This is a genomic window from Sphingomonas sp. CFBP 13733, assembly GCF_014841795.1.
Taxonomy (GTDB): domain Bacteria; phylum Pseudomonadota; class Alphaproteobacteria; order Sphingomonadales; family Sphingomonadaceae; genus Sphingomonas; species Sphingomonas aerolata.
The window spans coordinates 617,189-674,859 of record NZ_JACYUP010000003.1; the positions used below are offsets into that span (position 1 = coordinate 617,189).

Genomic DNA, 57,671 nt, shown 5'->3' on the forward strand with positions numbered 1-57,671 from the left:
CGGAAGATATAGCCGGAGCCGTCGACGAGATAGAGATGGGGCATCGCGCGCGGTCTAGCGGATGCGCGCGCGCGGACCAATGGGCGAAGCGTGGTTGTTGGGTATCAGGTGTGAGGAAAATCTCAGACCGACGGGCGGGCGCTGCCGGCATGCGCGGCGACCGCGGCGGCGACCGCCTGGATCAGCATCTGGCGTTCGCGGATCGGTCGCAGCGTGTCGCCGATCATCACCGCGATCGCATAGCGCTTGCCGTCGGGCGCTGTCAGGAGCCCGACATCGTTGAAACCGGCGTTGCGGGGACCGAGATCCTGGCCGGTGCCGGTCTTGTGCGCGATCCGCCACCCCGCGGGCAGCGCGGCGCGCAACCGCGCGCGGCCGGTGACCGACGCGCCCATCGTGTCGAGCAGCACCTGGGTCGAGCTGGCGCTGAGCAATTCGCCCCGCGCGAGCCGGGCCAGCGCATCCGCGATCGCGATCGGCGCGGCGCCATCGGGCGGATTGGCGACATAGGCGTCGAGTGCGGCGGCGCGGATCTGCGGATTGAGCCGTGCGCGGGCGACCGCAAACGCGTTGCCGAGCGCATAGGCTGGCTGCCAGACGAGCCCCGCCGTCCCGCTCTGCAACAGCCGCTCGCCCGGACCGAAGCGGATCTCGCCCAGCTGTTTGCGCAGGATCATGCCGCGCACCGCGCGCGGGCCGCCGACATAGCTCAGTAGCCGGTCGTTCGCGGTATTGTCGCTATGCGTCAGCGCACGCCTGAGCAATTCGCCGACGGTGGTGTGATAGCCGTCGCCGGTGACGAGCATCGCGATCGGCTGATGGAACAGCGTCAGATCCTCCGCGCGGACGACGACCGGATCCTCGAGCTTCGCCTTGCCCTGGTCGCGCAGGTCGAGCAGCGTGATCGCGACCCAGAGCTTGCTGACAGATTGCTGCGGGAGGCGCTGGCGCCCGCCGGCCTCGACCGTCCAGCCCTCGTCCACCGCGCGGATCGCAATCCCCGCCTTGCCCGCAAAATCATGGTGCAAGGCGTCGATCGCGGTGACCAGCGGAGCGGGCGCGGCACGGGTGGCGCGTGCGGTGGGCAATGGGACCGGGATCGATACGCTGGTCCCATCGCCCTGCGGCGCGGCGCCGGTCGCACCGGGGCGCGACGTCGAGCCACAGCCGGTCAGCGCGAGCGCGATGCCGCCGGTCACGAAAAGACGCGCGAACCTGCCAAATGCCATGGGTGTCGGATATCCTGCGATAGCGCTACGATCCTGATACGGTCCGGATCGCCGCGATACGCCCCGCGCGCCCGGCTGCGACGAACTGCACGTCCGATGCGCCGGGACGCGGAACGTCAGGGCGTCAGGACCGTGTCGACCGCCCCCGGCAGCATCTGCGGATAATCGAGCGTGTAGTGCAGGCCACGGCTTTCGTGACGGTGCAGCGCCGAGCGGACGATCAGTTCGGCGGTCTGGAGCAGGTTGCGCAGTTCGATCAGGTCGGGCGTGACGCGGAAATGCTGGTAATATTCGGCAACCTCCTCGTTCAGCATCGCGATCCGGTGCTGTGCGCGTTCGAGCCTTTTGGTGGTGCGGACGATGCCGACATAATTCCACATGAAGCGGCGGATCTCGGTCCAGGTCTGCTTGATCACCACCTCCTCGTCCGAATCGGTGACGCGGCTCTCATCCCAGGGACGGATCGGCGGCGGCGGGGGCAGGCTGTCCCAGTCGGCGGCGATGCTGTCCGCCGCGGCCTCGCCGAACACGAAGCATTCGAGCAGCGAGTTGGACGCCAGCCGGTTCGCGCCGTGCAACCCCGATTCGGTGCACTCGCCCGCCGCATAGAGCCCGGGAAGGTCGGTCTTGCCATGCTCGTCGACGACGATCCCGCCACAGGTGTAATGCTGGGCGGGGACGACCGGGATCGGCTGCGTCGTCATGTCGATCCCGACCGTCAGCAGCTTTTCGTGAATGTTCGGAAAATGATGCCGGATGAAGTCGGCCGGCATGTGGCTGATGTCGAGATGGACGTAATCGAGCCCGTAGCGCTTGATCTCGGCATCGATCGCGCGGGCGACGATATCGCGCGGCGCCAGCTCCATCCGGACGGGATCATAATAGGTCATGAAACGCTTGCCGGTGGTCGGGTTGATCAACCGCCCGCCTTCGCCGCGCACCGCCTCGGTGATCAGGAAATTCTTGACCTCCAGATTGTAGAGGCAGGTCGGGTGAAACTGCATCATCTCCATGTTCGACACGCGCGCGCCCGCGCGCCAGGCCATCGCGATGCCGTCGCCCGTCGCGCCGCGCGGCGCGGTCGAGAACAGATAGGTACGGCCCGCGCCCCCGGTCGCGAGGATCGTCGCGCGCGCCGTGTAGAGCGCGACGCGTCCGGTGCCGCGGTCGACCGCATAGACGCCCCAGACCCGGCCCGCGCCCGAATAGCGCATCTCGTGCCGCCCCGTGGCAAGGTCGATCGCGACCTGGTCGGGGACCAGCGTGATGTTGGGATGCGCCTCGGCGGCCCTCTGCAGCGCCTCCTGCACCGCCCAGCCGGTCGCGTCGGCGACATGGACGATCCGCCGATGGCTATGGCCGCCCTCGCGCGTCAGGTGCAGCGCGTTCCCCTCGGTCTCGAACGGCACGCCGAGATGCGTGAGCCGTTCGATCGCGGCAGGGGCACCCTCGACCACCATCTCGACGATCCCGCGATCGTTCAGCCCGGCGCCGGCGACCATCGTGTCCTCGACATGATTCTCGAACGTGTCGCCGGGTTCGAGTACCGCGGCGATCCCGCCCTGCGCCCAAGCGGTCGACCCTTCGTTCAGCGCCCCCTTGGCGAGCACGGTGACGGTGAAACGGTCGGCGAGGGTGAGCGCGGCGGTCAGCCCGGCGGCGCCGGAGCCGATGATGAGAATGTCACTGGTCATGCGGCTCGGGATCCGGGTCAGGGGACAGGGTGATGCGGGGTCCTGCTGTTGCACGAAAGTGAGACCACAGGACAGGGGTGTGTTCCGATCGATCGCCCGGACTTACGCTTGGCCGCCCTTCTTCGTCTCCGGCATCGCAATCATGTAAAGCAGGAACCCGGCCCCCGCGATCGCCGCAAGCGTGAGGAAGTTCGCGCTATAGCCTGCCCAGACGATGATCGATCCCGCCAGCGTCGCCGACAGCGCTGCGCCGAGCCCTTGCGTCGTCGCGACCGCGCCCTGACTGACGTTGAACCGGCCGCTGCCCTCGGTCAGGTCGGCGATCACGACGGGGAACAGGGCACCGAAAATGCCCGCGCCGACGCCGTCCAGTGCCTGCACGCCGACCAGCCAATAGGGGTCGTCGGACAGCGTGTAGAGCGCGCCGCGCGCGGCGAGGAACCCGAACGCGACGAGGAACAGCGGCTTGGTGCCGAGCCGTTCGGCATGACGACCAACGAAGATCGCAACGGGCACCATCACGAGCTGTGCCGCGACGATGCACGCGGCGGTCAGCGACGTCGCCTGATCCTTGCCAACGGTGCGCGCGAGCAGCTGGCTGACCGAGGTCAGCATCGCGGCATTCGCCAGATGGAAGAGGAACGCGATCACCGCAAAGGTCATTAGCGGCCGGTTCTCGATCAGCGTCTTCCAGCCGCTTGGCTCGTCGCAGTCCGCATCGGGCTCGCAGTCGAGGCCACGCGCGACGGCATTGTCGATATCGTCGTTGCGAAGCCGCGTCGCGGTGACGATGCTGGCAACGGTCAGCGCGCCCATCAGCCAGAAGACCACGACCGGTCCGAACGTCCAGGCAAGGACGCCTGCAAGCCCGGCGGACACCGCGTTGCCGGCATGGTTGAACGCCTCGTTACGGCCGACCCGCTTGGCGAACATCCTTGGCCCGACCAGACCGAGCGTGATCGCCGAGATTGCGGGGGCGAAAATCGCGCCCGCGACGGCGGCGACCGACTGGGTGATGGTCACCACGGTGAAGCCCGTGACGAACGGCAGCGATACGCTGGCCAAAGTCACCAGCAACGCTGCCACCATGACGATCCGCGGCTTGTTGCGGCTCTTGTCGATCAGGCTGCCGGCGGGCGTCTGCGCGATCAGGCCGACGATCCCGGCGATCGTCAGGACCAGCCCGACCGTCGCCTCGTTCCAGCCATGCGCGGGGCCGCGGACCGCGACCAGATAGATGGCGAGATAGGGCCCGAGCCCGTCGCGCACGTCGGCGAGGAAGAAGTTGAGCGCGTCGAGCGTGCGTCCCGCCGGCGCATGACGGTGTGGGGCTTTGCCGCCGGGGGGGTGGCGGGAGGGTAGGGAAGCGGAGAGGGTCGCCATGGTCGGTCCTTGGTCCTGGAAAAGAGGGGGCGGGCAGAGGGGAGCGTCGAGGGTCAGCCGATCAGCAGACGCGTGCCGAGCGCGGCGGCAAGCGCGGGAATCATCGTCACCGCGCCGACCCTCAGGAAGCGCAGGAAGCCGACATCAAGGCCTTCGCGGCGGATCGCCTGGAGCCACAGGATCGTCGCGAGCGACCCGGTGATCGACAGGTTGGGGCCAAGATCGACGCCGATCAGCAGCGCATCGACGACGACGCGCGGCGGCTGCGCCTGCGCGACCGCGGTGCTCGCGATCAGCCCGGCGGGAAGATTGTTGACCAGGTTCGACCCGAAGGCGAGCAGGGTCCCCGCGGTCATCGCCGCGCGCGCCGGATCGGCGGACTCGGCTCGCAGCCACGCCGCGATCTGGCCGATGACGCCGCTGTGATCGAGCGCCTCGACCAGTACGAACAGCCCAGCGACGAGCGGCAGCACGCTCCATGACACGTCGCGCACGACCAGGAGGGGTGACATGCGGACCAGCAGGCAGATGGCGAGCGTCGTCGCGACCCCCGCGATGCAGGTCGGCAGCCCGAGTTGCACGTCGAATGCCGAGGCCAGCAACAGCACGACCGCCGTGACGACGATCCCCGCCAGTGCCGCCTTGCCGCCGATCGTCAGCGGCGTGCGCGCGATCTCCGTCTCGCACTGCCCGACGAGCCGCGCCCGCTCGGTCCAGCGGAGCGCGCCATAGGTCACGACGATCGCCGCGACCGATGGGAGCGCGAACGACGCGAACCACTGGCCGAGCGGGGGCATCGTGCCGCCATAGAGCACGAGGTTCGCCGGATTGGAGATGGGCAGCACGAAGCTTGCCGCGTTGGCGATCAGCGCGCAGGCGAACAGCAGCGGCAGCGGATCCGCCTTCGCCTTGCGCGCAGCGGCATAGACGGCGGGCGTGAGCACCACCGCGGTGGCGTCGTTCGACAGGAAGGTCGTGGTGACGATCCCGGTGACATAGACGAGCGCGAACAGGCGGACGGGCGACCCCCGCGCGCCGCGCGCGGCGGTCGCGGCGATCCAGTCGAACAGGCCCTGCTGGCGCGCGGTCTCGCTGAGCAGCATCATGCCGATCAGGAAGAGATAGACGTCCATGCCCTTGCCGACCGCGGTCAGCCCGGCAGCGATCGGCAACAGACCCAGCGCGAGCAGCGCGACCGCGCCGGCGACCGCCCAGACCGCTTCGGGCAGGCGGAACGGGCGCGCGATCACCCCGGCCGTTGCCGCACCGCAGATTGCCCAGGTCAGACCAATCCCGGCGGTCACGCGCAGAGTCCGTCGCTGCTTCCAATGCGGCACCGATCCGGCGCGACACAGCAGCTATAATCGCCATAACGACCAGCATAGCCGGCCATCACCCTGGTCCTCGTCATGGTCTTTTCAGACTAGGCGGTGTGATCGGGAAGTGTTGTTGCCCTAATGATTGTATTACGCATCGATCCGGCCCCTGACATGACTTGCGGACAACTGGTGTCAGGCGCGACAACACAGCAGCAGGGGCAAAGGGCCCCGCCGCGATCGTGACAAATCGTTCATGTGGCGATCGGACCCGGATCGACGGGTTTATCGCCTGTTCCCAGCGGCTTGATCGCACCGGCTGGGCGACGATCGGCGCTAGGCCGGGACCCGTCCGTCAGGACGTGGCCCCGGCGTCGCGGGTCGATCAGAGGAAGCGGTTGATCAGGTTTTCGAGGCGTTCCTGCTGGCCCGAAACCGGCTTCGGATCGATGTCGCGCTCGACCGCGAGATCGGCGATGCCGGCCAGATCGAGCCCGCCGATCGTGCTGCCGAAATCACCGTCCCAGCCGGCATAGCGCTTGGCCTTGATCGCATCGACCCGACCGTCCTCGATGATCGCGGCAGCGGCGAGCAGGCCCTTCGCGACGACGTCGATGCCGCCGACATGGCCGTAGAACAGGTCGGCCGCGTCCATGCTCTGGCGCCGGACCTTGGCGTCGAAGTTGAAGCCGCCGGTGGTGAAGCCGCCGCCGCGCAGGATCTCGACCATCGCCAGCGTCAGTTCCTCGACCGAATTGGGGAACTGGTCGGTATCCCAGCCATTCTGCGGATCGCCGCGATTGGCATCGATCGACCCGAAGATGCCGAGCGCATTGGCGGTCGCGATCTCGTGTTCGAAGGTATGCCCCGACAGCGTGGCGTGGTTCGCCTCGATGTTGACGCGCACCTCATTCTCGAGCCCGTAGCGCTTGAGGAAGCCGTACACCGTTGCGGTGTCGAAGTCGTACTGATGCTTGGTCGGCTCGTGCGGCTTGGGTTCGATCAGGATCGTGCCGGTGAAACCGATCTTGTGCTTGTGCTCGACGACGAGGCTCAGGAAGCGGCCGAAATTGTCGAGTTCGCGCTTCATGTCGGTGTTGAGCAGCGTCTCATAGCCTTCGCGACCGCCCCACAGCACGTAGTTCTGGCCGCCGAGGCGATGCGTCGCCTCGAGCGCGTCGCGGACCTGCAGCGCGGCAAAGGCATAGACTTCGGGATCGGGGTTGGTCGACGCGCCGGCGGCATAGCGCGGATGGCTGAACGCGTTGGCTGTGCCCCAGAGGAGCTTGCGGCCCGACGCGGCCTGGAGCTGTTCGAGATGGTCGACCGCTTCGGCGAAGAAGCGGCGATGCTCGGTCACGTTGGCGGCATCCGCCATGACGTCGACGTCGTGGAAGCAGTAATAGGGCACGTCGAGCTTCTTGAAGAAGTCGAACGCGACCTCGCGCTTGTGCGCCGCGGCGGCCGAGTCGTTGGCGCCGGCATGCCAGGGGCGGTTGAACGTGCCCCCGCCGAACACGTCCGACCCCGGCCAGCAGAAGGTGTGCCAGAAGCACGCGGCGAAGCGCAGATGCTCCTCCATCGTCTTGCCGAGCACGACCTTGCTCTTGTCGTAATAGCGATAGGCGAGTTCGTTGCTGCTGTCGGGGCCCTCATATTTGATCTGGGGGATATCGGCGAAGAAGTCGGACATCGGGGATTCCTATGACTTGGGGGTGATACGGGGATAGGCCTGGCGGAACGCCGCCTTTTTCTCGGCGAGCGCGGCGACGAGTGCGGGGTCGGGGGCGATGCGGTGCGACACGGGCGGTGCGACGCAGACGGTCGCGGGATCGCCGCCATCGACACCGAGCTGCGCGAGCCGTGCGGCACCAAGCGCGGGGCCGACCTCGCCGCCCTGGAGATAGACGAGTTCGACCTCCATCGCCGCGGCGAGCACCGCGCCCCAGTAGCGCGAGCGCGCGCCGCCGCCGATGACCGCGAGGCGTTCGACCGTCGTCCCCGCCGCACGCAGCACGTCGAGCCCGTCGGCGAGCGCGAAGGCGACGCCCTCGAGCACCGCCTGCGACAGACGGCCGGCATCGGTGTCGTTGTCGAGCCGGAGGAACGCGCCGCGAACCTCGGCATCATTGTGCGGCGTACGCTCGCCCGACAGATAGGGGAGGAAGATCTCGGGGCCGCTGGCGGGACCGGCGGCTTCGGCGCGTGCGAACAGGTCGGCCGGGCCGGTCGCGCCGGTGATCCTCGCGACCCAGTCGATGCACGACGCAGCCGACAGATGGACCGACATCTGGTGCCACATGCCCGGCAGCGCGTGGCAGAAGGCATGGACCGCGCTATCGGCGTTGGGACGGAAATCCTTCGTCGCGACGAAGATCACGCCCGAGGTGCCGAGCGAGAGCAGTGCATCGCCGTCTGCGACCACGCCGACCCCGACCGCACCCGCGGCATTGTCGCCGCCCCCCGCCGCGACGGGGACCGGCGGCATGCCCCAGAGTTCGGCGACCTCGGCGGTCAGCGTGCCGGTGATCTCGGAGCCTTCGTACAGCCGTGGCATCTGCGCCTGCGTCAGCCCGCACGCGGCCAGCAGCGCGTCGCTCCAGCTCCGCGCGGCGACGTCAAGCCACAGGGTCCCTGCGCTGTCCGACAGATCGGATGCCTTGTCGCCGGTCATCAGCAGGCGGACATAGTCCTTGGGCAGCAGCACGGTGGCGATCTTCGCGAAGATCTCGGGCTCATGCTCGCGCACCCAGAACAGCTTGGGCGCGGTGAAGCCCGGCATCGCGATGTTGCCCGCGATTGCGCGCAGATCGGGCACCGCACGCTCCATCGCTTCGCACTCGGCAAAGCTGCGGCCGTCGTTCCACAGGATCGCGGGGCGTAAAGGGCGGTCGTCGGCGTCGAGCAGGGTCGCGCCGTGCATCTGCCCGGCAAGCCCGATGCCGCGGACCGAGCGGCGGACGGCCGGGTCGATCGCCTGGACCGCCGCGGTGGTCGCGTGCCACCACGCATCGGGATCCTGTTCGGACCAGAGCGGATGCGGCCTCTGGACGCTCAGCGCGGCAACGCCCTGGCCGACCACGCTGCCGGCCTCGTCGAGCACCACGGCTTTCACGCCGGAAGTGCCGATGTCGATTCCCAGGAACATCAGTTGACGAACGGATCGATGGTGGGGATCGAGCCGTCGGCGGCGAACTTCAGCTCGGTCACCTTGACGTTGCGCAGGTGATTCTTGTTGCTCAGCTGCGTGTCCGCATAGAACAGCCACCATTTCTTGTTCCACTCGATGATCGAATGGTGGCTCGTCCAGCCCTGCACCGGCTTCAGGATATGCCCCTTGTAGGTGAACGGCCCGTACGGGTTGTCGCCGGTCGCATAGTTCAGGAAGTGCGTGTCGCCGGTCGAGTAGGTGTAGTAATATTTGCCGCCGCGCTTGAAGACCCAGGAGGCCTCGAAGAAGCGCCGCTCATGATCGCCGCCGAGCACGGGCTTGCCGGCCTCGTCGAGGATCTGGACGTCGCGCGGCGTCTCGGCAAAGCTCTTCATGTCGGGGTTCAACCGCGCGATCTTGCCCGACAGCGCGGGCTGGTCGTCCTGGCCGAGATCGGTGTCGGAGCCGTTGGGATCGAACTTGCCGTCCTTCCAGCGCTGCAGCTGGCCGCCCCAGATGCCGCCGAAATACATGTAGCTGGCGCCGTTCGCGTCGGTGAACACCGCGGGATCCATCGAGAAGCTGCCCGCGATCGGCCTGGGGTCCGCCTTGAACGGGCCGACCGGGCTCTTCGAGGTTGCGACGCCGATGCGGAAGGTGCCGAGCCCGTTCTTGTCGAGCTGTTTGTCGCGCACCGGGAAATACAGATAATAGGTGCCGTTCTTATAGGCCGCGTCGGGCGCCCACATCTGCTGCGACGCCCAGGGCACGTCCTTCACGTCGAGCGCGACGGGGTTCACCTTCACCGGCCCGCCGATCCGGTCCATCGACAGCACGCGGTAATCGCGCATCGCATATTGGTTGCCCAGATCGTCGTCGGCGGTCGTCACGTCGATGTCGTGGCTCGGATAGACGTAGATCTTGCCGTTGAATACATGCGCGGACGGGTCAGCGGTGTAGATGCTGGTGACCAGCGGCTGCGACAGATAGCGCTTGCCCTCGGGGCTGCGCGGTTCGCCCTGCGGCTTGGCGGCGGACTGTGCCGTCGCGGTCCCGCCCGTGAACAGCGCGGGTGCGAGACCCGCCAGCACGGGAATGACCAGAGCGGAGGCGGCCAGCAACGGGACCGCGCGCGCACGGCGGGCGGGCATGGGGAAACGGAGGCGCATGACCTTAATGATCCTTCCTAAGAGCTGGTCTTCTACGAGACCTGTCCTCCGCCGTGGCGGGAGATAGCGCTATCATATCCCTCCCGTGCGCCGGAGCAAGGGGGTTCCGCATCGTCGCGCACGAAAAATACCCCATGAAAAGAACGGCAGGCGTCTCGCAACGGGGCGAGTCGTCGATCGAGGCCCGACGACGACGCCCGACTCGGGATCGGATCGCGTGGGGCTTTGCCGCGTCAAGGGGGTGCGCTAACGGTTGGTACATGAACACTTCCTCGATCGGCCGCGTCAAGACGTCGCGGCGCACCGGCGGCGCGCCGACCATCAGCGACGTCGCGCGACTCGCCGGGGTCTCGCCGATGACCGTATCGCGCGTGATCAACGGCACGAGCAATGTGCGCGCCGCGACGCGCGACGCGGTGACTCACGCGATCGCGACACTGAACTATGCGCCCAACCCGGCCGCGCGCAGCCTGGCCGGGGCGGGGCAGGTCCGCATCGGCCTGCTCTACAGCAACCCGAGCGCGGGCTTTCTCAGCGAGTTCCTGCTCGGCAGCCTCGACCAGGCGGCGCGCAGCGACGTGCAGATCATCATCGAGAAATGCGACTTGGGCGAGCACGAGATCGCGGTGACGCGTCACCTGATCGAGGGCGGAATCGACGGCATCATCCTGCCGCCGCCGCTGTGCGAGGCGGATGCGGTGCTCGACCTGCTGGCGGCGGCACAGGTGCCGACCGTGTCGCTGGCGAGCGGGCTGCCCGTGCCCGACATGCTGGCGATCCGCATCGACGACCGCGAGGCGGCGCTGACGATGACGCGGCACATCATCGCGCTAGGCCATCGCCGGATCGGCTTCATCACCGGCAACCCCAATTTGTCGTCGAGCGCGCGTCGGCTCGAAGGCTATGCGGCGGCGCTGGACGAGGCCGGGATTGCGCGCGACGAGTCGCTGATCGCGCACGGGCTGTTCACCTACCGATCGGGGCTCGATGCGGCCGAGACGCTGCTGGGACTCGCCGAGCAGCCATCGGCGATCTTCTCGTCGAACGACGACATGGCGGCTGCCACGGTAGCGGTCGCGCATCGGCGCGGGCTCGACGTGCCGGGCGACCTGACGGTGTGTGGGTTCGACGACACGACGCTGTCGACCGCGATCTGGCCCGAATTGACGACGATCCATCAGCCGATCGCGGAAATGGCGCGATCGGCGGTCGAAATGCTCGCCTCGACCATCCGCCGGTCGCAGGCGATCGATCCGCAGGAGCGGCACAAGACGTTCGATTTCACGCTGATCCGGCGCCAGTCCGACTCGGCACCGCGGCGCAGGCCCAAGGTCTCCGTCGACTGATCCGTCACCCGCCACCCATCGATGATAGCGATATCATGGATGGGTGGCGGGGGCCGATCAGGCGCGGGTGCGCTGCTTCACCGCGTGGTCGGCGGCGCGCGCGGTCAGTGCCATGAAGGTGAGCGACGGATTGACGCAGGAGGCCGAAGCCATCTGCGCGCCATCGGTGACGTAGAGGTTGGTGGCCTCGTGCGCGCGGCTCCACGCGTCGAGCACCGAGGTGCGCGGATCGCGCCCCATCCGCGCGCCGCCCATCTCGTGGATCGCGTCACCGGGGACGTGCTCCTGTTCCGAACTCTTGACGTTGGTCAGCCCGGCACCGCGAAGCATCGCCTCGCCCTGCGCCCGCGCATCGGCCATCATCTTGAGTTCATTGTCGTGGAAGCGCACGTCGAACCGGAGCAGCGGCACCCCGAACCGGTCGACCTTCGACGCATGCAGCGACACATGATTGTCGGCATAGGGCAGGCATTCGCCGAACGCGCCCATGCTGAAGTGCCACGGCGCATAGTTGCGCATCCCGTGCTTCATCGAAGCGCCGAACCCGACGGGTGCCGCAGGCGTGCGATAGGCGCCGCCCTGATAGCCATAGCCGCGTTTGAAGCCGACGCCGTCGTCGCCGCCAATGTTGCGGAAGCGCGGGATATAGACGCCCCCCGGGCGGCGGCCATATTCGATGAACTCCTGCATCCCGCCGATCTCGCCGTCGACCCCGACGCGGAAGATATGGTCCATCACATAGCGGCCGAGCGTGCCGCTCGTGTCGAAATGGCTGCGATCGCTGCCCGCCGGACGCGAATTGAGCAGGATCTGCGTCGATGCCATCGCCGAGGCGCAGAGGAAGACGAGGTCGGCCTGGACCGACTGCGCCTGGCCGGTCTTGGTATCGATGTAGCGGACACCGGTCACGCGCTTGGCCTTGGGATCATAATCGAGGCTGGTGACGACCGCGTCCGACTGCAGCGTGAGCCGGCCGGTCGCGCGCGCCGCGGGCAGCGTCACCGCCTGGGTCGAGAAATAGGCGCCGAACGAGCAGCCATTGCTGCACTGGTTGCGGAACTGGCATTTGGTCCGGTTCTGCTCGGGCTTGTCCTCGGTCATGTTGGACAGGCGCGTGTTGATCAGCTTGCGACCGGGGAAGCGGCTTTCCAGATTCTGCTTCAGCCACTTTTCCGCGACGTTCATCGGGATGGGTGGCTGGAATTCGCTGTCCGGCAGATAGGGCAGATTCTCGCGCGAACCGGACACGCCGATATATTTCTCGACATAGCTGTACCAGGGCGCGACGTCGCCATAGCGGATCGGCCAGTCGCCATCGATTCCGTCGCGCTTGTTCGCCTCGAAATCCTCTTCGCTCCACCGGAAGCACCAGCGCCCCCAGATCAGCGACTTGCCGCCGACCGCCGCGGGCCGGATCCAGTAGAATTTGCTGCCCTCGTCATAGGCATAAGGGTTCAGCCGGTCGTCATTGTAGAAGGCGCGGTTGCTGGGTGCGACATAGCCGTGCTTGGCGATGAAATAATCGCTTTTGACGAGCGCCGGGGGCATGATGTTGCGCGCGGGCACCTCGTAGGCGGGCTTGCCGTCATAGGCATAGCCTTCGCCGTGCTCGACCATCACGCCGCGGTCGAGCATCAGGACGCGCAGGCCCTTTTCGGTGAGTTCCTTCGCAGCGAACCCGCCGCTCACGCCCGATCCTATGACGATCGCGTCGAACCTGTTGGTTGCGGCCATGGTCTTGGTCTCCTGTCTCGATCAGAAGCGCAGTGCGCGCAGCGTCCGGAAGCTGGTGGTGATGTCGGGCAGATAGGGCGCAGGCGCCTGGTCGTTCTCGACGTAGAAATGCTGCACGCCGGCGCCCGACTTGCGCTTGAAGAGCGCGGCAAAGTCGAGCGTGCCCTGGCCGACCGCGGTCATGCTGCGATCGGGCCGCATGTCCTTGACGTGATAGGCGTAGAGGCGGGTGGACAGCCGGTCGATCAGCGCCGCGGGATCCTCGCCCGCATGCGCCGCCCAATAGATATCGAGCTCGAGCTTGACGAGCGCGGGATCGGTTTCCTTGAGCAGCCGGTCGTACAGGCTGACCCCGCCCGGCCGGACCGTGAATTCGAAATCATGGTTGTGATAGGCAAAGCCGAACCCCGCCGACTTCAGCTGTGTCGCGAAGCGGTTGAAATTGGGCAGCGCGGCGTTCCAGCCCTGTTCGTTGCGATGCTCGTCGGTCATGTACGGCAGCACGACGGTCTTCGCGCCGAGCGTCCTTGCCATCGCCACCGACGGTTCGAACCGCTGAAGCAGCGCGTCATAGCCGATATGCACCGAGGGTGCGGTCAGGCCGAGCCGGTCCATGGTCTTGCGCAGCAGCGCGTGATCCATCGTCTCGTACCCGCCACCGCCGAATTCGACCTCGCGGTAGCCGATCCGCGCGACCGCCTCGAGCGTGGCGACCGGGTCCTTCGCGAACAGTTCGCGCACGGTATAGAGCTGCAGGCCGATCGCCTTGAGCTGTGCGGCGGACGCGGGCGAGATCGAGCGATCGGCCAGCGCGAGCGCCGCCACCGCACCGGTGCCCGTAAGCAGGGTTCTACGGCTGAGGATCATGAGGAATACACCTTGTTGACCTGGGAATAGGGGAAGGCACCGTTATATTCGCCGGGGACCGGCAGATATTCGCGTTCCTGCGTGATGCCGATTTCGGACGTGTAGTAACCGGTGATGACGAGCTGCCGGAATGCGGTGAAGAACGCGCCGCCCGACGGCAGGCCGTCGTTCATCGCCAGAGTGAGCAGCGCGTCGTGCTGTGCCGGGGTCGCCCGGGCGCCGGCGACCTTGTAATCCTGCAGACAGCGCGCCTCGATCGCGTCGAGCCCGGCGATGATCGGCACGCGGTCCTCGGGCCGGGCCCAGTCGGCCAGCAGTTTTTCGATGAAGGCAGGGACGTCCGCCGCGATCGCGCCGGGGGTATCGGTGGTCGGCAGGACCCGCTCGCTGAGCGCGGTCATCAGTGCACGTTGGGCAGGCGTGAAGACCGGCGCGCTCGGTGGCCCTTCGCTGATCGGCGGGATAGCGCCCGCCGGCTGCTGCGCGAGCCCGGCCGCGCGCGCGATCGGGGCATAGAGCGCTGCGCCGAACATGCCGGCGACACCGGCCAGCGCGGTTCTGCGATCGATCATTTACCGTCCTTTCCAAGATCCTGCGCGATTGCCGCATCGGTCAGCGGGCGAATCCAGATGTTGCGGAACGCCACGGGGGAATCATGGTCCTGCAGCTGGATCGGTGCCGCATCGGGATGCGCGGTATAGCGTGCGACATGGCGCCAGTTGGTCGTGCCGAGCATCGCCTGATGATTCTGGACGAGCACGCCGTTGAGCAAAGCGGTCACGTAAGCCGGCCGAACCAGACTGCCGTCGGCGGCAAAGCGCGGCCGCTCGAACACGATGTCGTAGGTCTGCCATTCGCCCGGTTTGCGCGCCGGGTTCACCAGCGGCGGCTTCCAGCCATAGACCCCGCCGACCGTGCCATCGGCATAGGTCGGGTTCCGATAGCCGTCGAGGATCTGCAGCTCGTAGCGCTGCATGAACCAGATGCCGCTGTTGCCGCGATCCTGCGAACTCTTGGTCGGCGGATTGGGCGAGCGGAATTCGAGATGCATCTGCACGTCGCCGAAGCTCTGTTTCGAGACGAGATTGTTCTCGCCGCCGCTTTTTGCGCGCGACGGGATTATCAGCGCACCGTTCTCGATCGGCCAGGCGATGCGATCGGGCTTCCACGCATCGAGCGAACGGCCGTCGAACAGCACGATCGCGTCGGCGGGCGGACCGCCGGGGGCGGCGGCCGGCGCGACGGCGACGGGCGCAGGGCGGTCGGCGTCGTGGACACGCCATTGGCCGCCGGGCAGCATCGGCGTGTCCTTGAAGCCCGGCTTGTCCTGCGCGGCAACGGACCCCGTTGTCGTCAGCGCCATCGCCGCGACGACCCCCGCCATCACATAGTCCCTCATGCTCTTCCCCCTCATGCCGCGTCGATCGCGCGATAGGCGGCGATCAGGCGATCCTCGCCCGCGCGTCCCGCCACCGAATTGCCGTGTTCCATGCCGATCACCCCCGCATAGCGCCGGCCGCGCAGCCAGCGGACGATCGCGGCATAGTTGATCTCGCCCGTCATCGGCTCGTTGCGGCCCGGATTATCGCCGAACTGAAGATAGCCGATCTCGCTCCAGCAGGTGTCCAGCGTGGGGATCAGATTCCCCGACTGGATCTGCTCATGGTAGAGGTCGGCGAGGATCTTGACCGCAGGGCTGTTCGCGCCGCGGGCGACCGCATAGCCCTGCGCGATCGTCTGCATATAGACGCCGGGATGGTTGGTGCGCGTGTTGAGCGGCTCCATCACCATCGCGATGCCGTGCGGTGCGACGATATCGCCGGCGCGTCGCATGACGTCGATCACGCGGGCCGTCTGAATCTCGACGGGCAGTTTCGGGTCCATGAAGCCGGTGACGACCGTCATCCGGGTCGCGTTCAGCCGCTTGGCGACCGCGATCGACGCGCGGATATCGGCAAGGAACCCTTCGCGATCGGCGTCGTCATTGGCGCCCAGCAGGGGGCGCGACTTCGCCCATTTGGGCATGCTCGCGACGAAGACGCCCATCGTCATGCCGCGCTGCGACAATGCCCTGGCCATCCGCTCCTGGTCGGCGAGGGGGCGGGCCGCGGCCTCATTGTCTTCCCAGGCGGTGAAGCCCTGGTCGGCGGCGAAGGCGATCTGCTCGATCAGTCCGCCGCGGCTCGCAAAGCTGCCCTCATGCGGCGCATAGCCGAGCGAGAAGCGGGCGGCGGTCGTGCCGCGGCGCTGCGCGGCGATACCCGCGGGGAGCAGCGACGCCGCGGCGCCGGCCGCGATCAGCGTGCGGCGGGAGAGCGTCATCGCCGGATCCGTCTCATTTCGCGCCCGCCGCCTTCAGATAGGCGATGATCGCGGCGCGTTTCGCGGGATCAGGGGTCGCGATCGGCATGCGCGATCCGGGGACCTTCTTCGACGGGGCCGCGAGATATTCACTCAGCGTCGCGTCGTCCCAGCGCAGCTTCGATGCCTTCAGCGCAGGCGAATAATTGAACCCCGGCGACGCGGCGGCGGCACGGCCGACTACGCCGTGAAGATTGGGGCCGATACCGTTGCGGCCACCCTTGTCGACCGTATGGCAGGCCCGGCAGGCGGCAAAGGCCGGGGGCGCCGCGGCAGGTGTCGTCTGGGCGCTGGTCGGCGCGCAGACGGCGATGAGGGCCGCCGCGCCGATGCCGGCTGCGCCAAGCCCGATGAAGAATTTCATTCCGTCTCTCCAGGATAGAGCGGCGACCATTTGCGGTCCGATGCCGCGTTGGCGATCACCGCCTCGATAAACCGCATCGTGCGAAGCCCGTCGACGATACCGGGGAACCAGCGTCCGCCCTCGCCGCGGACGGTTGCCGCAAAGGCGCGGTACAGATTGGCGAACGCCTCGATATAGCCTTCGGGATGGCCCGACGGGGTCCGCGTCAGCGCGGCGACGCCGGGCTGCAACGCGGGGCCGCCGGTGCGGACGATCTCGGCGGGGCGGTCGAGCCAGCGCATGACGAGCGTGTTCGGCTCCATTTGCGCCCATTCGAGCCCGCCTCGCTCGCCATAGACTCGCAGCGTGAGCGCATTTTCCTCGCCGGCGGCGACCTGACTCGCCTTCAGCATGCCGCGCGCGCCGCCCTCGAACCGCAGCATCGCGCTGACATCGTCGTCGAGCCGGCGGCCTGGCACGTGCGTCGTCAGATCCGCCGAGACCGCCTCGACCCGCAGCGCGCAGACATGTTCGGCGAGGTGGAAGGCATGCGTGCCAATATCGCCGAGACAGCCGCCCAGCCCGGCACGGGCCGGGTCGGTCCGCCATTCGGCCTGGCGGTTGCCGTCACCATCGATCGGCAGGCTGAGCCAGCCCTGCAGATATTCGACCTGGACGAGGCGGATGGCGCCAAGATCGCCGCGTGCGACGCGGGCGCGCGCCTCCTCGATCATCGGATAGCCGCTATAGGTGAAGGCGAGCGCGAAATGCCGGCCGCTGGTCTTGGCGGCGGCGGCGATCGCCTCCGATTCGGCGACGCTCATCGCCATCGGCTTTTCGCACAGCACGTCGAAGCTCGCGTCGAGCGCGGCAATCGCCATCGGCGCGTGGAGATGGTTGGGCGTGACGACCGCGATCGCCTGCGCGCGGATGTCCGCGGGCAGCGCGCGTTCGCCGGCGATCATCGCCTCGAACGACGCGTAGACGCGTGCCGGGGCGAGCCCGAGCTGTGTGCCGGTACGCGTGTTGCGGCCGGCATCGGTGCTGAACGCGCCTGCGACGAGGTCCCAGTCGCCGTCGAGCGCGGCGGCCATCCGGTGGACCGCGCCGATGAACGCGCCCTCGCCGCCGCCGACCATCGCGAGCCGCAGCCGGGTCATGCTTGGTCCTCGGCCAGCCCCAGAATCGCGCGGATCGATGCGCGATCGATTCCGCTGGCGGCGAAATCGTCGAACGAACGCTCGGTCAGGCGGATGATGTGATCACGGATGAACGGTGCGCCCTCGCGCGCGCCGTCCTCGGCCCGCTTGAGCGCGCACTCCCATTCGAGCACCGCCCAGCCGGCAAAGCCATATTGCGCCATCTTGCTGAAGATCGCGGAGAAATCGACCTGTCCGTCGCCGAGCGAACGGAACCGCCCGGCGCGGTCGACCCAGCTTTCATACCCGCCATAGACGCCCGATCGGCCGGTCGGGTTGAACTCGGCATCCTTGACGTGAAAGCAGGATATCCGGTCGTGATAACGGTCGATGAAGTCGAGATAGTCGAGCTGTTGCAGCACGAAATGCGACGGGTCGAACAGGAGGCGCGCGCGCGGATGGTTGTCGACCGCGGCAAGGAAGCGTTCCCAGGACGCGCCGTCATGGACGTCCTCGCCCGGATGCACCTCGAACGCGCAGTCGACGCCGGCATCCGCAAACACGTCGAGGATCGGGGTCCAGCGCCGCGCGAGCTCGGCGAACGCCTCCTCGATCAGCCCCGCCGGGCGTTGCGGCCAGGGATAGACATAGGGCCAGGCGAGCGCGCCCGAGAAGGTCGCATGCGCGGACAGGCCGAGATTGGCGCTCGCACGCGCGGCCAACTTGACCTGTTCGACCGCCCATTGCTGGCGTTCGGCGGGCTTGCCGTGCAGCTCGGGCGGGGCGAACCCGTCGAACAGCGCGTCATAGGCGGGGTGAACCGCGACGAGCTGGCCTTGGAGATGCGTCGACAGCTCGGTGATCGCGATGCCGTGCGCGGCGAGCCGGCCGCTAAGATCGTCGCAATAGGTCTTGCTCTCGGCAGCCAGCGACAGGTCGATCAACTGCGACGTGCAGGGGATCTGCACCCCGACATAGCCAAGGCCCGCAGCCCATTGCGCGAGTCCGTCGAGCGTGTCGAACGGCGGCTCGGTGCCGAGAAACTGGGCGAGAAAGATGGCTGGTCCGCGCAGTCCGGTCATGCTGCAATCTCCCGTCGGGTATCGTCGCGAAACAGGATCTGGAACAGCAGCGCGATCACGGCGGCGGCAATCGCGGGATACCACCACATATGCTGCCAGTCGGCGATGGTCGGCGCGGCGGGCAGCTGGGCATAGAGCATCGCGCCGATCTGCGACCCGAGCAGCATGCCGACGCCATAGGTGAACAGCGTCAGCATCCCCTGCGCCTGTGCGTTCACCCCCTTGGGCGTCGCGATCGTGCCGGTGTAGATCGCGCCCGCGACGAAGAAGAAGTCGTAACAGACGCCGTGCAGCGCGACGCCGAGATAGACCGCCCAGAGGCTCGACCCGCCGTCGCCGATCGCGAACAGCGCATAGCGCGCCGCCCAGGCGATCATCCCGACCAGCAGCAGCGGCTTCACGCCGAACCGGCGATACAGCCACGGCATCGAGAACATGAAGACCAGTTCGGACATCTGCCCGATCGCGAGCGTGCCGCCGACATTGGTGATGCCGGTCGCGCCGACATAGGGGGAGGCATAGGCATAATACATGGCGAGCGGGATCGAGATCAGCGTCGCGCAGGTCATGAAGATCAGGAACGACCGCTGGCGGAGCAGACCGAAGGCCTCGACGCACAGGACCTGGCGCAGCACGCTTTCGTCGCGCGGCGCGTCGGAGGCGACATTGGGCAGCGTGAAACTGTAGAGCCCGAGCGCGATCGAGACGATCGCCGCGACGCGGAAGATCTGCGGGCTGGCGGACAGCCCCGCCCAGCCGATGATCAGCCCCGCGGTGATCCATCCGAGCGTCCCGAACGCGCGCACGAACGGGAAGTTGTCGGTCCGATCACCAAAGCTCTTGAGTGCGATCGTGTTCGCGAGTCCCACGGTCGGCATGTAGAGGATCATGTAGCCGAGCAGCAGCCAGACGAAACTGGCGCCGCGTTCGGGCGTCACGAACGACGGCAGCACGAACAGGATTGCGCCGCCGACGAGATGGAGGATGACCATCAGCATCTTCGGGCTGACATAGCGCGCCGCCGCCATGCCGAGCAGGAACGAGCCGATGATCGAGGCGATCGGACCGACCGAAAAGGCATTGCCGATCAGGTTGCCGATCCCGACGGTCTGCATCGCCAGCCCGAGCGTGACGTTCCACGCGCCCCAGACGAAAAACTGCATGAACATCAGCGCACTGAGGCGCGCGGTGAGCAAGCCGCCCGTCGCGGTGTCGACACCGCGCAAGGGGGCCGTTCCCAGATCGTCCGCTACCGCCATTCGCCACCTCTCAACCGCAGTTTTGCTGCTTGTCTGACATAAGGCTAGGTCGGCGAAGCATCGATGTAAAGGATTACATCGGTTATCGGTCGACAGCGGCAGCGCCCGGATCCATGACCCGGCGATGCCGACGATCATCGAAGTGGCCGCGATGGCTGGCGTCTCTACCGCAACGGTGTCGCGCGTGCTCAGCCGACCGGACCAAGTGTCCGAAAAGACCCGGCTGCGCGTGCTCGCGATCGTCCGGTCGTCGGGCTACGCGCCCAATGTCGCTGCGCGCAGCCTGCGCACGCTGCGCGCCGCCAAGATCCTGCTGACGGTCCCCGACATCTCGAACCCGTTCTTCGCCAGCGTCATCCGCGGCGCGGAGGAGGCCGCGCGCGACGCGGGCTATTCGGTCGTTGTCGGCGACACGCGGCATGATTCCGCGGTCGAGGATCAATATGCCGACATGCTGTCGCGTCGCGAGGTCGACGGGCTGATCTTCCTCGGCCACCGCCTGCCCGACAGCCTGGCGTCGCTGCTCGCGCGGGAGGGGGGCGCCGCACCGATCGTCAATGGCTGTGAATATAGTGCAGATCTCGGCGTCCCCAGCGTCCATATCGACAATGCGGCGGCGAGCGCGGAGGCGATCGCGCATCTCGCCGATCTCGGCCACCGGGCGATCGGCGTCGTCACCGGCCCCGAGATCAGTCCGATCAGCCGCGACCGTCTGAGGGGTGCGCTGCGTGCGGCCGAACGGCACGGCCTGCGCGACGCGCTGCACGTCGAGATCGGCGATTATTCCGCGGGTTCGGGCTTCGTGGCGACGCGCGCGCTGCTCGCCGCCGGGGTGACGGCGATCTTCTGCTTCAGCGACGAGATGGCGCTGGGGGCGCTGAGCGCGATCGGCGAGGCCGGATTGTCCTGTCCGGGCGACGTGTCGGTCATGGGGTTCGACGATCTTCCGCTCGCACGCTATTTCCAGCCCGCGCTGACCACCATCGCGCAACCCAAGGGGATGATCGGCCGGCGCACCGTCGAACTGCTCGTCGACATACTGCGCGGCGTCGAATGCCCGACACGCCACATGACGCTGGCGCACGCGCTCGTGGTGCGTGGCAGCACAGCCGGGCCGCGCACCGACCGCTAAGGCGGACACGCGGCACCGTCCGACGGGCCGCCCGCATCGTCCCGGGCGCCGCGGTTCGACGCGCGCGAGCCTGATATCGTCGACCGGGCCGCGGCGCGGGCGGACCGTTGCGCCCGCCCGCGCCTCCGTTCAACCTCTACCGGATCGGTGCCGATCGCTGGGTCGTATGGGGTCTGCGCGGCACGATCAGCTTCATCGGCGGCACCGTTCGCGACATGTACGGGGTGGCATTGCCCGCCGGCCCGGTCAAGATCGGGTCCGAGCCGCTGATCGTCAGCGGCGCCACCGGCTATACGATCACCGCGTCGCAGCTCGTCGCCGACACGATGCTGCAATATGGCAGCGGATCCTGGAGCTACTGGCGTCGCGACAAGGCGAATGTCGATACCCGGCTCGGCGTGTTTGACACCGATTTCGCGAGCCATTTCGGCGATCGCTGGTCCAAGCCGCTCCGCATCAATAATACCACCGCCGCACCTGCAGGCGATGGCGCGAACCCGATCCGCGCGGTGATCCGCTATACCGCGCCGCGCGCGATGCTGGTCGAACTGTCCGCCTGTTTCAGCAAGGCGAATACGGGCGACGGCGTCGATTACCGGATCACCCGCAATGGCGTCACGGTCGCCTCGGGGATCGTCGTCGACACCGCCACGGTCAACGGGGTCAAGTTCGGCCTCGAAATCGGCGACAAGGTCGATCTCGTATTCGGCCCCAACCAAACCTATGGCAGCGACTCGTTCTTCTACCGCGCCACGCTGAGCAACCGTGGCCAGGGCACGACGGTGGTCTGCCCCACGGCGTAAGCCGAACCGGCCCCGGCGCTGCGCCCGAGCCGCGCGCGCTCAGGCGTTGGCGGCGCGGGTGAGGCTGAGGAACACGTCCTCGAGATCGGGTTCCTTGGTCGAGACGTCGACAATGCCGAAGCCGCCCGACTGGACCGCGGCGAGGACTTCGCCGGCGTTCACGCGGTCCTTGGCATAGGTGATTTCGAGCGTGCGCGTGCCCTTGAGCGCGATCTTCTGGAAGCAGGCGTTCGCCGGGACCATGCCGACATCGCGGTCGACGGTGACGGCGACGATCTTTTCCTGCGCCTTGCCGACGAGTTCGCGGGTCGGTTCGTTGGCGATCAGGCGGCCGTTGTTGATGATCGCGATCCGGTCGCAGAGCTCTTCGGCTTCCTCGAGATAATGCGTCGTCAGGATCACCGTGACGCCGGCGGCATTGAGGCTGCGGACATAGGTCCAGAGCTGCTGGCGCAGTTCGATGTCGACGCCCGCGGTCGGCTCGTCGAGGACGAGGACGGGGGGCGAATGGACCATCGCCTTGGCCACCATCAGACGCCGCTTCATGCCGCCCGACAGCGTGCGGGCATAGGCATGCGCCTTGTCCTCCAGATGCACCGCGCGGAGCAGCTCCATCGTCCGGCGCTTCGCCTTGGGCACGCCGTACAGCCCGGCCTGGATCTCGAGCGTCTCGAACGGCGAGAAGAACGGGTCGAACAGGATCTCCTGGTTGACGATCCCGATCGACGCCTTGGCGTTGCGCGGGTGGCCGTCAATGTCGAAGCCCCAGATCGCGGCGCTGCCATCGGTCTTGTTGACGAGCCCCGCCAGGATATTGATCAGCGTCGACTTGCCCGCGCCATTGGGGCCGAGCAGCCCGAAGATCTGGCCGCGCGGGACATCGAACGTCACCCCGTCGAGCGCGCGCTTGGGTGCCGCCATGCCCACGGGGGCGTAGGTCTTGCAGAGATTGGTGATGGCGATCGCGGCTTCGGTCATGGCTGCGGCATAGCGGGACGGGAAGGGCGGGTCATCCCCTCGGGGGTCGCAAAGAAGATTTGTTCGCGCGGAGGCGCGGAGATGTCGTATCCAGCCTGTCGGTCGGGAGACCCACTCCCTGTTCCGCCATTCCTGATGTGAAGGTCGCTTCGCGACAAGCGCAACACCTCCGCGCCTCCGCGCCTCCGCGTGAACAAATCCTTCCTTCCTATCACCACCGAAGAACCAATTGCCCGCCCGGCCCGCGCTTGCTATCGCGCCCGCATGCATCCGCCGCTCGAAACCACCCGCGTCACCCACGCCCGCGTCGCCTGCGACGGCGCCACCGACATTCCCGGCGGTGCAGCGCTCGGCCATCCGCGCGTGTGGCTGCAGATCGACGAGACCGGCTATGTCGATTGCGGCTATTGCGATCGGCGCTTTATCCTGGTCGGCGGGGCCGCCGATGGCGCGGACCAGTCGACATTGCGTGACCATGGGGATGGCGCAGGGCGCTAAGCCGCTTATATCTATCGGATGACGATAGCTGCAGACCCCCGCTCGTTCCTCTACCGCGACACGCTCGACCCCGAGCAGGCGCAGGCGCTGACCGCCAAGGCGCTCGCCAAGGCCGATGACGGCGAACTCTATCTCCAGTACCGCAAGGCGGAGGCGTTCGGCTTCGACGACGGCCGGCTCAAGACCGCCTCCTATGACACCAGCTCGGGCTTCGGCCTGCGCGCGGTGTCGGGCGAGATGACCGCGTTCGCGCATTCGAACGAGATGACCCCCGCCGCGATCCGCCGCGCCGCCGAAACGATGGCGCTGATCGAGCCGAGCGTCGCCGCCAAGGCCGGCCCCCCCCAGGGCACCAACCGCCACCGCTACACCGCCGCCGACCCGCTCGACCTCGTGCCGTTCGCGGACAAGGTGAACCTGTGCCAGACGATCGACGCCGCCGCGCGAGCACGCGATCCGCGCGTGGCTCAGGTGTCGGTCAGCCTGTCGGGGACATGGTCGGTCGTCGAGATCGTCCGCGCTGATGGCTTCATCGCGACCGACGTGCGGCCGCTGGTGCGGCTGAACGTGTCGATCGTCGCCGAGCAGAATGGTCGTCGCGAAACGGGCAGCTACGGTATCGGCGGCCGTTATCTCTATACCGACCTCTTCCAGCCCGAGACGTACAACCGCGCGATCGACGAGGCGCTTTCGCAGGCGCTGGTCAATCTCGAGTCGATCGCGGCGCCCGCCGGCGAGATGACCGTGCTGCTCGGCAATGGCTGGCCCGGCATCCTGCTGCACGAAGCGATCGGCCACGGGCTCGAGGGCGATTTCAACCGCAAGGGCACGTCGGCCTTTTCGGGGCGGATTGGCGAGCGCGTCGCGGCCGAGGGCGTGACTGTGGTCGACGACGGATCGCTCCAGGATCGCCGCGGCTCGCTGACGATCGACGACGAGGGCACGCCGACGCGCGAAACCGTGCTGATCGAGGACGGGATCCTCAAGGGCTATATGCAGGACCGGCTCAACGCACGGCTGATGGGCGTCGAGGCGACCGGCAATGGCCGCCGCGAAAGCTATGCGCACGCGCCGATGCCGCGGATGACCAACACCTTCATGAAGGCGGGCAACGACGATCCCGCCGAGCTGCTGAGCCGCGTCAAGAAGGGCATTTTCGCCAAGGCGTTCGGCGGCGGGCAGGTCGACATCGTGTCGGGCAAGTTCGTGTTCAGCTGCACCGAGGCGTATCTGGTCGAGGACGGCAAGCTGGGCGCGCCGATCAAGGGCGCGACGCTGATCGGCGACGGCCCCAGCTCGCTGACCAAGGTGCGCGGGATCGGCAACGACTTCGCGCTCGACGAGGGCATCGGCATGTGCGGCAAGGGCGGGCAGTCGGTGCCGGCGGGTGTCGGCCAGCCGACGCTGCTGGTTGACGGGCTGACGGTCGGCGGCACGGCGGCCCAGTAACGGGCGCCGCCGTTCAGCGGCGTCCTAGTCCTCGATCCCGAAGTTCAAACCGCGCGAGACATTGGGGTCGACGACCGCGACCAGGAAATAGGCGCCGAACTGCTTCACGCGCTGCAGCCAGCCGGTCTTTGTTTTGTACAGCGCTGGCGTGATCTCGGTCGAAGCGGCGATTTCGGCGTCGACATAGCGGCGGACATGCGCGGCGAAACCGGGATCCTCGATCCGGATCATCAGCTCCATGTTGATGAACAAGCTGCGCATGTCGAAATTGGCGGAGCCGATATGGACTGCGTCGTCGATGACATACAGTTTGGTGTGCAGCTTGGTCGGCTGATATTCGAAGACGTGCACGCCCTTGCGCAACAGTCCGGCATAGGTGAACCGCGCGGCGGCGATCGTCGCGTTGTTGTCCGATTTCGCGGCGGTGACGATGCGTACGCGGTCGGTGCGACGGCCCGCACGATCCAGCCTCCGCAACATCGTCGGGCTCGGCGTGAAATAGCCGGCGATGATGTCGATCCGTGTCGCCCTGCGCATGTCGTCGCGGACCGCCCGCGCCCAGGGTGACAGCCGCCGCGTCGGTCCGCCGATCAGCCAGCGTGTCGGCCCCTGCGTCTCGCTATAGCGGCGCAGCGCGTGGTTCAGTTTGCGCAGCTTGCCCCTGGGCTGGTGGATCCAGCTGCTCAACGCATCGAAATAGCCCGTCAGCCGCCCCGCGGCCGGGCCTTCGATCAGCAGGCCGAGATCGCGCCAGGCATTGTCGGCAATTGTGCCGAAATAGTCATCCTCGACGTTGAAGCCGCCGACGATGATCCGCGCGTCGTCCTGTTCGCCGTCCGCCAGCGCAAGCTTCTGGTGATTGCGCAGCAGATATCGCCGGCCGAATCGCGCGGAGAACCGGCACACCGCGATTCCCGCGGCTTCGAGCGGGTCGAAGAAATCGGCGCTCGCCGCATCGTCGCTGCCAAAGCCGTCGACGATCAGCGCGACCGTCACGCCGCGTTTCGCCGCCGCGATCATCGCCGCGTTCACGCGCTGGCCGGCATCGTCGTCGGCATAGATATAATAGAGGATCCGGAGCGACTGCCGCGCGCCGTCGATCAGCCCGATCAGTGCCGTCAGGCGTTCGGGTCCCGCCTCGAGCAGGGTCAGCTGGTTGCCATCGACGGTGAAGACCGACTCCGCCGCCTGCGGGGTCGTGATGCGATCGAGCTCGGGGGCGGGCATGGTCATGGCCCGGGGTAGTGGACATAGCATCGGGCCGATGCAACCTTGCGGCGGGGCGACACGGGGCAGCGTCGGACACCCAACCGGCAAAATCTTGACTTTGTGGCGCGGTGTGGGTAGGCGCCTGTGTTCTCCCTATCGGTGTTTGTTGCGAAGGAAGCGTCATGGCGCGCGTTACCGTCGAAGATTGTGTCGACAAGATCCCCAACCGGTTCGACCTGGTGCTGTTCGCAGCGCAGCGTGCGCGGCAGATCTCGGGCGGCGCCGAACTGACGCTCGACCGCGATCGCGACAAGAACCCGGTGGTCGCGCTGCGCGAGATCGCCGACGAGAACGTCAAGCCGGCGCATCTCAAGGAATCGGTCATCCAGGGCCTGCAGAAGGTCCGCGTCGACGATGACGACGAGGTCGATGCCGTCGGCAGCCTCGCGGCATCGGCCGAGGCGCTGCGGCTCACCGCCGCCGCCCCGCCGCGCAACCAGAATCTGGGTGCCGATTACGAGGGTTGATCGCACGGACGTGGTGCGGCGCGAGCCGGGCCGTGTTGTGATCCGACCCTGATCGGTTTCCGGCTAACGATGCTACGGCATCGCTTTGCTGGTGTGATTGAAAGGCTCGTGGACCTGAAGGTCCGCGGGCCTTTTCTCTGCGGGTGTCGTTGGGGGTGAGGCGGGGGGGGTAACGGGGGCGGTTCGCATTCGCCGTCCCGGTGGCCACCGGTCGCAACCCTCATACCGGTCGCCACCCCGACACCGGTCGCCACCCCGACACCGGTCGCCATCCCACACCGTGCGTCACCCCCACACCGTTCAACACCCGCACACCGTTCGCCACCCCCCTACCGTTCGCCCTGAGCGTAGTCGAAGGGCATGGGACTCAAGGTGCTTCGACTACGGTCAGCACGAACGGGGGGAGGGAGGCGGCGGGCTACCGGGCTTAGTCTGAAGGGTTCAACGCAAGCGCGCGTCCGGCCATGCCGCGGCCATCATGCCTAAAACCACCCCTCCGTTGCAAAGCCGCGTCGTCAGCCGTCGAGGGGCGTCAGCGGCGGTATCAATCGGTGGATCAGCGCTCCCGATCGACCGATCGCCCCTTGAACCCCTGCGCCACCACGAACCACTCGACCGAGCCCTTGCGGCTCGCCGGCGGCTTGGCATGCTTTACGCTGGTGAAGTTGCGCTTCATCTCGGCGACCAGCGCGGAATCAGCGCCGCCCGCGAACACCTTCGAGACGAAAGTCCCGCCCTTCTCCAACACGTCACAGGCGAAATCGAGTGCCGCCTCGACCAGCGCCATCGTCCTGAGCGCATCGGTCTGTGGATGGCCGACGGTGTTCGCTGCCATGTCCGACAGCACCAGGTCGGGCGCGCCGCCGAGCGCGTCGATCAGCATGGCGGGCGCCGCGTCGTCCATGAAATCCATCTGGAAGATCGTCACGCCGTCGATCGGATCGACCGGCAACAGGTCGATCCCGACCACCGCCGCCTTGGGCAGGCGCCGCTTGATCACCTGTGCCCAGCCACCCGGCGCGATGCCGAGGTCGATGACGCGCTTCGACCCCTTGATGACCTCGAACCGTTCGTCGAGCTCGGTCAGCTTGTACGCCGCGCGGCTGCGATAGCCCTCCGCCTTGGCGCGCTTGACGTACGGGTCATTCAGCTGGCGCTCGAGCCAGCGCGTCGACTGCGCGGTCCGCTTGCGCGCGGTGAGGACGCGGGTATGCCCGCCCGAGCCGCCGCGGCTCATGGCCTGGGGCTCCCCATCAGGCGGCGCAATATGCCCTCGCGAATGCCGCGGTCGGCGATGCCGAGCCGTTCGGCGGGCCAGATGTCCATGATCGTCTCCAATATCGCGCAGCCCGCGACCACCAGGTCGGCGCGCTCGTTTCCGATGCAGGCGAGCTTCGCCCGCTCCTCGATCGCCATGTGCGACAGGTCCGCGCTGATCCGCCGCATCGCGCTGGCGGGCACGATCAGCCCGTCGACTTCCGACCGGTCGTAATGGCTGAGCCCCAGATGTACGCTGCCGAGCGTCGTCACGGTGCCGCTGGTGCCGAGCAGCCGGGGCCGCTCGACATTGACCGGCAGCCGCGCGGCGAACGGGGCGATGCTGTCCGCGACGACCTGGCGCATTCGTGCATAGGCCGCGCGTCGGCCCGCCTCGCCCTTGCCGCCGCCCGCATGTTCGGTCAGCGACACGACACCCCAGGGCGCGGAATGCCAGTCGAGCACGGTCGGGATCGGCGTCGACGTATCGACCAGCACGAGTTCGGTCGAACCGCCGCCGATGTCGAAGATCAGCGCGGGGTCGTTGCCGGGTTCGATCAGCGCATGGCAGCCGAGCACTGCCAGCCGCGCCTCTTCCTCCGCGGTGATGATGTCGAGATGGATGCCCGTCTCGGCAAGCGCGCGGGCGATGAAGGCGGGGCCGTTGCGCGCCTGGCGGCAGGCTTCGGTCGCGACCGACCGCGCGAGCGTGACGTTGCGGCGTTTCAGCTTGTCCGAACACACGCGCAGCGCGGCGATCGTGCGTTCGATCGCGGCGTCGCTCAGCTGCCCGGTGGACGCGAGCCCCTCGCCGAGCCGGACGATTCGCGAGAACGCGTCGATCACCGCGAACCCGCCTGCCTGTGGTCGCGCGATCAGCAATCTGCAATTGTTGGTGCCGAGATCCAGCGCGGCAAACGCCTGCGCATCGGCCCACCGCCCTCGACCGGGCCGGGTCGCCGCCGGACGGGCAGGACCAGCCTGCCGGGACGGCATTCGGGCGGAAACATCCCCCATCGCCGTAAAACTCACTATCTATATCTGCCGCCGCAGGAAAATACCCGCCCGGTGCTTGCCAACGAATGTAGCGCTGCGCGGCGATTACGCAAGCGACGTGGCGGATCCGCGAAATCTTGGCGTTGACACGGCGCAAACCCCCGCTTAGATCGCGCCCTCGCTGATGCCCCGTCGTCTAATGGTAAGACTGCGGTTTCTGATACCGCCTATTGAGGTTCGAATCCTCACGGGGCATCCAGCGCTTCTGTGGAACAGCAGTATAGCTGCGGTTCGTGCGCACCACCATGCGGCGCGAATATCATGGCTTAAAGGGCTGGTCTTATCCCATTTCTGCGCTCTACCCAGGAGACAGGAATGCCCAAGATTTCTCCATCAAACGTATCTCAAAACGTTCGTCCGCATGACCCGGCGACCTGGCTTCAGCGGACCGAAGTAGACGGCGCAATCGTACCGGCAGTGTCGCTCGAACTCGACGGTGCTAGGGTTCGCCTCGTGAGAGAACTCCGGTGCGACGGCGTTCCCGTACTGAGCATGTCCGCATGGAGCGAGGCTATACACACTCCTCTTCCGCGAGGGATGCATACGAGGCGCTGAGCCATCAGCAGGACAGCTTCACTTACTGGAGCGTCGGGGCAACCGCAATCGGCACGGCATGGCTGACGTCGATCGTCTCGGCCGTGGTCTCGGAATACGCGATCGAACGTGGGCACGCCCAGGCCAACGCAGATCGCGAAGCGGAAGAAGCTGGCCTGCTGGCCGAGCAGGAATTAGCCGCCACGGCCGAGGTCGCGGCCCACTACCGAATGCTGAAGAAGCGCTTCGCGGTAACCCTCGAATACGGAACCGATGACGGCAGATTTTGGTCGATCGCCTTCGACGAGGCATGGGAACGCGATCGCTTCTGGGATTGGTTCAGCTGGCAGACCGAGCGTTTCCAAGAATTCGCTGACCACATGAAGGACGGCGACCGACTCGATCTCGAACGCAAACTGCTCAAGGAAATGATCGTGACCGAGCAGGCGGTCAAGAAGCAGGGGCCCGGCGCCGGCGGACGGCGCCCCCTCCGATTCTGGAGGGGAGAAGTCTGATGGCGACGAAAGCCGACCACGGGAATATGCCCACCGACGCGTTCATAACGGATTCGCTCGAGCATAGCCAATTAGCATGTTGCAAAATTGCATCAGAATAAAGGTATTTTGCAACCTACTTTTGCGACATCAGGACGCGAGAGAACACGAGCGCAGAGGGCTTTGCTGCGAAACTCAGGACATGCGCGACGTGAGCTATTAATCCACGTTGGCCGTGTCGGAAGAGACGCGCTCTTCGTGGATGATCATCTTGTGAAGAGAGCTTCTGCTGCGAAGCTATCGCATCCTGAAAATCTCGTTCGTCGTTGTAGCAGCCAGGACAGTGGCGGCGTCGTAAGGAGAATGATGATGCGCGTGATGGTGTTCGTGAAGGCAACCGAGGATAGCGAGGAAGGTATGAAGCCCTCGCCCGAACTCAGCCAGATGTTCGTGGACATGGGCAGATTCAACGAGGCGCTGGTGAAGGCCGGCATTCTAGTCGCCGGTGATGGGCTAAGGCCCTCGTCGCATGGAAAGCGCATCGCATTCGATGGTCCGGACCGCACAGTTATTGACGGACCTTTTGCCGAAACGCGCGAACTCGTCGCAGGGTATTGGCTCTGGGAAGTCAGGACCATGGACGAGGCCGTCGAGTGGGTGAAGCGCTGTCCGAACCCGATGTTCGGGCCGAGCGAGATCGAGATCCGTCCACTGTACGAAGCCGAAGACTTCGCCGACCTCATCCCGGCCGAAGCCTCAGAAATCCACGACGGCGTCGGTAGGAAGCTGGCAGAACGCTGACGAGCGTGGGCGAGGGGGGCGACGGCTCGTATGACGCTGCGCCGCTACGCTAGAGGAAGCCGAGGTTCCATGACGAACGGTCCCATGCCGCCAGATTGGGCAGCACCGTGGTCAGCTCGCCGTCACTGGTACCGAACCAGGTTGCCAGCGTCGCGGCATATTGATCGACCGAGGTGGTCGGCAGCAGCCGGCCGCGACCGACATCGTCAGGCGTGTTGCTGCCGACGATCGGTGGCTTGCCGATGATCTGGCGTCCTTTGACGGCCCCGCCCACGACCCAGTGCATGCCGCCCCAGCCATGGTCCGATCCGTCGCGGTCGGCCGACAAGGTACGTCCGAAATCGGACGCCGTGAAACTCGTGACGCGGTCGGCAATCCCCATCGTGACGGTTGTGTCGTAGAATGCCTTCATCGATTGCGCGACCGCGCCCAGCATGTTCGGCTGTTGTGTCACCAGGCCGTTGTGCCGATCAAACCCGCCCATCGAGACGAAGAACACCTGTCGCTTCACCCCCAGGTCGGACGATACCGACATCATCCGGGCGACCAGTTTGAGCTGATCGGCAAGCGTATAGTCGGGGAACAGGCCGAAATTCTCCTCCGGCGCATTGGCCAGGGCTGCGTTGACCTGAGCATAGGTGTCGAGCGACCGCCGCACGACCTTGGCATAATCGTCCGCCATTAACGTCTGGCCGCCACCGGTCATCAGCTGGCGCAACGTGTCGGCAGACGTGGCCGAGCCGAACAGCGTCTTGCTGTTGCGCAGCAGCGGCACCGGCCCGCTGCCGGAGACGGAATAGGGAATCGCCTGCCGCCCGGCCAGATACACCGCGTTGCCGCTCGCGTTGATGCAGGTCAGCGTCGCCGATCCATTGCCCGCCGCAACCAGATCGCCGATCCGCCCGCCCCAGCCGGTCGCGGCACCCTCGGGATGGGACGCCTGGAAGAAGCTCTGCTGGTCGTTGTGACTGAACAATTTGGGCGGCAGGCGGACGGTCTTGGCCAGATATTGCGCCTTGGTCGTCGGCTCCATAAGCGTACCGACATTGAGCAGCATCGCCATCTTGCCCTGATCGAACAGCGGAAGCAGCGGAGCCATCGCCGGCGCCAAGGCGTAACGGCGCCCGCCCGGGAGCGCCTGGTCGGGGCGCAACAGCATCGGCGCCAGTGCCTCGCGGGTCAGCGCGACACTCGGCCGGGCCTTCAGATAGGCGGCATAGCTGGCGTCATCATAGGGCGCGAGCGTATTGGCGTAATCATTGCCGCCATAGAGGAAGACGCAGACCAGTGCCTTATAGTCGTTGGCGGTCGCTGCGGCCGCCTCGCCGATCCAGCCGAGCGTGTCGACCAGCGGCGCGGCGACGCCGGCCAGGCCGAGCTGAGCGCTCCGCGTCAGAAAGGATCGGCGCGAATGATGCTGGTTCAGGTGCATGGGGCTATCGCAGTACGAGGCCGTCGGGGGAGGCGAGCGTCAGCATGATTGCCACCCCGACACGGTTGATGGGGCCATCCGATTTGGACAGGCTGATGCTCGCTACCGCCGCGCGGATGGCGGCGATGGTGGCGGGGGGTAACTGACCCGCGGCCAGCAGCAGTACGACCTCGTCGACCAGCGCGTTCGCGTCCGTGGCCTTGGCGAGAATCTCGGTATAGTCGGCCTTTACGTCGCCGACCCCGCCCGAAACCGTGGTGTACATGAAGTTGATGAACGACAGCACGGTTTGCTCGTTGACCAGCTGGAACTCCGGGGCGACGAGCCCGGCTCTACTGACCTGCGTTCCGGGTGCGGAATAGCCGGGGCGAAAAAAGCCGAAGACCGAGGGCGATCGCCCCGGCGACTGGCCCAGCTTGGTGATGGCGCTGAGATCGCCGACCTTCCACTTGCCGGCGGTCACCGCGTTGAACGCGCGCGCCCAGCCGGTAAATCTCTGCACCGGGTCGCGCAGCCGCCCTGCGGAGGGGTTGGTCAACGCGGCGGGACCACGCACCTCGGCATGCAGCAGGATCGCGCGGACCGTGGCCGCCAGATCCCCGCGCTCGCCCCGGCCATTGTCCACGAACGTGCGGGCGACGCTGGCGACATAGGCGGGCGACGGATTGCTGCTTGTCAGCCGCTTGATGAGGTTCAGCGCGAGGAAGGGCGCGACATTGGGATGACGGAAGATGATGTCGAGCGCCGCAGGGATCGCCGTCGCGCCAGGACCGCTGACCGTCGCGCCCAGCACGGTCGAGGCCCCTCCCTCGTGGATCGACTCGTTGACGATCATCGGCAGCCGCAGCCGGTCCGGCGTGTTCTTGTCGGCATTCGCATAGGTCAGCCCGGTCAGCACCCGGGCGAGCTGTGCCACGTCATCGCTGCCGTAGGTTTCGATCGGCTCGCCGCCCGCCAGCTGCGGCGTACCGTCCATATTCAGCTGATGCAGCCCCAGCGTGAACAGCTGCACGAGTTCGCGGGCATAATTCTCGTCCGGCTCCGCCCCGCTGACGGGATCGCCCTTGCGGTTGTCGAGATAGGTGAGGAACGAGCCCATCGCGGTGCTGGTCGTGATCTGCCCGATCAGCGTCCGGTAATTGCCGAACGCATTGTCCATCAGCACGTCCATATAGGCGGCGACCTGCATCGTCGGCCAGGAACCGGTGACGCCGTCCATCCCGACGACCAGGAAGTCGAGCAACGCCATGCCGATCCGTTGGCGCAGCTGGTCGTGCCCGCCGATCGCCTGCCGCCAGATCGTCTGATCCCAGCCATAGCCCGTGCCCGAGATATAGGAGCGGTCGCCCTCGACGCGGACGCTGACCAGCCAGTCCCAGTGCGAGATCTCGCGCGGCATCGCCATCTGTTCGTCGATCCAGCCCTCGAAACCGAGCGCCATGACCTTGTCGATGTCGGCGCGGGTCGCGCCCATGGTCGCCTGCAGCAGGAAACGGCTCGCCTCCTCCTGGTTGACCGGCGCACGGACCACCTGGATCGGCTCCGTGGACGGACCGGAGGTCGCCGGCTCGCTGGATGCTGGTGTCGGAGTTGGGGTCGGGCTGGGCGTCGGTGCCGGCGTCGAAACCGACGGGGTCGGCGTGGGAGCGGGTGTCGGCGTTGGAACAGGCGTCGGCGTAGGAACGGGCGCCGGCGTCGGAATGGGCATGGGCGTTGGAACGGGCGTCGGGATCGGCGTCGGCGCCGGCACCACAACGATTGACCCTGCCCCGGCAGCAGCGCCACTGCCGCTACCACCGCCTCCACCGCATGCCGCCAGGAGCAGCCCTGCAGCCGGTGTTGCCCGTTTCACGCCGACCGCCTCAGACGCGGCTCCCGTTATTCCGTCATCCACTGTGAAATCAGCAAATCGGTCTTTCAGCACGCAACAATCCCCGGCGGTCGCAACGGAGATGCTTACGGCTCCGTGCTGCCCTCATTTGCCGGGCGGTAGTTAACAGCGGGTTCGGAAATCCCCTGTTACCAACTATTTCTACAATAAATGCCCGGATTTGCATGGTCGCGATGTTCATAAGCATGAAAGCCGCCCTCGCCTCGGCTTTAAAACACGGTAAACGTAACTTAACGTTACCCCCCCCATCGCCGTCAGCGGCACGAAGTCATTGCCGCTCTCTGTGTCTTCGTTGACCCGGTGAACGGTGGAAGATTTACCGGTCAGGTCTGGCCGGTCTGGACCCGATCGAGGGGATTTCCGGGCTCAACGCAACTCCTGCACAAAGCCGATGTGCATTCCTTTCTGCCCTAGCTGGTGGCGAGGCCCTGCTATGCACGTGAAGCCGGATTTCTCGCAGGCAGCGGCAGGTAAATGGCTACATGTCGACACATCGACATGTAGCCATCCTCAGTATCAGAACCGCAGCCGCACGCCCGTCGCGATGCTCTCGCGGTGGTCGTCCTGGCCGGTCTGCGCTTCGACCGTCGAGAACAGCTCGACGCCGCTCGGCAGGCGGTATGCGACGCCGGCCGATGCCGTACCGGTCACCCATGCGCGTGGGGCACCCAGCGCGGTCAGCGTCAGCGGTGCACCGGCATAGCCTGCGACCGCATCGGCCCGCTTCCCTTCGATCCGGGTGCGGGCGCCGAACCCGACATAGGGACGGAACGCTGCGTCGGACGCCTCGCTGCGCGCGAACGTCACGCCGGCATCGGCAAAGCCCGTGACATGGCGGTCGCGCGCCACGGTCAGGGCGAACGGCCCGCCGGCCTCGCTCACCCGGTCTCGGGTGGTGCGCAGATAGGTCACGCCGACCTTGGGGGTCAGCGTCCAGTCATTCGCCATGGCCAGCGCATAGCCGACCGACAGGTCGGTCGCCCAGCTGTGCAGGCCGTAGCGCCCGGTTGCGCTGCTCGCCCCCGGCAGTGCGCGCGTGGTGCGGGCATCGCCGCCATCATACAGGATCGACGCGCCGATCCGGATATTGCCTGCCGCATAGCGACCGTGGACGCCTGCGACGACACCATCGGTGCTGGTCGCAGCGCCAAGGGCAGTGATCCGCTGGCGGCTGTCGAGATAGCCCGCAAATGCGCCGACCGACCAGTCACGGTTGCCGATGCCGACCCCGCCGAGGAAGCCGTAACCGCTGCTGCGGGCCTTCGCGGTACCCGCGTCGCGATCGGCACCGAGCGTGTGCCACTGCGCGATCCCTTGCGCGAAGGTGAACACGCCGACGTCCTCGCGGTCGGTGGTCGCAAAGCCCGGTCCGCGTGCGACGTCGGTCAGGCTCAGCGTCTGGTCGACGCCCATCTGCGTCGCCGAGGCATAGGCTTCGGGCGTCAATTGCGCGAACGCCTGGCTGTTCGATGCGCCGCTCGCCGTCAGCAGTGCGGGCAGGGCGGCGAACAGCGTACTGGTCGCCGGCTGCACCTGGATCGCGGCATTGGCATAGTCGATGCTTCGCGCGACCTGCGGGTTGAACGCAGGATCGCCGAGGAACTGGCCGAGCAGCTGGATTCGGTCGGCACGCTGCACGACGAAGCCGAACAGCGACGCCGACTTGTCGATCGTCGTATAGCTACCGTTGATCCCGCCGCTTGCGACGATCAGGTCGTAGGATGTGCCCGGCCGGATCGCACCTTCCGCGACGATGCGGAGCGTCGACCCCGTCGCGATCGAAAGCCCACCGTTGATCACGAGCTTGTCGGCCACGGTCGGCGTGATCTCGAACAGCGACACCGATCCGCTCGCAAGCGAGACGTTGCCCGTCACCGTCATCGTACCCGGCGAAGCCCCTGGGCTGAGCGTGCCGGCGACCGCGATATTGCCGATCACCGACCCGGCCGACCCGAAGGTCGCGCCCGAGCGTACCGCGATCTGCGCCGCGCGGATCGTCGATCCGGCCAGGCCGACAAGTCGACCACCCGACATGTCGACGCTATTCAGCGATGCATCGCCGGCGATCGTCGCATAGCCTGCGGTCATGCCGAACGCCTCGACATTCGCGATCGAGCCGAATGCGACCGGTGCCGCGGCGCTGCCGCCCGATACCAGGATCGCGTCCGTACCAGCCCCGCCGTCGACCGACCCTGCGAACCTGCCCGCAACCGTGAAGCGGTTATCGGCTGCCCCGAACACGACCGGAGCCGTGAGCGACGCCCCCGAGCCGATCGTCAGGTTGGTCGCAGCATTGACGCGCTCATAGGTCTGAACGCCCGTCAGCGTCAGCGTGCCACTGCCTTCGCCGTTCAGGATCTCGAAGTCGCGCAGCATGTCGGCGCCGAGCGTGCGGTCGCCCGCCAGTTCGAGCGTCGCCGTGTCGGTCCCGGCTCCACCCGAGACGGTGCCGAGTAGCGTACCGCCTGCCGTCAGGCGGAAGCCGTCATTGCCTGCACCGAGATCGATCGTTCCGGCCAGCGTGCCGCCCGGTGCGACGACGACGCTCTGCGCGTCGTCGCCGAACGTCAGCGCAGTGCCGGCGGTCCCGAGCGTTCCCGTCACGGTCAGCGCGCCACCTGCAAGCGCGATGCGCTCGAAGCCCGTTGCCGTGCCCGTCAGGGTGACCGGCGCGTTTGCAGTGAAGCGCAACAGGTCGGAGCCTGCCCCGCCCATGTAAAGCCCGCCTGCACGCGTCGCGCCGAGCGCCAGTTCGTCGTTGCCGGCGCCAAGCGAGACCATGGCGACATCGCCGTCGACCGCCAGCGTCTCGGCCGCGTCTGAGCCCGTCACGGTGCCGACGACGAAGCCACCCAGCGCGAGGTTGAGGCCGGTGCCGGCGAGTGCGATCGACTGGAAGCCCTGATCGAGTGTCAGCGCCAGCGTACCACTGCCCTCGACGCTCAAGCGCTCGAAGTTGCTGCGTTGGCCGATGCCGCTGCGGTTGCCGGCGAGCGTGACACCATACAGGTCCTCGCCCGCGCCGCCATCAACGCCGCCCGCGACGCTGCTGCCGGTGCCTTCGACGAAGCGGTCATTGCCGGCGCCGAGCAGGACGGCGCCCTGGATCGTGCCGGTGTTGACGACGCGGTCGTCGCCCGCGCCCAGGTCGACGCTGCCGGCGATCGTGCCCGCATTGGTCACGCTTTCCGCCGCCTCTCCGCCGGTGATCGTCACTGTGCCTGCGCTGGTGAGGACCTGTCCGGCCGCGACCGTCACATCGCCGCCCGACACGCCGATCGTGTCGAAGCGGAAAGTCCCCGAATAGGCGACATTGCCGCTGCCGACCTGTGTGAAGCGCTCGAAATTGACGAACTGGTCGCCATTGACCGCGCCACCCACGGTCGCATCGACGATCAGGCCGTCATTGCCCTCGCCCGCATCGACGGTGCCGACCAGCACCGCATCCGCGCGCTGCAGGAAGCTGTCGTCGCCCGCGCCGAGCAGGACATTGCCCTCGATCCGGCCGCGGTTCTCGATGCTGTCGTTGCCGTCGCCGAGATCGACCGACCCGAAGATCGCACCGGTGTTGACGATCCGGTCGTCGGCGCCGCCCCAGATCTGGATCGCACCGGCCAGGCTGGTGCCGTCAAGCGGGTAGCCGTTCGCCAGCACGCTGCCGGTGCCGCCCCGGATCGTGCCGCTGTTGGTCAGGTCGAGCGCGGTGCCCGATACGAGCAGCGCGACTGCGGACGTGCCGGTCGCCTGGATCGTCCCGCTGTTGGTGATCGTCCCGGTCACATTGGTCCCGGTATCCAACAGCAGGCCGGCCGCCGGAATGGTATAGGTGTAGCGCGTGCCGTCCCAATCCTGATAGGTCTGGGTCAGGCCGTTGCCGGTCGCCTCGATCGTTCCGGTATTGGCGATCGCGTAGGTCGAGCTCGCCGTCGAGCCGAACCTGCCCTGCATGTACAGCCGCGCGGCAACGCCGCCTTCTCCGCTGGCGGTGACGGTACCGTCATTGGTCAGCGTGACCGCGCTCGGGCCGCCGAAATAGTAATCGCTGCCGGTCGAGATCACTAGCGCGGTGCCAGTGGCGGACGTGATCGTGCCGCTATTGGCGACCGCGATTGTGACGGGGGCGGTCTGGTCGAGAACCGTGGTGGCCGATATCGCGAGTCCGCCCGTGATCGTGCCGCTGTTGGTTGCGGTGAGGCCGTCGAGGCCATAGCCTTCCAGGCTTGCGGTGTAATAGTCGCCCGACGAGGCGATCGCGCCGCTGTTGTCAAAAGACAATGTTCCCGACGAAACGCCCTGGTAGACTGCGTTCGACAGAAGCGATTCTGCGCCGACCGTGCCGCTATTGGTGAAGGCGTAGACCGCGCCGCTCACGCCACCCGAGATCGTGCCCCGGTTGACGAACGCGGCCAGCCCGTTGGTCTGTGCCAGCCCGGCCGTGCTGATCGGAAGATAGGTCCACGCGGCGCCATCGATGGTCGCCTCGTTGACGATCGTGCCGTCGCCCCGGAGGTACAGGTCATTTGTAACAGGGTTCGCCGCGGTCAACGTCACGCGGGTGTCGGTGCCGAGCGCCTCGACGTAATCGGCTTCGAAATTGATCCCCGTCCGCTGGTCCAGCACGATGCTGTCGCTGGCTTTGCGCGACCGGCCGAAAATATCGAAGCCCGCGCCGCCATCGATCGTTCCGCTCACCCCGGTCGCAGCGCCGGTCTGAAGAAACATGTCGGTGCTCAACCCGAAGGTCACGTTGCCGGTAACCATGCCGCCATCCGCGACGTAGACGGCGCTCGAATAGGCGTAGGGCGACGTCGCCGCGACATCGCCGATGATCGTGCCGCGGTTGACGATTGTCCCGCCGCTCGAGAGGTCGATCGCGGTCAGCCCGTTGATCGTCCCGGTCGTCTCGTTGGTCAGTACGCTGCCATAGCCCAGCGTGACGGCGGTCGCCTTGCGGCTCTCGATCGTGCCGCTGTTGGTGATCTGCACGGGGCTATAATAATAGCTGCCCTGCACGGCGGTACCGTCGACCCGGATCGTGCCGCTGTTGGCCAGTGTGGTGAAGGCCGTCACGCCGATTGCGCCCGCACCGGTGCCGGAAATATCCGTGCCGGAAATATCCGTGATCGTGCCCGAATTGACGATGTCGCGCGCACCGCTGATCGCCGTGCCGCCTCCGCTCAGGGTGATCGTGCCGCTGTTGGTAACACTGTTCCCGCCGCGGATCGCGACTGCCGGATAATAGCGGCCGGCCGCATTGGCGACGGTGATCGTGCCGCTGTTGGTGACGTCGGCGGTGCCTGCGGCAATCGCCGCCAGCGTCGAATAGAAGTTGGTCTGCGTGGTCGTGGTCAGCGCCAGCGTGCCGGCGTTGGTGATCGTCAGCGCCTGTGCCGGTCCGGCGGTGCCCATGGTCAGCTGGTCGACCGTCAGGATCCCGGTATCGATCAGCGTGCGATCGGTCGCCGAGATCGTCCCGTTCAGCGTCACCGATCCGTTGCCGGTCAGCCCGATCGTGGTGGCAAACGGCGTCGCGGCGGTCAGCGTCAGCGCCGCGGCGTCGGTCAGCTCATAGGCGAGCCCCTCGAACCCGCCGGTCAGTGCCAGCGCCGCGCTGGCATCGGCATTGACCCGGTAGCGCAGCGTATCATAGCCGGCGCCCGCTTCGACCCCGCCGATCGCCCCCGCCAGCGGTCGCGTGCCTGTGCTCGCCAGGTCGACGACGAGCATATCGTCACCGCCACCCAGCCGGATCGCGCCGGTCACGGTGCCGCCCGCGTCGACGAACACATCGTTGCTCGAATCGAAGCTGTAGGGCGAAACGAGGTTCACCGTACCGGCGATCTGGCCGGCGTTGACGATTGCGACGGACGATCCGGTGCCGCTCACCGCCGCGGTCCCGCCCGTGATCGTGCCTGACGCGGCGTTGATCAGCGCGGTGCCGTATCCCAGCAAAACGCCCGTGGTGCCGCCTATTATCGTGCCCGTATTGACCAGTCGTCCGCTCGACAACGACACGCCGGTGGTCGCGCCGATGATCGTCCCGTCGTTGGTCGATCCGCTGAAACCCCCGCCGGAAATCGTCGCGCCGATGCCCGCGGTCGAACGAATCGTCCCGCTATTGGCCAGCGTGCCATAGACGACCGCAGCGCCGGTCCCCGTTGCCGTTATCACGCCGCTGTTGGTCAGCGTCGTATACGCCTGCACGCCCGAGCCGCCATTGGCGGTGATCGTGCCCGAGTTGGTCACCGTCGCGGGCGTGCCCACGGCAAACAGGCCGGTGCCGCCGAGCGATGCGGTGATCGACCCCTGGTTGGTGAAGTCGAGACCGTAGGGCGAGAATGCCGCGATCACGGCCTGCCCGTTGGTCACCAGCGCGGCCTGGTTGACGAGCGCGCCCGTGCCGCTGACCGATATACCGGTGCCGGACGTGAAGCCCGCGGCCAGCGTCGCCACCGCATTGTTGCTCAGGTCGAAGCCCAGCAGCTCGAAATTTGTCGGCAGCACCGCACGGGTGAACACCGCATCGGCATCGACGCCGAACGCCAGCGTATCGCTCCCCGCTCCGCCATCGACCGTTCCGGTGATCGATGCGATCCGGCCGGTCGCGGCGTCATAGCGCGCGCGGAGCGTGTCGTTGCCCGCGCCCAGCACCAGATCGCCGTTGATCACGCCCTGGCGCGTATCGATCGTGCTGCTCGTTCCCGACCCGGCGGTCGAGACCACCGATCCGTTGACCGTGCCCGCATTGGTCAGCGACAGCGCACCGCTGGTCCGGATCGCGGTCGTGCTGCCTCCGATCACCGCGCCTGTCGCGTTGCTGACGTAGAGATAGCTGCCGGTATCGCTCAGCGTCGCGGCCGAGCCGCTCGACACGATCCGGCCGGTGTTGACGACGTTCATCCCGGACACCGTCGAGGCAAGCGCGGCATTGCCGCCTCCGTCGATCGTTCCGGCGTTCGTGACGTAGGAGACCGTGCCGGCGATACCGCCGATCGTCCCGGTCGTGCGGTTGGTGACCGAGAGCGAGCCGAAGCCCGTCTGGTCCGCAACCACCGCGGGGCCTGCGGTGCCGCTGATCGTCCCAGCATTGTCGATCGAGGCCGAGATATAGCCATTGGTGTTGCTGGCATCGCGCCGGATCAGGATCCCTTGCGCGCCCGTCACCGTGCCGCCCGCCGCGACCGTCACCATCGCACTGGCCGACGGATAGCTCGTCAGGGTGGAGCCGATGACGCAGTAATTTACCGAAGCGCCCGCATAGGGATCCGTACATATCGTCGTGAACGGCGTGCCGGTGGTTACGAACAGCCCGGCCTTGCCCGCCCCGCCGTCGACCAGACCATTGACGTCGAAGGACGCATTACTGGCCCGACTGATGATCGCGGCAGCGCCACTGCCGGGCCGCACGGTCGCCCCGCTTGCAATGACGATGCGACTATTGCCAGTTGCGACCGAGAGCCCATCGGTATCGGTGCCCGTGCAGGTCGTGGTGCCATTGGCGACCGTAGGATCGGGGGCGCATTGTGCGAACGCTGGGCCAGCCACGAAAAACGTCGCCGCGATCGCGCTCGTCTGCAACGCGCGCATGCGCACGCGCCGCTTCCGCGACGTCATTTCCCCGACCTTCATGCATTCCCCCGTCTTCTAGTTCGGGTACGCTAGCTTGATCTTCTATTCACGTCCAACAGATATGAAGTGTTTGACAATCTAATGTGTAATGCACCGTTAATAGCACACCGGTGCCAATCTAATATTAATGTATATTCCGTGCATTACGCAATGCATCGCTTGATATTGGCGAGCATCAGTAGGTTAAATTCCATCTACCGCGTTCAATATGGCACGCCCATAATTCGTTTTTTTAAAACGCTCGCCCGCCTCGCGAGCTTTATCGGCGCTTATGAACCCTTGGTTAAACGCAATCTCTTCGAGGCAGGCGATCTGGATGCCCTGGCGGTGCTGGATCGTCCGGACGAACTCGCTCGCCTCGAGCAGCGAGTCATGCGTGCCGGTGTCGAGCCAGGCGTAACCGCGGCCCATCTGTTCGACGAACAGGTCGCCCGCTTCCATGTAGAGGCGGTTGAGATCGGTGATCTCGAGCTCACCGCGGGCGGAGGGCTTCAGGTCGCGCGCGAACTGGACGACGCGGTTGTCGTAGAAATACAGGCCCGTGACCGCATGGTGCGACTTGGGCTTTGCCGGCTTTTCCTCGAGGCTGACCGCCTTGCCGCCTTCGCCGAACTCGACCACGCCGTAGCGCTCGGGATCGTCGACGCGGTAGGAAAACACCGTCGCGCCGCCCTTGCGCGCGACCGCGCTCGCCAGCAGGTCGGTCAGGTGCGCGCCGAAGAAGATGTTGTCGCCGAGCACGAGCGCGACATCGTCATCGCCGATGAAGTCCGCGCCGATCGTGAAGGCCTGGGCGAGGCCCTCGGGCTTGGGCTGTTCGGCGTAGGAGATGGCGAGGCCGAACGCGGACCCGTCCTCGAACAGGCGACGGTAATTGTCGATATATTCGGGGCTCGAGATGATCAGGATGTCGCGGATGCCCGCGAGCATGAGCACCGACAGCGGATAATAGATCATCGGCTTGTCATAGACCGGCAGCAGCTGCTTGTTCACCGCGAGCGTTGCCGGATGAAGCCGCGTGCCCGAACCGCCGGCGAGAATGATGCCCTTCATTGGGAAATGTCCTTCTTGGGGGCCCCGAGCAGTTCGTCGAGGATGTTGCCGAGCGCGGTCTGCCACGCGGGCGGATGGATGCCATAGTCGCGCGTGATCGCGTCATGGCTGAGCAGCGAGTTGGCCGGGCGCGTCGCAGGTGTCGGATAGTCGCTGGTCGGGATGCCCTCGACCTCGGCGCTGGCCCCGCCGCGCGCGCCGCTCTGCGCGAAGATCTCACGCGCGAAGCCGGCCCAGGTGACCGCGCCGGCATTGCTGAAGTGATAGACGCCGGTGGGGGCGGCGGGATCCTCGACGAGCCGCATCGCGATCGTCGCGAGCGCCGCGGCGAGATCGGTCGCGGACGTCGGGCTGCCATGCTGGTCGTCGACCACGCGCAGGCGCGGGTTGGTCGCGCCGACACGCAGCATCGTCTTGACGAAGTTGTTGCCGTGCGCGCTGACCACCCAGGCGGTCCGGACGATCGCGTGGCGCGCGCCCGAGGTGCGGACCGCGAGCTCCCCGCCAAGCTTGGAGGCGCCATAGACGCCGAGCGGCGCGACCGGATCGGTCACTTCCCACGCGCCGTCGCGCGCGCCGTCGAAGACGTAATCGGTCGAGACCTGGACGATCGGGATGCCGGCTTTGGCGCAGGCTTCGGCGAATGCCGCGGGGGCCATCGCGTTGACCGCCCAGGCGGTGACGATGTCGCTTTCCGCCTTGTCGACCGCGGTATAGGCGCCGGCAGAGATCACCGCGGCCCAGGGCGTACCGTGATGGCCACCCGCGACCATCGCGGCGATCGCCGCGGTATCTCGCAGGTCGAGCTCGTCGATGTCGATCGCGCTGACCGCCCAGCCCTCGGGCCAGGCATAGCGCTTGAGCTCGGTGCCGAGCTGGCCGTTGCCGCCGGTGACGAGAATCCGCTTCATGCCGCCAGCTGCGGAAGCATCGCTCATACCGAAAGCCCGCGACGCTGGTCGGCCTTGTGCTCGGCGACGATCGCCTGCCACCAGTCCTGGTTGTCGAGATACCAGGCGACGGTCTTCTCGATACCCGTCTCGAACGTCTCGGCAGGCTCCCAGCCGAGCTCGTCCTTGATCCGGGTCGCGTCGATCGCATAGCGCTTGTCGTGGCCGGGGCGGTCGGCGACATAGGTGATCTGCGTCGCGTAAGGCTGGCCATCGGCGCGCGGGCGGAGGCGATCGAGGATCGTGCAGACGGTCTTCACGACCTCGAGATTCTGCTTCTCGTTGTTTCCGCCGACATTGTAGGTCCGGCCGGGCTCACCCTTTTCGAACACCGCGTGCAGCGCGCGGACATGATCCTCGACATACAGCCAGTCGCGGACCTGATCACCCTTGCCGTAGACGGGCAGGTCGGCGCCCGCGAGCGCCTTGACGATCATCAGCGGGATCAGCTTTTCGGGGAAGTGATACGGCCCGTAATTGTTGGAGCAGTTGGTGATCAGCACCGGCAGGCCGAAGGTGTGGCCCCAGGCGCTGACGAGATGGTCCGACCCCGCCTTCGACGCCGAATAGGGCGAACGCGGATCATAGGGCGTCTCTTCGGTGAACAGCCCGGTCTCGCCGAGCGAGCCGTACACCTCGTCGGTCGAGATATGGTGGAAGCGGAACGCCGCCTTCGGCGCGTCGCCGAGCGACAGCCAATAGGCGCGCGCCTCGCTCAGCATCGTGAAGGTGCCCACGACGTTGGTCTGGACGAACGCGCCGGGGCCGTCGATCGAGCGGTCGACATGGCTCTCGGCCGCGAGATGCGTGATCACGTCGGGCTTGAACCCGGCGATCGCCGCGCGGACCGCGTCCGCATCGCAGATGTCGCCCTGGACGAAGCGGTAGCGGTTCGAATCCGCGACGCGCTCGACCGTCGTCAGCGTGCCCGCATAGGTTAGCTTGTCGAAGTTGAGGACCTCATGGTCGGTGTTTTCGATCAGGTGACGGACGAGGGTCGACCCGATGAAGCCGGCCCCGCCGGTGACGAAAATGCGCATGGGTCTGTCCTTCAGGCGAGCGGCGCGAGCGGGCGGCCGTCATAGGGAAATGGGCTATCGAAATCTGCGAGCGTGGGCTGGCAACGGTCCTTGCCGGAAAGCTCGGGCATAATTCCCACCGGCAGCGGCCAGGCGATCCCGACGTTGTCCCATGCAATACCGCCATCGGCCTCGGACGCGTAGGTATCCGAGCATTTGTAGACTACCTCGCAATTAGACTCGAGCGTGAGGAAGCCGTGCGCAAAACCGACGGGTACGAACAGCTGATCGCCGTTATCAGCAGAAAGCTCCGCACTCACCCATTGGCCGTAGGAGGGAGAGCCTTTGCGAACGTCCACCGCGACATCAAAAATTCGCCCACGGATGCAGCGGACGAGCTTGTCTTGCGCTCGCGGTGGGGTCTGAAAATGTAAGCCGCGAAGGGTGAATGCATGTGCGGAAAGCGAGTGGTTGTCCTGCACGAAGGTGCAGGTGATACCGAGCGCGGCAAATGTGTCGCGGTTGTACGTCTCGGTAAACCAGCCGCGTGCGTCACCGTGGCGGCGGGGATGAATTAACTGGGGCAAAGTAGGAGGCATCAGCAGCATAGGGTAGCGAATTGTATCGCGCGGGACAATCCGGCTGCTCTCCAGAAATCATGTCAATGGCAAGTTAGCTCGTCAGATAGAGACGAGTGATGCGGCCCGGCTGGCTTTACTAAGGATCAGATCATTGGTGTGCCGCGCGAGCATGAGGTTGGCGTGAAGACGGCGGATTTGTGCCGCGAGCACGGGATCAGCGATGCGGCCTAACAACTGAAGGGCGAAGTGCGGCGGGATGACAGCGTCGGAGGCGGCGCGATTGCGAACGACTGAAGAAGCTGACGGCCGACCACGCCGTTTTCGAGCGTCGTGCCCGCAAGTTGACCTGGGTCAGTCGTTTCAAATTACAATATGAGGCACTGTGCGGGACGTTTGACGCCGCACCCAAGCCGATCCGCGAGATTGCCAACGAGCGTTGCAGGGTCGGCTATTGACGGCTGGCGACCCTGCTCAAGCGAGGCCTAAAACCGGGAGCATGTCACCGTGCGACAACCGCGCCATTTACGATAAGAGCCATACGGTGTGCCCTCATCGGCAGTGCCAAGTTTGATAGAGTTGCATCCCAATGAGCCAGTAGCTAGGGACGGCGCGCGTTAGCGGATCGCTTCCCGGTACGGTTATGCAGAGTGGAATGTTTTTGTGGCCGGCGTTCAACCTTTACGACCAATATTCTGGGCCCGCCTGAGATTTCAGGTACCAGTTGGAATCCTTATTGCCGCAGTTTTGCCAGCAATCGGACGCGTGCTCATCTACGGTGCGGGGGGCAACAGCACCGTGCTGCAAAATACATTGGTCGGTACGGCATTAGCGATCCTGATTGGCGCATGGCTGACGCGCAATGTGGCGACATACCCTGGATCGGAAGCGTTGGCATCGGCCCTATCGTCTTTTAGTCTCGTCTTCAGTGCTTTGTTAATCGCATTTGTGTTCGGGCGCATTCCATATAATCGGACCACTCTTCTGCTGGGATATTTTCTCACGCTAGTATGGTTCTTCTTGATTGGCGCATTGGCTCAGCACCGCCAGCGTCTGCACATCGGAGTTCTGCCGTTTGGCGACGTAGCGGAGCTACCCAATTTCTCACATGTTACATGGAGTATTCTTCATTCACCTGAATCTCGGATTAGTGGGCTAGACGCTATTGCGGCAGACCTGCGTATTGATCTCCCGAACGAGTGGGACAGAAAGCTCGCCGATTATGCGCTTGGTAATATGCCGGTTTATCATGTTAAACACTTGCTGGAGTCGCTAACCGGCAAGGTGGAATTAGAGCATCTGTCGGAGAATAGCTTCGGATCACTTACACCGCGCTTGGATTACATGATGTTCAAGAGCGTTGTAGATTGGCTGATGGCATTTTTTATGGGAGTTCTTCTACTTCCTTTAATCATAGTCATCAGCATATTGGTCCGACTTACATCGCCTGGGCCTGCATTCTTTCTCCAAGAAAGGATTGGCTATCAAGGAAGACCCTTCACAGTTTACAAGTTCCGCACTATGAAAACGACGGTGGCCAACCCAATTCAAGAGCGTGATCTTGCAATCACGCGTGATCGTGATGATCGGATCACGACCATTGGCCGGTTTCTGCGTATGTCGAGAATTGACGAGCTCCCGCAAATTCTAAACATTCTGAAGGGTGAAATGAGTTGGATTGGACCTCGTCCGGAAGCTGCGGTGCTCTCACGCTGGTACGAGCAAGAAATTCCTTTTTATCGCTACCGCCACATCATTCGGCCGGGAATCGCAGGTTGGGCACAAGTATGCCAGGGCCACGTTGCTGATATAGATGATGTACGTAGCAAACTGAATTATGACTTTTATTATATTAAGCAGTACTCACCTTGGATTGATTTGTTGATTGTGGTTCGAACAATCCGAACTATGATAACGGGATACGGCGCGCGCTGACACCTGAATGTTTGATGCCACGGTTTGATGGGATGATCGCGTTGGGTGTGGAGCGGCAGGAGTAGGAGGCACGGCTCAGGCGGGAACGCCAGCACTTGCACCTTGGACAGCCAGAAAGAATGGACTAACAGCCTGTTACGCATGCCAACCGTCACACTAAATACCGGGCGAACTTTTCTCGCCGATGCTGCCGTATCGATCCTCGATGCCGCGCGCAGCGAAGGCGTTACGCTAGAATATAGCTGTCGTACGGGTCGGTGCGGAATATGCAAAGCGTCGCTGATGTCGGGGCGGACCGAAACGCTTCGCCCAGAAGAAGGTCTGAGCGAAGTCGAACTACGTGACAACATAATCCTGACGTGCTGCCGCGCGGCAGTCGAGGATATCGTGCTCGACATCGAGCCCCTTGACCGGCTCGTCGGCTTCGAAATTAAAACTATGCCGAGCCGGATCGTGTCGATCGACCGATTGGCCCAGGACATCGTAAAGGTGGTGCTCAAGACCCCGCCTGCGTCCCCAATGCGTTTTTTGCCAGGGCAATATGTCGACGTCATCGTCGATGGCGCTCGGCGTAGCTACAGTCTTGCTAATGCGCCGCGGGAAGATGGCCTGCTCGAATTGATCGTCAAACGCTATACTGGCGGACACCTCAGCCGCTTTTGGTTCGAACGAGCAAAGCCGAATGATCTCATCCGCATTGAGGGGCCGTTTGGCACCTTTTTCTTGCGAGATGAGGGCCCCACCAACATTGTGTTTCTCGCGACTGGCACGGGCATCGCTCCGGTCAAGGCGCTGCTGGAGGAGCTGGCGGCCGATCCAATGCGAGCCGCGCGGCACCGTCTCAGTGTATTCTGGGGCAATCGCGAGGCTGAAAACTTTTGCTGGGATCCGGCGGGCCTTGGGCTCGACGTGGGTTTCCATCATCTGCTATCGGGAGACCAGCCAGACTGGATCGGTCGGCGTGGTTATGTGCAGCAGTCAGCTGTCAAGGACGGCATAGATCCTGATGATACAGTGGTCTATGCGTGCGGTTCGAGCGCGATGATCGCATCGGCGCGCGGAACCATGCTCGCGCTCGGCTTGCCCGCCAAGTGCTTCTTTTCCGACGCATTCGTCAAATCGAACTGAGGACCGACCCATGAAGGCAGTTATTCTCGCCGGTGGCCTTGGCACGCGCTTTGCTGAGGAGACGAGCCTCCGGCCGAAGCCGATGATCGAGATCGGCGGTCGTCCGATCCTGTGGCACATCATGAAGATTTACGCTGCGCATGGCGTCACCGACTTCGTAATTTGCTGTGGTTACAAGGGCTACGTAATTAAGGAGTATTTCGCCAACTATTTCCTCCATATGTCTGACGTAACGTTTGACATGCGCGCGAACGAGATGATCGTTCACGAGAAGCGCGCAGAGCCGTGGCGGGTGACGCTGGTCGATACCGGCGACGAAAGCATGACGGGTGGTCGCCTGCGCCGTGTTGCCGATCATGTAAAAGACGAGGAATTCTTCTTCTTCACCTATGGCGACGGCGTCGGCGACATCGATATCACCCGATCGATCGACTTCCATCGCGACCACGGCAAACTGGCGACGATGACTGCGACTTATCCGCCAGGCCGGTTCGGTGCGCTGGAGATCGAAAAAGGACAGATCACCCATTTTCTGGAGAAGCCAAAGGGTGACGGCGGAATGATCAACGGCGGCTTCTTCGTGCTAAGCCCCAAGGTGATCGACTATATCGCGGACGATGCGACGATCTGGGAACAGGAGCCGTTGCGCAATTTGGCGAGTGATGGCGGGCTGATGGCGTTCGAGCATCACGGTTTCTGGCAGCCGATGGATACGCTGCGCGACAAGCAGCATCTTGAAGCGCTGTGGAGTAGCGGGAAGGCGCCGTGGCGGGTCTGGTGATGCAACAAGGAAGGGTAGATCCCACCTTCTGGGCGGGCAAGCGCGTCTTCTTGACGGGGCACACCGGCTTCAAAGGGAGCTGGATGGCACTGTGGCTCCAGCAGATGGGGGCGCAGCTAACCGGCTTCGCGCTGTCGCCTCCGACCGAGCCCGCGCTGTTCGACGTCGCGCTGGTGGGCAATGGTATGACGTCAATCATCGGCGATATACGCGATCCAGCTGCACTTGAGCAGGCGCTGGTCGGTGCTGACCCCGAAATTGTGATCCACATGGCCGCACAGCCACTCGTGCGCGCATCCTATGACGATCCAATCGGCACCTATGCCACGAACGTCATGGGCACTGCGCACCTGCTTGAGTCCGTGCGGAAGGCAGCCAACGTACGTGCTTGCGTCGTGGTAACCACCGATAAATGCTACGAAAACCGCGAATGGGCCTGGGGCTATCGCGAGGATGAGGCGATGGGGGGGCATGACCCCTATTCCAACTCCAAGGGCTGCGCCGAGTTGGTCGTGTCTGCTTACCGCCGCTCGTTTCTGGCCAAGGCGGGTATTGCGCTTGCCAGCGGTCGCGCGGGCAATGTGATTGGTGGCGGTGACTGGGCTGCGGACCGCCTAATTCCTGATATCCTGCGCGCGATCGAGCGCGGCGAAGCCGCTCTCATCCGCAATCCGCTCGCGATCCGTCCATGGCAGCATGTTCTGGAGCCGGTGGGCGGCTATCTCGAACTCGCACAGGCGTTGTGGCATAAGCCCGAGCAAGCGGCACAGGCGTGGAACTTCGGCCCGCGCGACGACGATGCTCGCCCCGTAAAATGGATTGTCGAGCGCATGTGTGACGCTTGGGGTGATGGTGCTGCCTGGACCTACGACGAGAGTGTCCAGCCACACGAGGCGCGCCATCTCAAGCTCGACATATCCAAGGCGCGCGCCGAGCTCGGTTGGCAGCCGCGCTGGGATCTCGAGCAAGCGCTTGCCAGCATCGTCGCGTGGCAGCGCGCGTGGCTGTCGGGTGTCGATATGCATGCTTATTGTTTGACTGAGCTACAGCGCTTCGCTCCCGCTTCGCTCCCCCTTGCCGCACAGGAACACGACCGATGAACGCCGACGACCTTCGTAAGCAGATCCGCGCGCTGGTAAACCAGTATGCGGAGGCCCAATTCGCCCCCAAGCCGTTCGTGCCCGGGGAAACCGTGATCCCGCCTGCAGGCAAAGTTATCGGCGCTCCCGAGATCGAGTTGATGGTCGAGGCTTCGCTCGACGGTTGGCTGACGACGGGGCGCTTCAACACCGAATTCGAGGCGGGGCTCGCCAAGATCACCGGCGCACCCTACGTCCTCACCACCACGTCGGGCTCGTCCGCGAACCTGCTGGCACTGTCGTGCCTGACCAGCCACAAGCTTGGCGATCGTCGCCTTAAGCCCGGTGACGAAGTCATCACCGTCGCGGCTGGCTTCCCGACCACGGTCAACCCGTCGATCCAGCACGGCCTGATCCCGGTGTTCGTCGACGTCGAAGTGCCGACCTACAACATCGATGCCAACCTGATCGAGGCGGCGATCACCGATAAAACAGGCGCGATCATGATTGCGCACACGCTCGGTAACCCGTTCAACCTCGCCGAGGTGCGGCGTATCTGCGACGAGCACGACCTATGGCTAGTCGAGGATTGCTGCGACGCGCTGGGCGCGACCTACGACGGCAAGAAGGTTGGCCTGTGGGGCGATGTTGCGACGCTGTCTTTCTACCCCGCACATCACATCACGATGGGTGAGGGCGGCGCGGTGTTCACCCGCTCGGCCGAGCTCAGGCCGATCATCGAGAGCATCCGCGACTGGGGTCGCGACTGCTATTGCGCGCCCGGCTGCGACAATACCTGCGGCAGCCGTTTCGGGCAGCAACATGGCGACCTGCCGTTCGGCTACGACCACAAGTACGTGTACAGCCATCTCGGCTACAATCTGAAGATCACCGACATGCAGGCGGCCTGCGGCCTGGCGCAGCTCGACCGTGTCGACGATTTCATCGCTGCGCGCCGGCGCAATTTCGCGCTGCTGACCGAGCGGCTGAAGGGGATGGATGAAATTTTCATCTTGCCCGAAGCAACGCCCAATTCGGACCCGTCGTGGTTCGGCTTCCCGGTCATGTTGCGCGAGGGCGTCGATGCGAAGCGCGTCGATGTGACGCGCTTCCTTGACCAGAACAAGATCGGTACCCGCCTCGTCTTCGCCGGCAACCTCACGCGCCAGCCCTATTTCAAGCACGTCAATTACCGTGTGGTTGGTGATCTGACTCAGACAGACCGCGTCATGAACAACAGTTTCTGGCTTGGTGTTTTCCCGGCGCTTGGCGAGTCGCAGATCGATTACGTTGGCGAGAAGCTGGAAGAGTTCTTTGGTATGAACTTCTAACTATTATATTTAGGAGTCGGCGTGGAAACGCAGGATACCATAATTTCGGGCGTAAAAACTCTGAAGATGCCAGCGTTCATAGATGTCCGCGGCGGATTTGTTAAAAGCTTTCACGCGCCTAGCTTTGAGCAACTGAAGCTGCGAACTGATTGGCGCGAGGAGTATTACACGACATCCGCAAAGAACGTCGTACGCGGTATGCACTTTCAGGAACCCCCCGCCCAACATGCCAAGCTGGTGTTTTGCGTGGCCGGCCGTGTGCTCGACGTGGTCCTTGACATCCGCACCGACTCCCCGACGTTCGGCAAAGCGATCAGTGTGGAGCTTGAGCCGGATAACGGCATCGGCCTCTATGTACCGGTTGGTTGCGCGCATGGCTTTCTGTCGCTGACCGACAACAGCGTGATGTATTACAAGGTGACCAGCGTCCACGAACCCGACCAAGATCGCGGGGTCGCCTGGGATAGCTTCGGCTTCGATTGGCCAGTAACCAATCCCGTCCTGTCTGCACGCGATGCGGACCATCTGGCGCTTGCCGATTACATCTCGCCTTTTAGGATGACGGATTAATGCCCCGCTCACTGATTACCGGCGCTGGAGGTTTTATCGGCGCCAAGCTGGCGCATAGGCTGCTCAGCGAAGGTTGGGCGGTTGACCTGCTTGCCCGGCCTTCAACCGTTATAGCTGACGATCTAAGTGCAGCGGTAATCCACCGGTTCGATGGCACAACTGCCGGGCTGATCGCCGTAGTGGAAGCTGTACGCCCCGATGTCGTGTTCCATCTGGCTTCGCTGTACCTTGCCGAGCACAAACCAGCTGACCTCGAGCCCCTGATTGCCTCAAACGTCCTGCTTACCGGCCAGTTGGCAGAGGCGATGACGGTCACGCTACCGGTCGGCTCGGCCCGGCTGGTCAGTACGGGTACCGCGTGGCAGCATTATCGCGGTCCTGGCTATGTACCGGTTAATCTCTATGCCGCCACCAAGCAGGCGGGTGATGATCTGCTGCGCTACTACACTGATGCGCGTGACCTGTCGTCGATCACTTTGAAATTGTTCGACACGTTCGGCCATGGCGATACCCGGCGCAAGCTGGTGCAGTTGCTGATGGACGCCGCCTTATCAGGGCAGCGGCTGGGCATGTCGCCGGGTGAGCAGATGATGGACATCAGTCATGTGGATGACGTGGTCGACGCCTTCATCGTAGCTGGTCATCGCCTGCTGGTTTCCGCCAACCTGCTTGATGAAAGCTATTTCGTATCGGGCGAGCGCCTGCGCGTTCGCGACCTAGTGCCGATAGTCGAGGTCGCCACGGGCCGCAGGCTGGATGTTGTTTTTGGCGAACGACCTTATCGCGCCCGTGAGGTGATGGAGCCGGTAATTTTGGTCGAAGGGCAGCGCCTGCCAGGTTGGCTGCCACGCCGCCGTTTGGCCGATATGTTGCCGACGCTCAGCGCCTGATCGATGGAGTTGTCGAGGCACATTCGCGCGCATCGCGCGCTGTTGATCGGCCTCACCGCTCAGCTGCTGCAATATGGCTCGGCGCTGATGCTTGTGCCCTTCATGGTGACGAGACTGTCGAAGGCTGAAATTGGTCTATGGTACATCTTCGTTGCCATTCAGTCGCTTGCTTTCATTTGTGATTTTGGCTTCCAGCCGACGTTCACGCGAGCGTTTGCGCTAGGCATCTCGGGCGCCTCCAAGATTGAGCGGCGAGGGCTTAGCGAGGAAATTGTAATCCAGCGCACGCCCAATTTTCGCCTGATCGCAGAGATTATGGCTGCCGCCAAGATATTCTATCGGCTGCTCGCCGGGCTTATCCTATTGGTGCTCGTCGTCGCTGGCCTTCCGTATGTCGCAGCCATCAGTGGCAAGGGCGGGCTAGATATTCGCTATGCCGAGGGCGCTTGGCTGGTCTTCGCCGTCAGCATCAGTCTCAATCTGTACTTTCTGTGGGTCGACTCGGCTCTGGTCGGCTTCGGTCGCGTCGAACAGAATTACCTGTACATAATCGTCAATCGGGCCGCCTCCGTGACGATCGCGATCGGGGCGCTGTTGGTCGGAGGCGGCCTGATCGCCGTGGCTGGAGCGCTGATCTTGGGTCAAGTCATTGCCCGTACGATCGCCATCAATCTTCTGGGTGACCTGACCCGGCGATGCCGGGCTGAGAAAGTTGAGCGGCACGCCGTCCATGCTGTCCTGCGCGCGATCTGGCCTAACGCGAGCCGCATGGGCGCCGTCTCGATCGGGGCGTTCCTTATTAACCGCTACACGCTTTTTGCCATTTCGGCGTTCGGGGGACTTGCTGTGGTCGGTCCGTATGCGCTGGCGCTTCAGATGCTGTCTGCCGTGATTGCCGTAGCCCAAATGCCGATGCAGATCTCGCTGAGCAAGCTGGTCGATGCGCGGGTCAAGAAAAACACCGTAGTGCTGCGCCAGACATTCACCATGGTCATGGCGATCTATGTTGTAACCGCGTTGATCGGCGCCGCGTTCATCGTCATGATCATGCCGATCGCGCTCAGGGAAATCGACAGCAATATTATGCTTTTACCGACCGGGACGCTTATCCTCCTGACACTGGTGCTCATACTTGAAGGCTTGCACGCGACCGCGGCGACATTCATCACGACAGCCAATGACGTACCGTTCGTGCGAGCCGCCCTCGCGTCAGGCATTGCCATCGCCATAAGCGTGACGATAGCCGGCTGGTTGGGCTTGGGTGTCGCAGCGATGATTGCTTGTCAGGGCTTAGTGCAACTGACCTACAACAACTGGTACTGGCCATGGCAGGCATGGAAGAGCATCGAGACGTGATGACGCTGCCCCATTCCGTTCGCAGGCATACTGCCCAGCACAATGATTTTAGCAGCTCCGCCGGTTCTAAGCGGCGAGATTCGTTGCAATGGTGGAGGCCGTTCCAATGAAAAGCTTGCAAACGCGCGACAGTTTTCGGGATATTGCGGATCAGCCCTACGAATTGGTCTGGCAAATCGGGGAGGCGGGTGGACTGACCCGGGCCACGATTGCGATCCCTACCTATAAGCGGATCGACACGCTGGTGGAAGCGATCAACAGCGCGGTCGCGCAGCAAAGCGTGCCCCCGCCCGATATTGTCATTGTCGATAATGATGGGCCCGGAGAAAAGCCGGAAATTGTGCGTGCAGCGTTGGCCGATACCAGGGGTTGCCGGGTGCGCTATTTTGTCAATTCCACCAACATTGGCATGTTCGGAAATTGGAACCGCAGCATCTTGCTGTCTGAAACGCCGTGGGTGACGATCCTCAATGATGATGATCTTTTGCGACACAACTTTCTCCAGCAGTGTCTTGCGGCCTTGGATCGGCTTCCCGCGGCAAACGGCATTGTGTGCCGAAAGGGCGTACGGGATCGACGGGCCGTCGCGCCTGAAACTAAGGTGTCGTCGGCATCCCCGGTCTGGCTCCGCCTCGCCAAGGTGATCGCCAAAAGTGTTCACAAGGTACCTTATCGCAATGGCGTGCTGAGGGTCACCGTGAAGCGGCAGTTCTTTGGCAACTTTTTCGGAAACGGGCTTGGCTTCTTGTTCCGACGAGACACCGCGGTTCGGCTGGGCGGGTATGATCCCGACGATTTTCCTTCCGCGGACTATGTCTTCTATCTGAGGATGACTGATGACGGTGCGCTCTATCTTATCGACAAGGTGCTGGCCGATGTTGGCATTGGTGACAATGAGTCGATCGCTCCGGGCATCTTGCAACGCTTCGTCACCCAGTTGCATGAGATGCGCGAGCAGATGGCTGGTAGCACTGTGCCGCACAGCTGGATGAAGATGGCGCCGCTGCTGGCAGCTAACCAAGTGCTGACTACGGAGTTGATGTGGGGTGAAAAGCTCGATCAGGATGCGCTGGCTGAGGAACTTGGCTTTCCACTTCCCCCGCCAAGTACCATCCGCGAGACGCTTTTACGCTTACGCCACGGTGTCCTGTGACCGTGGTTTGCACAATCATCCGTAGATGCCAGACCCAGTGAGTATGCAGCGACGCCATATGCCCTTGCGACACACCATATTGCTGCTTGGCGGAACCGGATTCATCGGTTCCAATCTTGCGCGCGAGCTGACCAATGCTGGGCATGACGTCTTGGTCGGCGCGCGCACGGGGGATGCCGCCGGGAACGTCCATGCTTTGCCGATCGAGGACTCCGACGCAATCCTTGCTTTCGTGCGCAAGCGGGGGGTGGAGGTGGTGGTGCACCTGGTTTCGAGGATGAAGCCGGGAAGTCCGATGGCCGATTACGTTATCGAACGTCGTCAAGTCATCACACCCACCATCCATTTGGCAGAGGGTCTGGCCGAAGTCGGCGTCAAGCTGGTCTTTATTTCGTCCGGCGGTACGATCTACGGCGTGACGACCGGCGCGCCGGTCGCCGAGGACGATCGTTGCGCGCCAATCAGCCTATATGGCCAATCCAAACTGGAGATCGAAACTTGGCTTGAATTCCTTGGCCGAACGGCAGGCCTCGATTATCTGATCCTGCGCCCGTCTAATCCCTATGGACGCAACCAGCCGTTGCGCGGGGGCCAAGGCCTGATCTCTGTTGCCATGGGCAAGCTGCTCAACGACCAAGCACTGGAGGTGTGGGGCGATGGATCGAGTATCCGCGACTATATCTACATCGACGATCTCGTTCTTACTATTCGTCAGTTGATTGAGGCCGGCGTGAGCGGAATGGCGCTGAACATAGGAAGCGGCGAAGGACATTCCCTTCTGGAAATTGTAAACACCATACGAGAGGTGACCGGACGCACTCTTGGCTTGGTGTTTCGGTCGGCCCGTCCCGTAGATGTGCCAAAGCTGGTACTGGACGTTCGTCGCGTTCGGGGGACCGGATTACATCACGCCCGACCGCTCGAGGACGGCATTGCTACTTATGCCGACGAGGTCCTAAATGGCTGAACGGCCCCGCCTGGCTATCTGCATCCCAACATATCGCCGGGATAACGTCGTTGCGGCCAATTTGGCCAAGATGATCGATGAAGCACGTCGCCTGAACATCGCTCTCTATGTCTCCGATGACAGTCCCGACGATCTGACGCGGAACGCCGTTCGCGCATTCGGGGATGTCCACTATCGCCGTAACACACCTTCGCTTGGTCACGACCGCAACCTGATCGCCACGCTCACTTGGCCCAACGCTGATTTCGTATGGCTACTTGGCGACAAGCACTGGGTCATGCCTAATCAATTGGAGAAGATCCTAGGCTTTCTCGACGATCAGGATCTGGTTTTGGTCAACTACCAGTCGCCGGACCGCCACGACATCCCGCAGGTCAGCGGCGAAGAGGGCAAGGCCTTGCTGAAATCTGCCTTGTGGCATCAGACGCGGACTGGCGCCACGATCTATCACCGGCGTGTCTGCGATTGGGTCGTCGAGCAGGGCGATGACTTGATCGTCAAGCGCGATTTCCCCCAGATCAGCGTGATGCTCGGCTATGCCAGTCACCATAATACAAAGTTTGGGTGGTTTGGTCAGCCGAGCCTCGGCGTGGTTCAGCAGAACAGCTACTGGCAGCAACAGGCGATTACCGTCTTCGCCGACCACTGGTCTGCCGTCGTATCGGCTTTTCCCAAGGTTATCTCGCCCGCAGATCAGCCGGAGGTGATCCGTTCTCATTCTGCAAGGATGAATCTTTTCAGCCTGGTAACGTTGCTGGACCTACGACTGGCGGGAACCTTCACTTGGACGCATCTTGGTCAACCATCGTTTCGTCGCGCAGCGCATCTCCCATTCTGGCAGATGGCTGCAATCCTTCTTGTTCCGAAACCCACAGCAGCGTTTGCCAAGCGTATCAGGAGGGCACGGCGCGCTAGGAAATAGCCGACGAAAGTCATGCCCGGATGTACGAGCCGTATTTCATCCGTCCGCAAAAATGCCAGTGCGTAAGACGCAGGCAAGGTTCCAGTCCATCTAGCACGCTCCGCTTGATACAGCCACCGAGCAAGCAAGTGCAATGTTCCGTCGATCAGCCAGTGAAACGAACAAAGTTTGAAAAGGCACAACCGCTGGGCAATGC

General features: G+C 64.8%; 46 protein-coding genes, 1 tRNA gene and 1 pseudogene (1 of these 48 cut by a window edge). 20 read left to right on the forward strand and 28 right to left on the reverse strand.

The genetic code is table 11. The features are described 5' to 3' along the window. The 8 genes from polA to IFT71_RS11550 form a co-directional block, all read right to left on the reverse strand. Positions 1–44: the beginning of a DNA polymerase I gene (gene polA, locus IFT71_RS11515; protein ID WP_192140895.1), read on the reverse strand. It extends 2,731 nt beyond the left edge of the window; only the first 44 of its 2,775 coding nucleotides appear in the window; its start codon is at positions 42–44; its stop codon lies beyond the left edge, outside the window. A 78-nt stretch (positions 45–122) separates the two neighbouring features. Then, positions 123–1,229, reverse strand: coding sequence for a serine hydrolase (locus IFT71_RS11520; protein ID WP_192140897.1), 1,107 nt, complete (start codon positions 1,227–1,229; stop codon positions 123–125). A gap of 116 nt (positions 1,230–1,345) precedes the next feature. After that, positions 1,346–2,923 (reverse strand): L-aspartate oxidase, encoded by a 1,578-nt coding sequence (nadB, locus tag IFT71_RS11525; RefSeq protein ID WP_192140899.1) that lies wholly within the window; start codon positions 2,921–2,923, stop codon positions 1,346–1,348. A gap of 102 nt (positions 2,924–3,025) precedes the next feature. Beyond that, positions 3,026–4,306: an MFS transporter gene (locus tag IFT71_RS11530; RefSeq protein WP_192140901.1), complete on the reverse strand. Its 1,281-nt coding sequence runs from the start codon at positions 4,304–4,306 to the stop codon at positions 3,026–3,028. Between the two features lie 53 nt (positions 4,307–4,359). Further along, positions 4,360–5,610, reverse strand: a complete 1,251-nt coding sequence (locus IFT71_RS11535) for an SLC13 family permease (protein ID WP_192140903.1) — start codon at positions 5,608–5,610, stop codon at positions 4,360–4,362. Positions 5,611–6,007: 397 nt separating this feature from the next. After that, positions 6,008–7,315, reverse strand: a complete 1,308-nt coding sequence (gene xylA, locus IFT71_RS11540; protein ID WP_056406591.1) for a xylose isomerase — start codon at positions 7,313–7,315, stop codon at positions 6,008–6,010. Between the two features lie 9 nt (positions 7,316–7,324). Further along, positions 7,325–8,770, reverse strand: a complete 1,446-nt coding sequence (gene xylB / locus IFT71_RS11545) for a xylulokinase (RefSeq protein ID WP_192140905.1) — start codon at positions 8,768–8,770, stop codon at positions 7,325–7,327. Then, a complete protein-coding gene (locus IFT71_RS11550; RefSeq protein ID WP_192141270.1) occupies positions 8,770–9,924 on the reverse strand; it encodes a glycoside hydrolase family 43 protein in 1,155 nt (384 codons plus the stop codon). Before IFT71_RS11550 ends, xylB begins: the two co-directional genes overlap by 1 nt. Before the next feature lie 278 nt (positions 9,925–10,202). Between IFT71_RS11550 and IFT71_RS11555 the strand changes: the two genes are divergently transcribed. Then, positions 10,203–11,288, forward strand: a complete 1,086-nt coding sequence (locus IFT71_RS11555) for a LacI family DNA-binding transcriptional regulator (RefSeq protein ID WP_192140907.1) — start codon at positions 10,203–10,205, stop codon at positions 11,286–11,288. A 57-nt stretch (positions 11,289–11,345) separates the two neighbouring features. Here the strand turns inward: IFT71_RS11555 and IFT71_RS11560 are convergent, their stop codons facing one another. Genes IFT71_RS11560 through IFT71_RS11600 form a run of 9 tightly spaced genes read right to left on the reverse strand, consistent with a single transcriptional unit; the run spans position 11,346 to position 20,073 of the window. Continuing rightward, positions 11,346–13,022 carry a GMC family oxidoreductase gene (locus tag IFT71_RS11560; protein ID WP_031440861.1) on the reverse strand — a complete coding sequence of 559 codons (1,677 nt, stop codon included), beginning with the start codon at positions 13,020–13,022 and terminating at the stop codon, positions 11,346–11,348. A gap of 21 nt (positions 13,023–13,043) precedes the next feature. Then, positions 13,044–13,889 (reverse strand): sugar phosphate isomerase/epimerase family protein, encoded by an 846-nt coding sequence (locus IFT71_RS11565; RefSeq protein WP_166746603.1) that lies wholly within the window; start codon positions 13,887–13,889, stop codon positions 13,044–13,046. Further along, positions 13,886–14,461: a gluconate 2-dehydrogenase subunit 3 family protein gene (locus tag IFT71_RS11570; RefSeq protein ID WP_192140908.1), complete on the reverse strand. Its 576-nt coding sequence runs from the start codon at positions 14,459–14,461 to the stop codon at positions 13,886–13,888. The genes IFT71_RS11565 and IFT71_RS11570 overlap by 4 nt, the downstream gene beginning before the upstream one ends. Continuing rightward, positions 14,458–15,288, reverse strand: coding sequence for a 3-keto-disaccharide hydrolase (locus tag IFT71_RS11575; protein WP_192140909.1), 831 nt, complete (start codon positions 15,286–15,288; stop codon positions 14,458–14,460). Before IFT71_RS11575 ends, IFT71_RS11570 begins: the two co-directional genes overlap by 4 nt. 11 nt (positions 15,289–15,299) lie before the next feature. After that, positions 15,300–16,211 carry a hydroxypyruvate isomerase family protein gene (locus IFT71_RS11580; RefSeq protein ID WP_192140910.1) on the reverse strand — a complete coding sequence of 304 codons (912 nt, stop codon included), beginning with the start codon at positions 16,209–16,211 and terminating at the stop codon, positions 15,300–15,302. Positions 16,212–16,224: 13 nt separating this feature from the next. After that, positions 16,225–16,614 (reverse strand): c-type cytochrome, encoded by a 390-nt coding sequence (locus tag IFT71_RS11585; protein WP_082451163.1) that lies wholly within the window; start codon positions 16,612–16,614, stop codon positions 16,225–16,227. Further along, complete coding sequence (locus IFT71_RS11590; RefSeq protein WP_192140911.1) at positions 16,611–17,753, reverse strand: Gfo/Idh/MocA family protein; 1,143 nt, start codon at positions 17,751–17,753, stop codon at positions 16,611–16,613. Before IFT71_RS11590 ends, IFT71_RS11585 begins: the two co-directional genes overlap by 4 nt. Next, entirely contained in the window at positions 17,750–18,814 is a 1,065-nt protein-coding gene (locus tag IFT71_RS11595) for a sugar phosphate isomerase/epimerase family protein (protein WP_192140913.1), read from the reverse strand. Before IFT71_RS11595 ends, IFT71_RS11590 begins: the two co-directional genes overlap by 4 nt. Continuing rightward, positions 18,811–20,073, reverse strand: coding sequence for an MFS transporter (locus IFT71_RS11600; RefSeq protein ID WP_192140915.1), 1,263 nt, complete (start codon positions 20,071–20,073; stop codon positions 18,811–18,813). Before IFT71_RS11600 ends, IFT71_RS11595 begins: the two co-directional genes overlap by 4 nt. Before the next feature lie 124 nt (positions 20,074–20,197). Between IFT71_RS11600 and IFT71_RS11605 the strand changes: the two genes are divergently transcribed. Then, positions 20,198–21,205, forward strand: a complete 1,008-nt coding sequence (locus IFT71_RS11605; protein WP_107931157.1) for a LacI family DNA-binding transcriptional regulator — start codon at positions 20,198–20,200, stop codon at positions 21,203–21,205. Positions 21,206–21,312: 107 nt separating this feature from the next. Beyond that, positions 21,313–22,008, forward strand: coding sequence for a hypothetical protein (locus IFT71_RS11610; protein WP_107931159.1), 696 nt, complete (start codon positions 21,313–21,315; stop codon positions 22,006–22,008). 39 nt (positions 22,009–22,047) lie between these two features. Here the strand turns inward: IFT71_RS11610 and IFT71_RS11615 are convergent, their stop codons facing one another. After that, positions 22,048–22,986, reverse strand: coding sequence for an ABC transporter ATP-binding protein (locus tag IFT71_RS11615; RefSeq protein WP_107931161.1), 939 nt, complete (start codon positions 22,984–22,986; stop codon positions 22,048–22,050). Positions 22,987–23,250: 264 nt separating this feature from the next. On the opposite strand from IFT71_RS11615, the gene IFT71_RS11620 reads away from it, so the two are divergent. Then, complete coding sequence (locus IFT71_RS11620; RefSeq protein WP_031393477.1) at positions 23,251–23,484, forward strand: zinc-finger domain-containing protein; 234 nt, start codon at positions 23,251–23,253, stop codon at positions 23,482–23,484. 18 nt (positions 23,485–23,502) lie between these two features. Next, positions 23,503–24,933: a metalloprotease TldD gene (tldD, locus tag IFT71_RS11625; RefSeq protein ID WP_192140917.1), complete on the forward strand. Its 1,431-nt coding sequence runs from the start codon at positions 23,503–23,505 to the stop codon at positions 24,931–24,933. Between the two features lie 24 nt (positions 24,934–24,957). Here tldD and IFT71_RS11630 read toward each other — a convergent pair whose 3' ends face one another. Further along, positions 24,958–26,160: a phospholipase D-like domain-containing protein gene (locus tag IFT71_RS11630; RefSeq protein ID WP_107931481.1), complete on the reverse strand. Its 1,203-nt coding sequence runs from the start codon at positions 26,158–26,160 to the stop codon at positions 24,958–24,960. 164 nt (positions 26,161–26,324) lie between these two features. On the opposite strand from IFT71_RS11630, the gene rpoZ reads away from it, so the two are divergent. Further along, entirely contained in the window at positions 26,325–26,669 is a 345-nt protein-coding gene (rpoZ, locus tag IFT71_RS11635; protein WP_031439727.1) for a DNA-directed RNA polymerase subunit omega, read from the forward strand. 556 nt (positions 26,670–27,225) lie between these two features. Here the strand turns inward: rpoZ and IFT71_RS11640 are convergent. Continuing rightward, on the reverse strand, positions 27,226–27,906 hold the full coding sequence (locus IFT71_RS11640; RefSeq protein ID WP_031393473.1) for an RlmE family RNA methyltransferase: 681 nt from the start codon (positions 27,904–27,906) through the stop codon (positions 27,226–27,228). Then, entirely contained in the window at positions 27,903–28,922 is a 1,020-nt protein-coding gene (locus IFT71_RS11645) for a Ppx/GppA phosphatase family protein (RefSeq protein WP_056673048.1), read from the reverse strand. Before IFT71_RS11645 ends, IFT71_RS11640 begins: the two co-directional genes overlap by 4 nt. A gap of 185 nt (positions 28,923–29,107) precedes the next feature. Between IFT71_RS11645 and IFT71_RS11650 the strand changes: the two genes are divergently transcribed. From IFT71_RS11650 to IFT71_RS11660, 3 genes and pseudogenes are all read left to right on the forward strand, one after another. Beyond that, positions 29,108–29,181: transfer RNA gene (locus tag IFT71_RS11650), tRNA-Gln, on the forward strand. A 301-nt stretch (positions 29,182–29,482) separates the two neighbouring features. Further along, complete coding sequence (locus IFT71_RS11655; protein ID WP_192140919.1) at positions 29,483–30,031, forward strand: hypothetical protein; 549 nt, start codon at positions 29,483–29,485, stop codon at positions 30,029–30,031. 348 nt (positions 30,032–30,379) lie between these two features. Next, positions 30,380–30,730 (forward strand): annotated as a pseudogene (locus IFT71_RS11660) (YciI family protein); the annotation flags it as partial. 130 nt (positions 30,731–30,860) lie between these two features. Here the strand turns inward: IFT71_RS11660 and IFT71_RS11665 are convergent. From IFT71_RS11665 to rfbC, 7 genes are all read right to left on the reverse strand, one after another. Then, positions 30,861–32,243 carry a DUF1501 domain-containing protein gene (locus IFT71_RS11665; RefSeq protein WP_192140923.1) on the reverse strand — a complete coding sequence of 461 codons (1,383 nt, stop codon included), beginning with the start codon at positions 32,241–32,243 and terminating at the stop codon, positions 30,861–30,863. A gap of 4 nt (positions 32,244–32,247) precedes the next feature. Beyond that, the gene (locus tag IFT71_RS11670) at positions 32,248–33,774 is read right to left on the reverse strand and encodes a DUF1800 family protein (protein ID WP_197976117.1); all 1,527 of its coding nucleotides are present in this window, start codon (positions 33,772–33,774) and stop codon (positions 32,248–32,250) included. Between the two features lie 876 nt (positions 33,775–34,650). Continuing rightward, positions 34,651–41,763 carry an autotransporter outer membrane beta-barrel domain-containing protein gene (locus IFT71_RS11675; RefSeq protein ID WP_192140925.1) on the reverse strand — a complete coding sequence of 2,371 codons (7,113 nt, stop codon included), beginning with the start codon at positions 41,761–41,763 and terminating at the stop codon, positions 34,651–34,653. A gap of 183 nt (positions 41,764–41,946) precedes the next feature. Then, entirely contained in the window at positions 41,947–42,816 is an 870-nt protein-coding gene (gene rfbA, locus IFT71_RS11680; RefSeq protein WP_192140927.1) for a glucose-1-phosphate thymidylyltransferase RfbA, read from the reverse strand. After that, positions 42,813–43,754, reverse strand: coding sequence for a dTDP-4-dehydrorhamnose reductase (gene rfbD / locus IFT71_RS11685; RefSeq protein WP_244654874.1), 942 nt, complete (start codon positions 43,752–43,754; stop codon positions 42,813–42,815). Before rfbD ends, rfbA begins: the two co-directional genes overlap by 4 nt. Beyond that, positions 43,751–44,806 carry a dTDP-glucose 4,6-dehydratase gene (rfbB, locus tag IFT71_RS11690; protein WP_192140929.1) on the reverse strand — a complete coding sequence of 352 codons (1,056 nt, stop codon included), beginning with the start codon at positions 44,804–44,806 and terminating at the stop codon, positions 43,751–43,753. The genes rfbD and rfbB overlap by 4 nt, the downstream gene beginning before the upstream one ends. Before the next feature lie 11 nt (positions 44,807–44,817). Beyond that, positions 44,818–45,393, reverse strand: coding sequence for a dTDP-4-dehydrorhamnose 3,5-epimerase (gene rfbC / locus IFT71_RS11695; protein ID WP_192140931.1), 576 nt, complete (start codon positions 45,391–45,393; stop codon positions 44,818–44,820). A 633-nt stretch (positions 45,394–46,026) separates the two neighbouring features. Between rfbC and IFT71_RS21855 the strand changes: the two genes are divergently transcribed. The 11 genes from IFT71_RS21855 (at position 46,027) to IFT71_RS11750 (ending at position 57,475) form a co-directional block, all read left to right on the forward strand. Then, entirely contained in the window at positions 46,027–47,298 is a 1,272-nt protein-coding gene (locus IFT71_RS21855) for a sugar transferase (RefSeq protein ID WP_192140933.1), read from the forward strand. Positions 47,299–47,400: 102 nt separating this feature from the next. Further along, on the forward strand, positions 47,401–48,426 hold the full coding sequence (locus IFT71_RS11705; RefSeq protein WP_244654875.1) for an FAD-binding oxidoreductase: 1,026 nt from the start codon (positions 47,401–47,403) through the stop codon (positions 48,424–48,426). Positions 48,427–48,436: 10 nt separating this feature from the next. Next, on the forward strand, positions 48,437–49,207 hold the full coding sequence (gene rfbF / locus IFT71_RS11710; RefSeq protein WP_192140935.1) for a glucose-1-phosphate cytidylyltransferase: 771 nt from the start codon (positions 48,437–48,439) through the stop codon (positions 49,205–49,207). After that, positions 49,192–50,307, forward strand: a complete 1,116-nt coding sequence (rfbG, locus tag IFT71_RS11715) for a CDP-glucose 4,6-dehydratase (protein WP_342212641.1) — start codon at positions 49,192–49,194, stop codon at positions 50,305–50,307. Before rfbF ends, rfbG begins: the two co-directional genes overlap by 16 nt. After that, positions 50,304–51,617 carry a lipopolysaccharide biosynthesis protein RfbH gene (rfbH, locus tag IFT71_RS11720; protein ID WP_192140937.1) on the forward strand — a complete coding sequence of 438 codons (1,314 nt, stop codon included), beginning with the start codon at positions 50,304–50,306 and terminating at the stop codon, positions 51,615–51,617. The genes rfbG and rfbH overlap by 4 nt, the downstream gene beginning before the upstream one ends. Positions 51,618–51,638: 21 nt before the next feature. After that, the gene (locus IFT71_RS11725; protein WP_192140939.1) at positions 51,639–52,187 is read left to right on the forward strand and encodes a dTDP-4-dehydrorhamnose 3,5-epimerase family protein; all 549 of its coding nucleotides are present in this window, start codon (positions 51,639–51,641) and stop codon (positions 52,185–52,187) included. Further along, positions 52,187–53,077, forward strand: coding sequence for an NAD-dependent epimerase/dehydratase family protein (locus IFT71_RS11730; protein WP_192140941.1), 891 nt, complete (start codon positions 52,187–52,189; stop codon positions 53,075–53,077). Before IFT71_RS11725 ends, IFT71_RS11730 begins: the two co-directional genes overlap by 1 nt. A gap of 42 nt (positions 53,078–53,119) precedes the next feature. Further along, on the forward strand, positions 53,120–54,433 hold the full coding sequence (gene wzx, locus IFT71_RS11735) for an O-unit flippase-like protein (protein ID WP_192140943.1): 1,314 nt from the start codon (positions 53,120–53,122) through the stop codon (positions 54,431–54,433). A gap of 106 nt (positions 54,434–54,539) precedes the next feature. Next, the gene (locus IFT71_RS11740; protein WP_192140945.1) at positions 54,540–55,586 is read left to right on the forward strand and encodes a glycosyltransferase family 2 protein; all 1,047 of its coding nucleotides are present in this window, start codon (positions 54,540–54,542) and stop codon (positions 55,584–55,586) included. 43 nt (positions 55,587–55,629) lie between these two features. Further along, positions 55,630–56,553: an NAD-dependent epimerase/dehydratase family protein gene (locus tag IFT71_RS11745; protein ID WP_206757446.1), complete on the forward strand. Its 924-nt coding sequence runs from the start codon at positions 55,630–55,632 to the stop codon at positions 56,551–56,553. Next, positions 56,546–57,475, forward strand: a complete 930-nt coding sequence (locus IFT71_RS11750; protein WP_192140949.1) for a glycosyltransferase — start codon at positions 56,546–56,548, stop codon at positions 57,473–57,475. The genes IFT71_RS11745 and IFT71_RS11750 overlap by 8 nt, the downstream gene beginning before the upstream one ends. The last annotated feature ends 196 nt before the right edge of the window (positions 57,476–57,671 follow it).

Coding starts and splice junctions, on each gene's coding strand:
- IFT71_RS11520 (WP_192140897.1), bottom strand. CDS start 1,229: ATGGCATTTGGCAGGTTCGCGCGTCTTTTCGTGACCGGCGGCATCGCG.
- nadB (WP_192140899.1), bottom strand. CDS start 2,923: ATGACCAGTGACATTCTCATCATCGGCTCCGGCGCCGCCGGGCTGACC.
- IFT71_RS11530 (WP_192140901.1), bottom strand. CDS start 4,306: ATGGCGACCCTCTCCGCTTCCCTACCCTCCCGCCACCCCCCCGGCGGC.
- xylA (WP_056406591.1), bottom strand. CDS start 7,315: ATGTCCGACTTCTTCGCCGATATCCCCCAGATCAAATATGAGGGCCCC.
- xylB (WP_192140905.1), bottom strand. CDS start 8,770: ATGTTCCTGGGAATCGACATCGGCACTTCCGGCGTGAAAGCCGTGGTG.
- IFT71_RS11550 (WP_192141270.1), bottom strand. CDS start 9,924: ATGCCCGCCCGCCGTGCGCGCGCGGTCCCGTTGCTGGCCGCCTCCGCT.
- IFT71_RS11555 (WP_192140907.1), top strand. CDS start 10,203: ATGAACACTTCCTCGATCGGCCGCGTCAAGACGTCGCGGCGCACCGGC.
- IFT71_RS11560 (WP_031440861.1), bottom strand. CDS start 13,022: ATGGCCGCAACCAACAGGTTCGACGCGATCGTCATAGGATCGGGCGTG.
- IFT71_RS11565 (WP_166746603.1), bottom strand. CDS start 13,889: ATGATCCTCAGCCGTAGAACCCTGCTTACGGGCACCGGTGCGGTGGCG.
- IFT71_RS11570 (WP_192140908.1), bottom strand. CDS start 14,461: ATGATCGATCGCAGAACCGCGCTGGCCGGTGTCGCCGGCATGTTCGGC.
- IFT71_RS11575 (WP_192140909.1), bottom strand. CDS start 15,288: ATGAGGGACTATGTGATGGCGGGGGTCGTCGCGGCGATGGCGCTGACG.
- IFT71_RS11580 (WP_192140910.1), bottom strand. CDS start 16,211: ATGACGCTCTCCCGCCGCACGCTGATCGCGGCCGGCGCCGCGGCGTCG.
- IFT71_RS11585 (WP_082451163.1), bottom strand. CDS start 16,614: ATGAAATTCTTCATCGGGCTTGGCGCAGCCGGCATCGGCGCGGCGGCC.
- IFT71_RS11590 (WP_192140911.1), bottom strand. CDS start 17,753: ATGACCCGGCTGCGGCTCGCGATGGTCGGCGGCGGCGAGGGCGCGTTC.
- IFT71_RS11595 (WP_192140913.1), bottom strand. CDS start 18,814: ATGACCGGACTGCGCGGACCAGCCATCTTTCTCGCCCAGTTTCTCGGC.
- IFT71_RS11600 (WP_192140915.1), bottom strand. CDS start 20,073: ATGGCGGTAGCGGACGATCTGGGAACGGCCCCCTTGCGCGGTGTCGAC.
- IFT71_RS11605 (WP_107931157.1), top strand. CDS start 20,198: ATGCCGACGATCATCGAAGTGGCCGCGATGGCTGGCGTCTCTACCGCA.
- IFT71_RS11615 (WP_107931161.1), bottom strand. CDS start 22,986: ATGACCGAAGCCGCGATCGCCATCACCAATCTCTGCAAGACCTACGCC.
- IFT71_RS11620 (WP_031393477.1), top strand. CDS start 23,251: ATGCATCCGCCGCTCGAAACCACCCGCGTCACCCACGCCCGCGTCGCC.
- tldD (WP_192140917.1), top strand. CDS start 23,503: ATGACGATAGCTGCAGACCCCCGCTCGTTCCTCTACCGCGACACGCTC.
- IFT71_RS11630 (WP_107931481.1), bottom strand. CDS start 26,160: ATGCCCGCCCCCGAGCTCGATCGCATCACGACCCCGCAGGCGGCGGAG.
- rpoZ (WP_031439727.1), top strand. CDS start 26,325: ATGGCGCGCGTTACCGTCGAAGATTGTGTCGACAAGATCCCCAACCGG.
- IFT71_RS11640 (WP_031393473.1), bottom strand. CDS start 27,906: ATGAGCCGCGGCGGCTCGGGCGGGCATACCCGCGTCCTCACCGCGCGC.
- IFT71_RS11645 (WP_056673048.1), bottom strand. CDS start 28,922: ATGCCGTCCCGGCAGGCTGGTCCTGCCCGTCCGGCGGCGACCCGGCCC.
- IFT71_RS11655 (WP_192140919.1), top strand. CDS start 29,483: ATGGAGCGAGGCTATACACACTCCTCTTCCGCGAGGGATGCATACGAG.
- IFT71_RS11665 (WP_192140923.1), bottom strand. CDS start 32,243: ATGCACCTGAACCAGCATCATTCGCGCCGATCCTTTCTGACGCGGAGC.
- IFT71_RS11675 (WP_192140925.1), bottom strand. CDS start 41,763: ATGAAGGTCGGGGAAATGACGTCGCGGAAGCGGCGCGTGCGCATGCGC.
- rfbA (WP_192140927.1), bottom strand. CDS start 42,816: ATGAAGGGCATCATTCTCGCCGGCGGTTCGGGCACGCGGCTTCATCCG.
- rfbD (WP_244654874.1), bottom strand. CDS start 43,754: ATGAGCGATGCTTCCGCAGCTGGCGGCATGAAGCGGATTCTCGTCACC.
- rfbB (WP_192140929.1), bottom strand. CDS start 44,806: ATGCGCATTTTCGTCACCGGCGGGGCCGGCTTCATCGGGTCGACCCTC.
- rfbC (WP_192140931.1), bottom strand. CDS start 45,393: ATGCTGCTGATGCCTCCTACTTTGCCCCAGTTAATTCATCCCCGCCGC.
- rfbF (WP_192140935.1), top strand. CDS start 48,437: ATGAAGGCAGTTATTCTCGCCGGTGGCCTTGGCACGCGCTTTGCTGAG.
- rfbH (WP_192140937.1), top strand. CDS start 50,304: ATGAACGCCGACGACCTTCGTAAGCAGATCCGCGCGCTGGTAAACCAG.
- IFT71_RS11730 (WP_192140941.1), top strand. CDS start 52,187: ATGCCCCGCTCACTGATTACCGGCGCTGGAGGTTTTATCGGCGCCAAG.
- IFT71_RS11740 (WP_192140945.1), top strand. CDS start 54,540: ATGAAAAGCTTGCAAACGCGCGACAGTTTTCGGGATATTGCGGATCAG.
- IFT71_RS11745 (WP_206757446.1), top strand. CDS start 55,630: ATGCAGCGACGCCATATGCCCTTGCGACACACCATATTGCTGCTTGGC.
- IFT71_RS11750 (WP_192140949.1), top strand. CDS start 56,546: ATGGCTGAACGGCCCCGCCTGGCTATCTGCATCCCAACATATCGCCGG.